We start from the raw sequence: 57671 nt of genomic DNA, 5'->3' as shown, positions 1-57671 counted from the left end.
TTGAGGTTATTTCTTTTCTCTCTCGTCCAATTAGCCTTTCTCTTCGTCTTTTTGCGAATATGCTTGCTGGTCATATTACGCTTAAAGTATTTTCTGGGTTTGTTGTTTCAATGATTGGGGTGGGACTCGTAGGTGTGGGTGGTGCGGTTTTACCGCTTATTATGACTGTAGCGATTACTGCTCTTGAATTTTTGGTCGCATTTCTTCAGGCTTACGTCTTTACGGTTTTAACTTGTATGTATCTTAATGATGCAATTCACCCAGGACATTAATAGAACTGGCGGTTTTCCGTCGAATAATGCAATTTCGCTTTAAAGGAGAATAACATGGAAATGGTGCTTGCAGCAAAATATATTGGCGCTGGACTTGCTTGCTTTGGTATGGCTGGAACAGCTTTAGGGCTTGGTAATATTTTTGGTAGCTATCTTTCTGGTGCATTACGAAATCCATCAGCAGCAGATAGTCAGTTTGGGCGTCTCGTCTTTGGTTTTGCTGTAACAGAAGCTTTGGGAATTTTTTCGTTGCTCATTGCTTTATTACTTCTTTTTGGGGTTTGATCATCATCAAAGGGGTATATCTGTTCTTGCATGAGGAAAGATTTACCCTTTTAGCTCTTAATCAGAGAGATGTCAGTCAGTTATCATCGGTTAGAGAGGGCTTTAGTAAGCTATTTAAAGGATGAAAGAAGATGTTTGTTTCAAGCGCTTATGCACAGAACACTGAAACGTCGATAGAACATATTAAAAAGGTGGCAGAGCATGCAAATCGTGTGTTTCCGCCTTTTGATTTTGTACATTTTGGTTCGCATTTTTTCTGGTTGGCAATTTCTTTCGGACTTTTTTATCTTTTTATCTCTCGTGTAATTGTACCACGTATTGGTGGTGTTATTGAAACACGGCGAGATCGAATCGCGTCTGATTTAGATCAGGCAATGCGCATGAAGCAGGAAGCAGACATTGTTGTTGAAACTTATGAGCGGAAATTAGCAGAAGCGCGTTTGAAAGCGCAGGCTATAGCGCAGGTAGCGAGTGAAGAATTAAAAGAAAAAGCAGAGCTTGAACGGAAAGAAATTGAAGAGAGTTTAGAAAAAAAACTCGCAGATGCTGAAAAACAGATAGCAAAAATTCGGGATAGAGCGATGCAAAATGTTGGTTCTATCGCTGAAGAAGTAGCCCTTGAAATTGTGAAAAAATTGATTGACGTTGATATCAGCAAAGAGGCTGTCCGTTCAGTTGTTAAAACTGCGGATTATTGAGGAAGACAAAGATGACTGATACTTTTTGGGCATTTGTTGGGTTAGTTCTTTTTTTGGCTCTTTTAGTCTATTTACAAATTCCACAGAAGCTTATACACCATCTTGATGCGCGCGCGAAGCGTATTAAAGATGAGTTGGATGAAGCTCTGCGTCTTCGTGAAGAGGCACAGGAAATATTGGCTGAATATCAACGCAAACATGCAGAAGCAGAAAAAGATGCGCAAGAAATTATTGCAGCAGCAAAGCATGAAGTTGAATCCATTATTGCTGAGGCTCGTACAAAAGCAGAAGAATATGTAAAAAACCGCAATAAATTGGCAGAGCAAAAAATAGCTCAAGCAGAAGCGGATGCAATACGCATGGTTTCTTCATCGGCTATTGATTTGGCAATTTCTACAGCACGTATCCTTATTGCAAAGGAATTAGATTCTAACAAGGCAGATGAGCTTATTAAAGAGTCTCTTGAGAAAGAATCATTTGTCAAAATGAAAACATATCTTAATTAATGATATTTGAGAGGTAAATAACTGCCTCCTTGGTTGCATAATTTTCTTAATATTAATTAATAAAAATCATAAAAAAGAAGTTTATATTCATTGTTTTTACCAGTTGATAGGGCGCCTTTGATTTTAAATGACAAGTTTTGAGAAGTCTGCAACCGATTGTGTAACAATGTGAGTACGTTTGAGAAGAGCAAGACGGTTAGCACGAACATCAGGTTTTTTATCATTTACCAATACTTTTTCAAAAAATATATCAATCAACTTTCCAAGTGGCGCTAGCACACTGAGTGCAAATGATAAGTTTGTTGCATTAATGGGCGCAAGAACCTTTTTCTCTACTTCACAGATTGCGTGATAGAGTTGCATTTCTTCTTTCTCGACAAAAAGCTCAGGATTAATTTCATTCGCTATTGTTGTGCTTTTTTGAAATTCATTTTCAAGAATATTAGCAGTACGTTTTACAGAGGCTACAAAGTTTATTCCATCGTGGGTATTAATAAAAGCAATAAGGGATTCGACACGACGTGCAACCAATAAAAAATCATCAGAATCTTTATTCAAAACGGCTTCAAGAGCATCGTAACGAGCACCTTCCTCTTTTAGATAGATTTTCAAACGGTCATGAAAAAATGATAATAGGTCTGATAAAATATATTCTGTTTTTTCTGGAAGCAGATTCTGCAATTGTGAAATTTCTCTTTGAGAGATTTCATATTTATTTTTTTGTTGTAAGAAAAGATTCGTTGCGAACTGAAACAGTGGTATAAGATTGATTTTCCAATCTCGCGAAAGGACAAGCCTAATAATTCCCAATGCTGCTCGTCTTAACGCATAGGGATCTTTTGAGCCCGTTGGTTTTTCATTAATGAGCCAAAAGCCAACGAGCATGTCAATTTTGTCAGCGAGCATAACGGTTATAGCAAGCGGTTCTTGTGGAAGACGATCTGTTGGTCCTTGAGGTTTATAATGGTCCTCGATTGTTATAGCTACGCGAGGATCTTCTCCTTGAAGAAGGGCATATTTTTGCCCCATAACACCTTGTAGTTCAGGAAATTCTCCGACAATTTCTGTTTGCAAATCAGCTTTTGCAAGGATGGCTGCACGTTTTGCTAAAAGAGGATCTGTTTGTATCAAAGGTGCAATTTCTTGTGCGAGTGTAGCAATGCGTTCTACTCTTGCACCTTGCGTACCTAATTTAGCATGAAAAGTTACATTCAAATGATCAAGTCGCGCCATTCTTTGATCGAGAGGTTTTTTTATATCAAGTTCAAATTTTTTTATAGAAGATTCCAATTGTTGAATATCAGGCAAATCACGCTGATCGGTTTGCCAAAAATAAAGTGCATCAGAAAGACGGGCACGGACAACCTTACTATTTCCTTTTGAAATTTCTTTGCCTTCATCATTTGCAAGAATATTAGAAACGAGAATAAAATGATGAGAAAGTTTTACTTTTTCTCCTTGTTTACGGGTGACAAAACATTTTTGATTGGCTCGAATGGTCAAGCGAATAATTTCTGGAGGAATATCAAGGAATGATTTGTCAAAATCACCCATCAGAATAACAGGCCATTCAACAAGACCAGCAACTTCTTCTAGGAGGGAATTGTCTTGAACCAGTTCTAACCCGTTGGCAAAGCAGAGATTTTGGGCATCAGCTAAAATAATATTCTTTCGTCTCTCGGCATCCAGAATGACTTTATGGGTTTCAAGTTGAGTAACATAATCATCAAAGCGACGCACTCGAAATGGCTTTCCATCACTTAAGAAACGATGACCATAAGTTAAATTATTGCTTTTAAGAGAACCAATTGTAAACGGAATAACATGTGTTTCACCAATTTCTGGTCCGAAGATGCAAAGAATATTTTGTAAAGGTCGAATCCACTTCAGAGCACCATTTTGTGCTGAATCCTTTCCCCAACGCATAGATTTCGTCCACGGAAAGTTTCGGATAATATTCGGTAAAATATCGGCAATAATTTCTTCTGCAGCTCGACCTTTTTTAACAATTTTAGCAATATAAAAATGACCTTTTTTATCATCATGCCCAATATGTGCTTCAGAAATATCGTTTAATCCTGTTGCACGTAGAAAACCATCAATTACATGCTGTGGTGATTTTATACTAGGACCTTTGCGTTCTTCATGGATATCTTTTGAGCGTGTAGAAAGTCTGCGTATGTCCAATGTTAGCCGACGAGGTGTCCAATATTCACGAGCAGCTTCATAGATCAATCCAGCATTCACAAGTTGATCTGTAACAGATTTTTTAAGATCAGCAGCAGCTTTTCGTTGCATACGTGCGGGGATTTCTTCACTGAAAAGTTCAAGAAGAAGATCAGACATTAGGCTTCTCCAGTGTATATTTGTCCAGCTTCTGTGAGTAAGAAGGCTTCCCCACAACGGCGCGCGAGATCACGAACGCGAAGAATGTAATTTTGTCGTTCGGTTACAGAAATCACGCCACGTGCTTGCAAAAGATTAAAGATATGGCTCGCTTTAATACATTGATCATAGGCAGGAAAAACACAGCGATGGAATACATTTTCTTTATTTTGTTTTCCAGCATCAAGAAGTGCGCTGCATTCGCGTTCTGCATCGATAAAGTGCTGATGGAGCAATTTTGTATCAGCAAATTCGAAATTGTAATATGAGTATTCCTGTTCTGCCTGTAAAAAAATATCTCTATAACTTATTTTGTTTTCTCCCTCCAAACCATTAAAGTTAAGGTCATAGACGTTATCAACCCCTTGGATATACATCGCTAGACGCTCAAGACCGTATGTAAGCTCCCCTGAAACTGGAGCACATTCAATGCCGCAAACTTGTTGAAAATAGGTAAATTGAGAGACTTCCATCCCATCGCACCAGCATTCCCATCCAAGCCCCCAAGCACCAAGGGTGGGACTTTCCCAATCATCTTCAACAAAGCGAATATCATGCAGTTTTGTATCAAGCCCGATAGCTTGTAGCGACTTTATATAAAGTTCTTGTAGATTGAGCGGAGAGGGTTTGAGAAGCACTTGGAATTGATAATAGTGTTGCAAACGATTTGGATTCTTACCATATCGGCCATCTGTTGGACGTCGAGAGGGTTGGACATAAGCAACTTTCCAAGGACGTGGACCTAGAGAGCGTAATGTTGTTGCTGGATGAAAAGTCCCAGCTCCAACTTCCATATCGTAAGGTTGCAAAATTGCACATCCATAGTGTGCCCAATAATTTTGCAAAGTCAAAATTAGTCCCTGAAAAGAACGTTTAGGGTTAAGATGTTCAGGCAGTTTCACGCTTTTTATACTCTTTATATTGAACTAAACAAAAAAAACAAAGTAATTTTAGTTTCTCTATTTATTATTTCATGTGGTTTATGGTTAAGCATCGTTTATTGCAAACCAAATTTCAACTTTTCTTGAATTTGTTCAGAATTTTCTGGTTTTCCATCAATTGCGTGGTTCCATTGAAATATTGCTTCACGTTTACGTCCAACTTTCCAATAGGCATCCCCTAAATGATCATTCAGTGTTGGGTCCTCAGGTTGTAATCTGACAGCATTTTCTAATATTTGCACTGCTTTATTATATTCTTTTAGTTTATAATAAGCCCACCCTAAAGAATCGAGAATATGACTGTTGTGAGCTTGCAAAGCAGAAGCTTTTTGCAGCATACGGAGCGATTCTTCAAGCTTCTCACCACGTTCCACAAGGGAATAGGCTAGATAATTAAGAACCTGCGGTTGGTTTGGGAAAAATTCAAGTGATTTTCGCAAGTCAGTTTCTGCCCTTGGCCATTGCTTTAAACGTTCAAAAGCAATACCACGCTGATAAAAGAGTTTCCAATCATCTTGCTGAAAGTTTTTTATCTTTGTAATAGCGGTGTCTAGAGTTTTAATGGCCTCAAGAAATTTATTGTCCTGCATATAAAAAGCAACGAGTGTTATCAAAATATTACGATCATTAGGAAATTTTTTATTTAACAATGTGAGTAATTTTATTGCTTCTTTGTAATTGTTGTTATTGGCAAGAAGGAATGCAAGATGAAGTTGTCCATCTCTATAATAAGGAGATTTAGGGGATAAAGCGCGATAAAGTTTAATTGCTTGATGAGGATCATTCAATTTAGCAGAAATGTGTGCGAGCTGAAACAGTGTTGCGTCATTTTGAGGGTATAAGGCGAAAGATAATTGCTTAAAAATACGTGCAATTCGCCCTGAGTTTTTGTGGTTGAGGGCTGTTCCAAAATTATATAATACCTCGGCTGCTCCTTGTTGAGGAGTTTTAATAACTCTCTCTAAGAAAGCATTCTTTTCAATTTTGTCTCGAAAGTTTTTAAAGACTTCTCGACCCGACAACATTTGTTCGCCATGTTGGATTGTTTGAAGAGCTTGGTTGCGCATATTATGGCGCAATTGGAATGAGGCATAGGCTATGATAATACGTTCATAGGTATTAGGAGCGATAAGAGTCCCCTGTTTGTTACTAAGTGCTTTAATGAAATATTTTTTTGCATCCTTTGGCTGTTCTGCAAGATCGCTCATAAGTGCTAGATGATAATATATAAAAAGGTCATACCAAACAGGACCTTTGAGTTTCTTAAGATCAGCGATTGCCTGAGACTTTTGTCCAGATCCAAATTTAATCCAAGCACCAATGAGTTCCGGTATTGGATTATTGGATGTTGGAGGCTCTTTTGATTTCAGAAGAAAATTGGCATTCTTATAGTCTTTTTTGATGAGACTTTCTACTGACAAAGTTAAGGAAACAAAGGGAGTTATAACATCTTGCTCTTTGAGTTTTTGGGCTTGTTGGACAGCTTCTTTAAAGTTTCCGACCGAGAGCATAGCTTCAAGGAGCTCTTTTTGTGTTTCAATGTTATCAGGTTGATAAACGAGCGCTTGTTTAAAGTAATTGATAGCAAGTTCTGTTTTATTTTCATGATTTGCAACTCTTCCAGCTAAATAAGCACCTGTAAATGAGCTTGTATGAGTTGCTGCACTTATTTTACTGTAGGTGGGGTATGGCATCAGCATGATACCCACGATCAAGAGGGTAAAAATTCGGGATATCGTTGCAGAGCACATGGGGCTAATCCTTTTCAAGATAATCAATCGATGGTGTTGTTTATAGATCAATCTCATTACGTTGTTGAGAAATACTGCTATTCTTGCAAAGAATTCAGTTTACACGCGCAATACAAAATTCAACAGTCTCAACGAGAGCATTGTAAGCAAGGTTTTTGTTCATGGGAACAAGAGAATCAATTGCATGTTTTCCATAGATACGTGCTTGTTCTATTGTATCTGTGATACTATCGTACTTTTCTATTAAGTGTTGAGCGTATGCGAAGGCTTCATTATTGTTATTGCCATCTTCAAGTGCTTGTTTCCAGAATTTTTTTTCTACTATATTCCCACGTTCATATGCGATAATAACAGGCATTGTTATTTTTCCTTCTCTAAAATCATCCCCTATATTTTTTCCTAAGTTTTGAGCACTACCGCTATAGTCAAGTGCGTCATCAATCAATTGGAAAGCTAAACCTAAAGATGACCCATATTTACGTAATGAAGAGCGCTCTTTATGTCCATAGCCAGCAACAATCGGTCCTACTTCAGCAGCCGCTGAAAAAAGTGCAGCTGTTTTTGCATTGATGATTTTGAGATAGTCTGAAGGGCTGGTTTTGATATTTTTTGCAGCAGAAAGTTGCATAACTTCTCCTTCAGCAATAATTGCAGCAGCATTCGCTAGGACAGAGAGCGCTTCTATGGAACCGACATCAACCATCATTTTAAAAGCTTGCCCCAACAGAAAATCACCAACAAGTACACTTGCTTGATTTCCCCAAATCATCCGTGCTGTAGATTTGCCACGTCGTAAATTACTTTCGTCAATCACATCATCGTGTAGTAATGTTGCTGTATGCATAAATTCAACAGCTGTTGCGAGTTTTATATGCCCGTCACTTTGATAACCGAACATATGAGCAGAAGCGAGCGTAATCATTGGGCGTAATCGCTTTCCACCTGATGAAATAAGATGGTTAGAAATTTCAGGAATCATCTCAACCTCTGATTTGGCCATAGAGAGAATAAATTGATTTACGCGCTCCATATCTTTTTGAGTAAGATTGACAAGAGATTGAAGAGAAATTTGATTATTTCTTATTTGTTCTGGTTTGATAGCTGCACTCAATGTGTTTACTCCTAGAGTATTGCAATGGACATATATAAAATTTACTTTATTCATTAGCATAAAGGGGGTTTGGTTTTGACTCAAGCTTTTGATGGCTCTTTGAAGTGTAAGCTTGGAATGTTATTGGCAAGAAATATTTTTTAGCGAGTGTAATCTTGTTGTTATGACATAATAAAAAAATTTAAAATAGCAGCTGAATGGCAAAAATGCAGTTTATAAAGGTGAATATTAGGCTTTTAAATGGATAAAGCAGCGAATCACACTGGTGAAACAATTGACAGTTTTCACCGTGGGAAATTTTATTTGGTTCAACCCCATAAACATGGTCATCGTTCTGGAATGGATGCGATGTTATTAGCCAGTTTGGTTCCCACTAATTTAAAAGGTAAGGTTGTTGATTTAGGGGCGGGCGCTGGCGCTGCAGGGTTGGCTGTTGCTTCGCGTTGTCCGAAAATTCACGTTACATTGGTTGAACGCTCATCTTTTATGGTATCGTACGCTCAGAAAACACTTATGCTAAAGGAAAATGAAAAGCTTGCTGACCGAGTTTGTTTGCTAGAAGCAGATGTTACCTTTAAAGGGAATGCCCGTATAAAAGCAGGTTTGATAGATAATAGCTTTGATTTTGCGATTATGAATCCACCTTTTAATAATCCTACTGATCGCAAGACACCTGATAAACAAAAATCTGAAGCACATGTTATGTCTGAAGCGATGTTTGATCACTGGTTGCGGAGTGCAGCAGCCATTGTTAAGCCAGGTGGATACTTAGGGCTCATTGCGCGTCCACAGTCGCTGACAGATATTTTGCGTGCTTTAGAAGGGCGTTTTGGTGGTATTTGTATAATTCCTGTGCATGCCCGTACGAAAACAGCAGCAATTCGTCTTTTATTTTATGCAAAACGAGGAAGCAGAGCAGCTTTATCTATTTTACCGGCATTGGTTATACATGAAGGTAATGACCATACTTTTTCACCACGGGTTGATGCAATTAATAATGGATATATAAGCTTGTGGGAACTTTTCTAATAATATCTTGTATTTTTTAGTTTATTATTTAAAGTCCAAACTTTGTTATTAGGGAGGTTTAACCTTGGGTGAAGTTATATTTCTGCTTGTAATGTGGGGATTGATTGGCGCTTTTGGATATTATCGCGTTCTTCCTTTTTGTTGTCCTTGCCTATTTAATTATTCTTAATTTATAAGGAGATTTTGTTTTGATGGATGTTATTAAAAGTTTTATTCCACGCCGTTTTTTTTCCGATAAACTTGAAATTCCTGTGGTGCGCCTTCAAGGAGCAATTATGGATTCATCAGCGTCTATATCCCGCACCCTTTCCCTTAGTAGGTGTGCAAATCTTTTAGAGAAAGCTTTCGCACACAAAAAGTCACCGGCTGTTGCACTTATTATTAATTCTCCTGGTGGTTCACCTGTACAATCGCATTTTATCTTCAAACGTATTCGTGACTTGGCAGAAGAAAAAAATAAAAAGGTACTTGTATTTATTGAAGATATTGCAGCATCCGGTGGTTATATGATTGCTTGTGCGGGGGATGAAATTTTTGCAGATCCTTCTTCAATTGTTGGTTCCATTGGAGTGGTTTCAGCTTCCTTTGGTTTTCCGGAACTTTTGAAGAAAATTGGTATCGAACGGCGTGTATACACAGCAGGAAAGAACAAAGTTACATTAGATCCATTTCAGCCAGAAAAAAAGGCGGATATCGAACATTTGAAATCTCTCCAACTTGAAGTGCATCAAACTTTTATCGATTTGGTTAAAGAACGGCGTGCTGAAAAATTATCAGATGATTCGAATCTCTTTACAGGAATGTTTTGGAGTGGAAAACAAAGCGTTGAGCTTGGTCTGGTTGATGGATTGAATGATGTACGTTCTGTTATTAAGGAGCGCTTTGGTAATGATGCAAAACTTCGGCTTATTATGCCTCCAAAAAGTTTTTTAGGACCTAAAACGCCTTCAGGAGTGACGGCACATACGATTTATACAGTCGTTGATAGTGCATTGATGGCAGCAGAAGAGCGAGCACTTTGGCAGCGTTATGGTTTGTGATGGAAAGGATCATTCAAGCCAGAGAGATTTTTGTCTAAAAACAGATGCTAGAAGAAAAAGGGCTTGAAATAATACGAATGAGAGCATGTCGTTTATTTTGTATGAGAACTCTTTATATTTATTTTTGTTTAGAAAACGATTAAGAATATCTCAAGCTGTTTGTAGAGCTTGTGCTAAACGTATGGATAAAAGGGGGAAATTTGTAAAAGAACCCTATGCAGGTGAATATTACGTCATATGATATCAAATGTACAAGCTTCGTTCCAAAGACATTCCTATTTATTTACACCTATTAAATTGAATTTAGCTCTACATGTTGTGGGGCAACGTGCTGATGGGTATCATTTAATAGAAAGTTTGGTTTATTTTAGTCTTAACGGCGATTGTCTACACTATGCACCTTGTGAAAATAATCAGTTTGTTTTGACGGGACCGTTTGCAAAAGGCCTTGTTTCTCATTTAGACAATTTGGTTATTCGCGCACGGGATTTTATGCATAAGACTTTTCCGGAATGTGCTCAACCTGCTTTTTTTCGGCTTGTAAAAACATTACCTGTTGCTTCAGGCATTGGTGGTGGCTCAGGTGATGCCGCTGGGGTTATAAGCATGTTGCGTCAACAGTGGAATCTTGATTGCTCTTTTGAGAAATTAGCAAAAATGAGCTTAGTTCTTGGTGCTGATGTTCCCATGTGCCTTTGTGCATTAGAATATCAGCAACCGCTTTTGGTCAAAGGAATTGGTCAAGAGATGATCCAACTAAAAGGAGCCTGTTCTCTTGCAATAGTATTGGTTAATCATGGACAAGAGATTTCAACACAAACTGTTTTTAAAGCGTTAGAGAAGCGTCATAATCCTTCTTTAAAAATTAATACAGACGCTTTAAAGAGTGTTGATTCATTGGTTGAAGCTTTACAAGAAACGCGTAATGATCTTTTTTTTTCTGCATTAAAAATAGCACCTCAGTTAGCTGAAGTGTTATCTATATTAGATGAATGTGGGGCTCTCTTTTCCCGTATGTCTGGAACGGGAGCAACTTGCTTTGGCATTTTTAAAAATAAACAAACAGCGCAACAAGCAGCTCTTTTTATCAAATCAATGCACCCAAATTGGTTTGTAAAACCGATCATGACTTTAGGAAATATCTGATAAATAAATATAAAAGCTTTTATTTCGTTATGATTTTATTATACACAATGAAAGAGGGTAACCAAAGAAATGTATTTTTTGTCTTTTGTGCAAGAATTAGCAGCATGTTTAAAGAGCCATTTAAAACTGTAATGCTTCCAAAAAATGATCAGGTTACAGAAATAGATGTATGTTTGTTGTATTTGTGATTTATCAAAGATGTTTAATGTTCCGCTTCAACCAAATTTTTCGTGCGAATTGGATTTGCAAAAGCAGGGTTTTGTTCATATAGCAGGTGTTGATGAAGTAGGACGGGGGCCTCTCGCTGGACCTGTGGTAACGGCAGCAGTCATCTTGGATAAAGATCATATTCCTAATGGGTTAAATGATTCAAAAAAACTTTCTTTTCTCCAACGAAATAGACTTTATCATGAAATTTTGCAAAGTGCATTAGCGGTTTCAGTCGCTAGTCTTTGTGCTCGTACAATTGATCAATCTAATATTAGAAAAGCAACTTTAGAAGCAATGCGTCGCTGTATTATAGGATTAGCCATTCCAGCCCACTATGTCCTTGTTGATGGACGTGATATTCCTTCTGAGTTGTTCTGTCCTGCAATGGCGTTGATTAAGGGCGATCAGCGTTCGGTTTCAATTGCAGCCGCATCTATTATTGCAAAAGTAACGCGTGACCGGATGATGGAATGTGCAGGACAAGTTTATAAAGGGTATGGTTTAGAGAAGCATGTAGGTTATGCAACGCTAGCGCATCGCACAGCTCTTGATAAATATGGACCAGTTATAGGGTTACATCGTTATAGTTTTGCACCACTAAAAGAGTGTTATAGAAATGATGTGTCATGACGATTCTACCACTCAATAGTGCTTCAATAAGAGAGGCAATAGTGCTTCTTAAACAAGGGAAGTTAGTAGCGTTACCAACGGAAACTGTTTATGGATTAGCGGGCGATGCAACCAATGGGAGGGCAATTTCTTCTATTTATTCTACAAAGGGTCGTCCGCAAATTAATCCTCTTATTGCGCATGTCAGCGGCATCGAAATGGCGGAACGTTATGTTAAAATTGACTTTCTTTCACGCCAATTAATGGAGGAATTTTGGCCAGGGCCTTTGACATTGGTTTTGCCTTTAAAGGAACAGCATAATATCCATCCTTTAACAACCTCTGGTTTGAATACCTTGGCTGTTCGTTTTCCAAACAGTCGTTTTGCAGAAGTGGTACAACATTTTGGCCGCCCACTTGCTGCTCCTAGTGCAAATCAATCGGGGCGTCTTAGCCCTACTTCAGCTGAGGCTGTTTTTGCATCTTTGGGGGAATCTGTTCCTTTGATATTGGACGGAGGACCTGCTAAAATAGGACTGGAATCAACGATTATTAAGATTTGTGGTGAAAATATTTATCTTTTACGTCCAGGGGGGCTTGCGGCTGATAAAATTGAAGAAGTTGTGGGGAAGTCTTTAAAACGGATAGATCAAAGGGCGGCGATTGAAGCTCCAGGGATGTTAAAGTCGCATTATGCTCCCAATGCCACGATTCGTTTGAATGTAGAAAAGGTGGAAAATGGTGAAGCGCTTTTAGCGTTTGGTTCAAAGCGCGTTATGGGAGCTGAAAATGCCGTTTCTATTTTAAACCTTAGCGAAGATGGCAAGTTGGAAGAAGCAGCCTCTCATTTATTTCAATATATGAAGGAATTAGATTCATTTAAAGTGAGATGTATCGCAGTAGAACCTATTCCATCATACGGATTAGGGGAGGCTATCAATGATCGTCTTATACGGGCTGCAGCTCCAAAGGAGAAATGAATATGGAGCAGGAATTAATTGAGGGGTTTAGAGAAATTGTTGGTGCTAAGCATGCTATAACAGATCAAGCGTTGATTGCACCGTATTTGCTTGAAGAGCGTGGGCTTTTTCATGGGAAAACACCTTTACTTTTACGTCCATCTTCTTGTGCAGAGGTCTCATCGATTATGCAGTTAGCGAGCAAAACATGTACACCGATTGTGCCACAGGGTGGAAATACAGGGCTTGTGGGGGGGCAACAACCAGATGAAAGAGGAGGGGCCGTTCTTTTATCAATGGAGCGATTAAATAAGATTAGAGCTATAAATCTTGAAGGAAACTTTGTTGTTGTAGAGGCTGGTGTTATTTTACAGGATTTACAGAAAAAAGTGGATGAATCAGGTCGTTTTTTCCCTCTTTCTTTGGCATCTGAAGGTTCTTGCCAAGTAGGAGGAAATCTTTCGACGAATGCTGGAGGGACAGCTGTTTTAGCTTATGGCAATATGCGTGATCTTTGTCTTGGGTTGGAAGTTGTTTTACCAGATGGCCGTATTTTAGATGATTTGCGTTTTGTTAAAAAAGACAATAGCGGTTACGATTTGAAAAATCTTTTTATTGGTGCAGAAGGCACATTAGGTGTTATAACTGCTGCAGTTTTAAAGCTTTTTCCGAAACCCAAAGAAATATCTGTTGCTTTGGTGGGATTGTATAGTCCGGTGAAGGCTTTAGAGTTTTTGTCTCTGGCTCAGGAATATGGAGGAGGGATGGTGACAGGTTTTGAGCTCATGGGAAATCTCAGTTTACAAATGGCTTTAGATTATAAGATGTGTGAGAAGCCTCCACTTCAGCGGAAACATGAATGGTATGTATTGATTAATATTTCATCGTTGCAAGGCAATGGTGAGGCATTATCAGTATTGAGTATTATTTTAGAAGAAGCTTTAAAGAATGCGGTGATAGAAGATGCAGTTATTGCACAATCTTTAAAACAGCAGGATTTTTTTTGGCAATTACGAGAAAGTATATCACCGGCACAAAAGTTAGCAGGAGGGTCCATTAAGCATGATATTGCAGTCCCACTTGCTTCTATTCCTGATTTTATTGCTGAGGCGGCACTTATTGTTGAAGATATTGCTCCAGGAGCACGGGTGATTTGTTTTGGACACATGGGCGATGGAAATTTACATTATAATGTTACACAACCTGTAGGCGCTGATACGACGGTGTTCTTGCAGTTATGGTCAAAAATGAATCATCGCATTCATAGTTTAGTGATGGACTATAGAGGTGCATTTTCTGCTGAGCATGGAATTGGTCAGCTTAAGCGCGAAGAACTTCGTTCTTTTAAATCGCCTGTCGCATTGGATATTATGCAAGGGATTAAAAAAACGCTTGATCCTTTAGGGATAATGAATCCTGGAAAAGTATTATAATTCAAGAATGGTGATCATGTATTTTTGTTTAGATTTTAATAACCAAAAAAGAAACCAGTTGTTTTTTATTCAAACTTTTAATAATCCAATGAGAAAAAGCTGCTAAAGGGTGTATGTTATTTAAGATAAATTGGGATAATGTATATGGCTAATCAATGCTTTAATCAGGCAAAAGCGGTGCTTGAATTTCGGTTGGATCCGTGCCATTTGCCACAAACAACAACATATTTTTCATCTAAAACGGGTAATCAGGTTATCTGTTCGTTAAATGAGCGCGGTGTTTCTTTTAAAACGGATATGCCTTCAAGCTTATCGCATTTAATACCCCCTTATCATTTCCAAGGAATTGCAGCACGTACCGTAAAAACACGTTCAGGAGAAAGAGCTGTTGCGTTAGAATTACTTCATGCCGATGAGGAAGCTTGTATACCGCTGTTGGTTTCCAGAGATTTGAATAATGTTCTTCTGGATTGGCGATTATGGGCGGATACTTATGGTCTCCCCATGCTTATGATCAATGAAGATAATCGCATTCTGGTTGTAAAAGATCGTTCTGATTTACATCGATTTTTTGGTACAACAGCACATTCTAAACAAAAGCGTTTTTTACTTCGTTATAGCAATCCGTTAGGCTTGCGTTTGGTGATTTCGAATCGAATTGCACTCCAGTAATATTAATATGCATTCATTTTTGTACTACCATAAGCATTTATCTTGTTTTACTGTAAAACATCGTTGTTTGGAGCGGTAATATAAAGCATGTAAACCTCACACATGAAGTGTTTTTAGAGGATATGGCGAATATTCTTAAGTTTGCTTTTTCATCTTTGTGTAAGTGAAGCATAGGAGTGGGAAGCAAGAGAAACCCGCTCAATGAGAATCCAGATGTTACAGATGGGATTTGGTGTGACTTTTGGTTCTTTAAGGCAAAGAGGAAGTCAATGATTGTAAACGAGAGTTTTTTTGACACCATACATTGGTAGCAGGAATCGGTTATATTAAACGCTTTTTTCGGAGGGGTAAAAACGTAACAATAGAAACCGTTTTTTGGCGGTGTATTTTTTTGTTTTTGCCACATCATTAAAACACCAGCAGATTGCTGGAAGTGTTTTTGAATTTTTTTATAAATCATTTCTCCATGTTGAATGAGAGCTTTGAATATTTACAAAATATTCTTATTTGATCTCCCTCTTATAATCAAAATCATTTTCTTGCACGTTATAAGAAGGGTTATAGTGTGGATAAAAATCATTAAAAAGAGTAAACACTCTATAATAAAGTTTTTAGATAGAAAGAGTTATCGTAACATTGAGAGTTGGAAAATACAAAGATGGTATCGGTTTTTATCTTTATTCCAGAAAGATGGCAGAATGGATTTATACTATTTGCAGGTAGTGTCGTAATGTTGATACACTCATATGAAGCAATTTTGCACTTTCACGGTCTGTCAAAAGAATATCATTTTCTGTCATACTAAAATCCTTTCATAATAAAAAATGGGAACAAATCATAACTATTTATTAACCACATTTTTGTTCATTTTTGAAGGTATTTTATTTATAGAAAACAATATTTTATCATATAATTTCTGATGTGATAATTTATGAGTCTTATTGAGAAAGAATGAGAGAGAAGAGAGCAAAAATTATCCACAGATAATGGGGTTATGCACCCCATATCTTAAGATTGACCCGTGACATATGCCGCCCATTTATCCATATAGACACGGCGCTGTTCTAGATAGTCAGTACGACGATAGGCACGTTCTACTTTACCGCCAACTGTATGACTTAGAATAGTTTCAGCGACCTCATAGGGGGCATCAGTTGTTTCAGCAAGCCAATTGCGTAAACTAGAGCGAAATCCATGGGGGCAGGATTCAAGTCCAATACGTTTCATATATTGTGACATGGAACACTCAGCAAGCGCACCCCGACCGGTTGCAGAAAAAAAGAAACCATTGCGAGAAAGCAAGCGCGCTTGTTTTAAAATTTCTAATGCTTCTGTTGATAGAGGGACGCGAAACTCTTCTGTAGTATCACGTCGACCTTTCATATTCTCAGCAGGAATTGTCCATATATCCCCATCAACTTGATCTTTATGAATATGACGTAAAGGATAAGTACGAACTCCTGTCAGAATAAGTAAACGCAAAGCCAATTGTGTTAGGGTTGATGCTTCGCAAAGTGTTTTATAAAAAGCCGGCACATCTTTCCAATCCATTGCAGGTAAGTTTTTGACCTTATGACGTTGTTTACCTAAGAGAGCACGTGCTTTTTCTGTTGCTTGTAAATCAACATCCAAACCCAAAGCAGCCGCATGTTTGAGACAGAGATTAAGACGTATCAATGCTGTTTGGGCAGTTCTCGCTTTTGTATGCCAAATAGGGGCAAGTGTATTACGTATTTCTGTTTGTGTAATCTCTGACACAGGAAGACAACCTAATTTAGGGAGAATATGAAGTTGTAAAGGCGAAAACCAATGTCCATCTTTCCCATCCCCTTTTAATTCAGCTTTACGAGTTTCAAAAGTATCCAAGGCAATATCTTTTAAGTAATGGAGATTACTTATTGCCTCACGCTTTTGTTTTTCACGTTCTTTAATGGGGTCACGCCCTTCACGTAAAACAGCACGCCATTGCATTGCACCTTCACGGGCTTGTTTTAAAGAAACATCTCTTAAAGCACCCAAGACCATTTCACGACGACGACCATGAAGGGTATACCGTAAAATCCATTGAGCACCTCCATCTTTACGCTTATGAAGTAACAAGCCGGCACCATCGTTATATTTGCCAGCCCCCAATGTTGCGACAGCCCTTGCATTAAGACGGTTCATAAGAGCCATTTTTAGTCCTTTCTTATATAAATTTTATCCACACACTTATCCCACTTGTTATGTGCAAATGAGTGGTTTTAGTTGATTCAACATAAACAGCTTTGAAATGAGAGAATCTTACGATATTCGAGACTCTCATTCAACATACAAAACAGTGAATTATCATTATAAATCAATGCTTTGTAATGCGAGTGACGAGCATGAGAGATATTGTTTAAGAATCTGTACGTAAATAACATCAGTATCTTTTGGGGGCATTTTATTTTTCGTAAAAGCGGAATTTCATTAAAAACGCGATAAATAAAAGAAATGATAATATATATGTTTTTCGTCAAGATTTTATAAGAAAGAAAGCGTTCATAAAAATGATGAGAAAATGCGTTTAAAGTAAATAAAACAGTAAAATGATCAGTTTATATGACAGTATCATATTCAGAAAATTTTCCTATTTTATTATGAGTAGTTATCCTATTTACAATATTTGATTGTTCAAAGGAAAGCACTCATTTTTTCAAAATTATGATCAACGTAAAACAGTGAGAAAATTTTTATACTATGCTCTTATATAAAATAATCAAATCGTAAAAAAGAATATTCAAAGGATTTAGTTTTCTCGCGCAATGGCTCTCCATCCGATATCACGCCGAACAAAACCTTCTGGCCAATCAATACAATCAACAGCTTCATAAGCACGTTTTTGTGCATGCGTAATCGTGTTTCCTGTTGCTGTTATGTTGAGAACACGTCCACCATTTGCAATGAGTTCTCCATCACGCAATACTGTACCAGCTTGAAAAACTTTCACATCGGGAAGAGTGTTTACTTTATCAACGTTACGGATGACAGTACCTTTTTGGGGAGAGTCTGGATAACCATTGGCAGCCATAACAACGGTGAGAGCAGTTTTTTTAGACCACCGAAGAGGCTTATTTTCAAGTTTTCCTTGAGCTGCAGCAAGAAAAATTGGCAAAATGTCATCTTTGAGACGCATCATTAGAACTTGACATTCAGGATCACCGAATCGTACGTTAAATTCAATTAATTCTGGTCCTTTTTGCGTTATCATTAATCCGACGAAGAGAATACCTTTAAAGGGGGCGCCCATTTCTTTCATGCTTTTTAAAGCTGGTTCAACAATTTCTTTAAGGGTACGATTCACTATTTCTTGGGTCATGATGGGCGCTGGTGAATAAGCACCCATCCCACCGGTGTTTGCTCCAATATCCCCATCACCTACACGTTTATGATCTTGAGCAGATCCAAAAGGAAGAGCAATTTTACCATCACAAAGGCAGAAGAAGCTTGCTTCTTCACCTTCAAGAAAAGATTCTACAACAATTTTATTTCCTGCATCTCCAAATGCACATTTGAAGCAGGCATCGACTGCGTTAAATGCTTCTTCCATAGTTGTTGCAACCACGACACCTTTGCCAGCTGCTAAGCCATCAGCTTTAATAACAATGGGAACACCTTGTTGATGAATGTAAGCTTTAGCTTTAGAGGCATCATTAAAGCATTGGTAACTTCCTGTAGGAATGTTATTCTTACGACATAAATCTTTCGTAAAAGCTTTTGAACCTTCTAGTTGAGCAGCTTTTTGAGTAGGACCAAATACACAGATGTTAGCGCTATTAAGAGAGTCTGTTATACCCGCAACCAATGGTGCTTCTGGTCCTACAATCACAAGATCAATAGAGTGTGCTTTACAAAAATCAATAACAAGGGGATGGTCATCAATGTTTAAATTAATATTTTCACCAAATTCTGTTGTTGCAGGATTTCCAGGAGCACAATATAACTTTGTTAGAAGTGGTGATGCAGCTATTTTCCATGCTAAAGCATGTTCTCGTCCACCTGAGCCAATAAGAAGAATATTCATTGCTTGCTCCTCTCATAAAAGATGATTAATCTCATCTCCTTCTCATAAGAATGAAATGTCTCTATCGCAAGACCAAAGGTAAATCATTTGATGAAAAAACATAAAAATATCGCGCATGTTCAGTCCTATGATAGCCAAGGACGGGTTATGGATGCATCTTCCAAACAATGGGTCTACAATTTCCTTCCCTGTTCTTTATGGTTTTATGCGCAATTAGCGCGTTGGGATCGGCCTATTGGATGGCAATTATTGATGTGGCCTTGTTTTTGGTCAACAACAATGGCTTTTTTCTCTTATAACATGCATTACGATACTCTTTTATCAATGTTTCTTCATTGGGTTTGGTATCTTTTTCTTTTTTTTCTGGGATCTATTGCTATGCGAGGGGCCGGATGTACTTGGAATGATCTTATTGACCATAAAATTGATGCTCAGGTAGAAAGGACACGTTCTCGCCCATTGCCGACAGGTCATGTGAGTCGGTTTCAAGCAAGAGTTTTTATACTTGTACAATGTTTAGTTGGTTTAGGCGTTTTATCACAATTTAATAGGTTTAGTTTTTTTCTAGGTATCTCGTCATTGATAGCTGTTGCATTTTATCCTTTTATGAAACGCGTAACATATTGGCCGCAGTTTTTTTTAGGCGTTGCATTTAATTGGGGGGCATTAATGGGATGGGCTGTTGTCTTTGGAAGTTTAAGCTGGGCACCAGTCTTGCTTTATGTGGGATCAATCTTGTGGACCATAGGATACGACACAATCTACGCACATCAAGATAAAGAAGATGACGCCACTGTTGGTGTCCGTTCTACGGCTCTTCTCTTTGGTAAAGGAACCAAACGTGCTTTAGTATTTTTGTATAGTGGTTTTGTGGTGTTCGTTAGTCTAGCATTTTATTTGGCACAAGTTCCCCTTCTGAGCTTTTTGGGGATTTTTGTTGCAAGTATCCATATGTTTATTCAAATTAAAGTCATTGATATAGATGACAGTTCACAATGCCTTAGGCTTTTCAAATCTAATTCGCTTATTGGTTTTGTGATTTTTGCTGGTTTAGTATGTGGGGGTATATGGACGATATTTTATCCTGCTGTCTAAAAATAAGTTAGCTAAAACTATAGTTTCTGCTGAATACAGTATTTTCTTTTAAATAAGTTTGTTGCTAATCTCGCTTTAAGCGATACGGTAGAAAATATTACCAATCAACTGTTACAGTGAAAATGAAATCCTTCTATTTAAATAAAATAAATCATCTTCTTTTAGAATTTTTCAAATAGAAAATATTTGTGTTGGAAAAACAAAGTTTTCATAACGATGAAGTTTGCAGGGTCAGGGATAAAGTTTTTGTCTTTTCCAATCGCTATGTTCAACACAATCGCGTGTAAAAAGCAGACGATCATGTAAACGAAATGGGCGATCGCACCAGAACTCTATAGAAAGGGGTTTAACACGAAATCCAGACCAATAAGGTGGTCGTGGAATATTGCCTAGAGCATAACGCGCAGTATATTGAGCAATTGCTTTTTCAAGCACAAAACGATTGTCTAAAGGCTGAGATTGCTTAGATGCCCATGCACCAATTCGACTACCGCGTGGTCGCGATTGGAAATAGGCATCGGCTTCCTGTTGGCTTACTTTTTCAACAATTCCTCTAATTCTGATCTGACGACGGAGCGATTTCCAATGAAAACCCAAGGATGCTTTCATTGATTTTAAAATTTCTTGTCCTTTACAGCTTTCATAATTGGTATAGAAGACGAAGCCTTGGGGACTGTAGTCTTTGAGGAGAACCATACGAACATTAGGGAGTCCTGTTTCGTCAACTGTTGCTAATGCCATAGCATTCGGATCATTTATTTCACTTATCGTTGCTTCTTCAAGCCACTGTGCGAAAAGTTCAAAAGGTTTTTGCATTTGCATAAAATGATCATCTGTTGGTATTTTGTTGCTCATAGCTTCTCCAAATATCAGTGAGCATGGGTGAGGCATTTTCTTATTTATTTTATCATCAAGAAGTTAAATACCATTTTTTCTCATTTTCAAAAAAACAATGCTATCGTGTATTCCTATGGCAGTTTAATTATTTTTACTTTAGCATAGAATACAATGAGTGATATTAAATAAATATCTCATTTTATCTGGTATTTTAGTTTATTGATAGACATATAAAGAGAAAAGAAGAAATTATTCTCTAGAATAGACAGATAAAGCTATAAAGGATATTGAACAACGTATCAGTTGATATTTTGAAAACGAAAAAATTGAAAAGAGGGCAATATGCGTGATCCCTACGCGATTCTGGGTGTGACACGTACCGCAAAATCGCAAGAGATTAAATCGGCATTTAGAAGATTAGCAAAGAAGTATCATCCAGACCATAATAAAGATGATACAAAGGCTAAAGAAAAATTTGCTGAAATTAATCAAGCCTATGAAATTATAGGTGATAAAGATAAAAAGGCACAATTTGACCGCGGTGAAATTGATATGGAAGGAAAACCGCTTTATCAAGCCTATGGTGCTGGTGAAAATTTTAGCAATAAACAAAATCCCTTTTCAGGAAGAGCAAAGGGATTTGATTTTTCCTCTTCAGGTGGTGCAGGTTTTGATGCGAGTGATATTTTTCGGGATCTGTTTGGAGGAGGCGGTAGCTTTTCGAATTCCACACACTATAACCGTCCCCAACAAGGAGCACATGTTCGTGCTAATCTTGCCATAACATTAGAGCAGATGGTTGGCGCAGAAAAGGTGGAGGCTGTTTTTCCAAATGGGAAAAAGTTAAAAATTAAACTTCCAGATTATATTGAAGACGGACAGACTATTCGTTTAAAAGGTCAGGGAGAAGAGGTACCTCACGGGCAAGCAGGAGATGCGTTGATAACCATTCAGATTCAAAAACATCCTCGTTTTCGGGTTGAAGGAAGAGCACTCCATCTTGATTTACCAGTTTCTCTTAAACATGCTGTTTTGGGAGCAAAAGAAGAAGTTGAGACTTTGGAGGGACGTGTAGTTTTAACGATTCCTGCTTGGTCAAGTTCTGATCGCGTTTTACGGTTGAAAGGGAAAGGGCTCCGTTTAAAAAATGGCACAAGAGATGATCTTTATGTGCATGTTCGCATTATGTTGCCGGAAGGTGAAAATGCCGCGCTAGAACAGTTTTTGCAAATGCAACAAGATTAATTTTTAAATTTTTTATATATAAAAGCGTCGTTTTTGTTTGATTTTAAACCAATTGCTTGAAGAAAAAGTTGACCTGTGTCATAGGCAGGTGAATAATATTAATTTTAAGTAACAATGGGGCAGTGCTGATGGCTAAGGGTAATGGTTTGTTGTATGGTAAGCGTGGTTTAATTTTGGGGTTGGCCAATAATCGCTCCATCGCTTGGGGAATCGCTAAAGCGGCAAGTGGCGCAGGGGCAGAGCTTGCTTTTACCTATCAGGGTGAAGCAATGAAAAAGCGTGTTGAGCCTTTGGCTGAAGAATTAAAGGGGTTTGTGTGTGGACATTGTGATGTTTCTGATAGTGACTCTATTGATACGGTCTTTAGAGAAATAGAGAAGAAATGGGGGAAACTCGATTTTTTAGTTCATGCTATTGGTTTTTCCGATAAAGATGAATTAAGTGGTCGTTATATCGATATAAGCGAATCAAATTTTATGATGACCATGAATATTTCCGTTTATTCCCTAACAGCCCTAACGAAGCGTGCAGAAAAATTGATGCTAGATGGTGGTTCAATCTTGACACTGACCTATTATGGAGCAGAAAAGGTCGTTCCAAATTATAATGTAATGGGGGTTGCCAAAGCAGCTCTTGAAGCGAGCGTGAAATATTTAGCGGTAGATTTAGGTCCTCAAAATATTCGTGTTAATGCTATATCTGCGGGACCAATTAAAACGTTAGCGGCTTCTGGTATTGGTGATTTTCGTTATATTTTAAAATGGAATGAATATAATGCTCCATTACGTCGTACGGTAACAATTGAAGAGGTTGGTGATTCTGCGCTTTATTTTCTTTCAGATTTGTCTCGTTCTGTTACCGGTGAAGTCCATCATGTCGATTCGGGTTATAATATTATAGGTATGAAAGCAGTTGATGCACCAGACATTTCTGTCGTTAAAGAATAAAGTTTGGTTTATAGGATTTTATTGGATAGCCGTAATTTGACCAAATTTAAAGTAGCTAAGAGTATTTGGGCGCAAAGAGCTACCTTGTGTATAGCACACAACATACGTTGTCGTTGTAATATTTGACAGAGAAACGGATCTTTTTTCATGTCGCATAATACATTTGGTCATTTGTTTCGTGTAACAACTTGGGGTGAAAGTCATGGTGCTGCTCTTGGTTGTGTCATTGATGGTTGTCCACCTGGAATTATTTTTACTCTTGCAGAAGTTCAAGCTTATCTTGATAAACGCAAACCAGGACAATCAAAGTATACAACACAGCGCCGAGAACCAGATGAAGTAGAGGTCCTTTCAGGAGTTGTTGTTCAAGACGATGGGACAACATTGGTGACAACAGGTACACCAATTTCTCTGTTGATTCGAAATAGAGATCAGCGTTCGAAGGATTATAGCTCGATTGCTCATCAGTATCGTCCAGGACATGCGGATTATACTTACGATACTAAATATGGCATTCGTGATTTTCGAGGCGGGGGACGTTCTTCGGCACGGGAGACGGTAGCACGTGTTGCAGCTGGTGCCTTTGCTCGTAAAATCGTTCCTGGATTGATTGTACGAGGAGCAGTGATAGCAATTGGTCCTCATAATATTAATCGTGATCGTTGGGATTGGTCAGAGGTTGATAATAATCCTTTTTTTACAGCTGATGCAGAGATGGTTCCCATTTTTAGTGATTATATCAGTAAACTCCGTAAAGAGGGAACATCTGTTGGTGCGGTTATTGAGATCATTGCAGAAAATGTTCCGGCAGGTTTAGGAGCCCCTATTTACGCAAAGCTTGATCAAGATATTGCTTCGTTACTTATGTCGATTAATGCGGTAAAAGGTGTGGAAATTGGTGATGGTTTTGCGGCAGCCCGCCTGAGGGGAGAAGAAAATGCTGATGAAATGCGAATGGGAAATGATGGAAAACCACTTTTTTTATCCAATCATGCTGGTGGTATTTTAGGGGGAATATCGAGTGGGCAGCCGATAGTTGCACGTTTTGCTGTAAAGCCTACTTCATCAATTTTAACGCCTCGTCGTTCAATTGATGTTGATGGTAATGATGTAAACGTTGTAACGAAGGGACGTCATGATCCATGTGTGGGGATTCGTGCCGTTCCTGTTGGTGAAGCGATGGTTGCTTGTGCTATTGCTGATCATTATCTAAGACATCGCGGTCAAGTTGGGTGATTGAAAAGGTGAACAATGGCATATGATGAAAAAAAAATTGTTTCTGCACTTAAAGCTTTTGAACGCGGTGAAATTGTTGTGGTGACAGATGATAATGACCGTGAAAATGAGGGTGATTTAACTGTTGCTGCAGCGCATTGTACAGAAGAAAAGATGGCGTTTATTCTTCGTCACACAACAGGTATTGTGTGCACACCTATGCCAAAAAAAGAAGCACAACGGTTTAATCTTGCTCCTATGGTACCAGATAATAACTCTGCACATGGGACGCAATTTACGGTTACTGTGGATTTTAAACATGGGATAACGACCGGTATTTCCGCACATGACCGCACATTGGCAGTTCGTAATCTTGCTAATTCAAATGCAAGCGCGGATGATTTTGTTCGTCCAGGACATATTTTTCCTTTGATTGCGCATGAAGGAGGGGTGCTCATGCGTTCAGGTCACACGGAGGCGGCTGTTGATTTATGTAAATTAGCTGGTTTGCCACCCGTTGGTGTTATTGGTGAGTTGGTCAATGATGATGGAAGCGTTAAACATGGCGATCAGATTATGAAATTTGCACAAGAACATCAGTTGCATATTATAACGGTTGCAGATTTAATTGCTTATCGCCAACGTAAGGAAATATTGATCAAGCATGTTGGAGAAATGCCTATTGAAACATCTGTAGGGCCCGCTATTATTCAAAGTTATCAACTCCCTTGGGAAGTCATTCAGCATATTGCAATTGTTTTTGGTGATGTTCGTGAGGGTGTGGATATTCCTGTTCTTTTACATCATGAAGATATTATAAACGACGTTTTTTGTCAACTTTCAGATATCATGGTGATGATGCGGCGTATGATGGAAAAAGAAAAACGTGGCGTATTTATTTATTTGCGTAAAGGATCTGTTATGCAATCAACTATTGATACTCAAAATATGGCAAGAGACAGCTCAGAAAACCATGTGCAGGCGATTGAACGCGAAGAAGAATGGCGCAAAATTGGTTTAGGATCACAAATTTTAAAATATTTAGGAATAGGCTCTGTTATTGTTTATGCTGCTAAAGAGCATCATTATGTAGGTTTAGAAGGTTTTGGAATTCGTATATCCAGAACAGATATTTTTTGAGGTTCATATGAAAAAAGAGATACTAGAGGGGGATATTACGACCTTAAGCTTTGAGCAAGCGCTTAAGCAACTTGAAGTCATTGTCGAAAATTTGGAACGTGGTGATGTGCCTTTAGAACAATCCATTGATATTTATGAACGTGGTGAAGCGCTTAAAAAGCATTGTGAAAAACTCTTAAGAGTTGCTGAAGCTAAAGTTGAAAAAATCCAGCTTTCAGAAGAAGGTTCTCCCGAAGGAGTAGAACCACTTGATGCTAAATGACATTAAATTTTTTTGGATATTTATTGTGAAAATAGGAGATATAATAGCCTTTTTTATAGAAAATTAAATTTATTGATTTCTTTTTTATAAAATAATTAAAAATAAGGGAATTATACCTCATACCAAATAGAAAAGAGCATTTTTTAGTAAAAAAGATGCAAAACTGTAAATAAGAGTAGAGAAAATATATTTTTATCGTTGCGTTTTCTTGAGTTAAGATAATAGAAAGGATTTTTTTTGTCTCAGGTCTTAACACCATTGCTTGACCGTGTTTGTTTTCCGCAAGATTTGCGGGCATTGCCTGAGTCTGATTTGGTACAGTTGGCTGATGAGTTGCGGACCGAAACAATTGATGCAGTTTCTGTAACAGGTGGTCATCTTGGAGCGGGACTTGGTGTTGTTGAGCTCACTGTTGCATTACATTATATTTTTAATACACCAGAGGATAGGATTATTTGGGATGTTGGTCATCAAACCTATCCACACAAGATTTTAACGGGGCGTAGAGAAAAAATTCGCACATTACGTCAAGAGGGCGGATTGTCGGGTTTTACAAAACGTTCAGAGAGTGTGTATGATCCATTTGGAGCGGGGCATTCGTCTACTTCTATTTCAGCGGGGCTTGGCATGGCGGTGGCAAGTGCTTTGAAAGCAGAGACAAGACGCAATATCATAACTGTCATTGGTGATGGTGCAATGTCTGCGGGCATGGCTTATGAAGCAATGAACAACGCTGGTGCTTTGAATGCACGCTTGATTGTTGTTCTTAATGATAACGATATGTCTATAGCACCACCTACAGGTGCTATGAGTGCACATCTTGCACGATTAGTATCTCGTCCTTCTTACCGTCATTTGCGTGAACGCGTAAAGATGTTGAGCGAAAAATTGCCAAAGTTTTTTTTGGATAAGGCCCGTCGTTCAGAGGAATTTGCGCGTGGCCTTTTGGTTGGGGGAACTTTATTTGATGAGCTTGGCTTTTATTATGTTGGACCCATAGATGGGCACAATTTGGGGCATTTATTGCCTGTTTTTAAAAATGTTCGTGAATATCCTAATGGTCCTGTTTTGGTGCATGTTGTAACCCATAAGGGAAAGGGATATCCACCTGCAGAGGCCTCGTCTGATAAATATCATGGTGTTAATCGTTTTGATGTCACGACAGGAAAACAGGTTAAAGTATCAAGTAATATTTTACCCTATACTAAGGTATTTTCTAAAGCTTTAATAGAAGAAGCCTGCCATGATGATAAGATTGTTGGCATAACGGCAGCGATGCCAACAGGGACAGGACTTGATGCTTTTGCAGAAAAATTTCCTGAAAAGATGTTTGATGTTGGGATTGCTGAGCAACATGCCGTAACTTTTGCGGCAGGACTTGCTTGTGAAGGGTATAAGCCTTTTGTTGCAATTTATTCTACTTTTTTACAGCGTGCTTATGATCAAATTATTCATGATGTATCAATTCAAAAATTACCGGTACGTTTTGCCATTGATCGCGCAGGTTTTGTGGGGGCAGATGGTGCAACGCACGCTGGCAGTTTTGATATTGTTTTTTTGTCCACGCTTCCTGAGTTTGTTGTTATGGCGCCTTCAGATGAACTTGAACTGATGCATATGGTGCGTACAGCTGCAGCTTATGATCAAGGCCCCATTTCTTTTCGTTATCCACGTGGTGAAGGTATTGGTATAGATTTACCGCAACGTGGTGAGATATTAGAGATTGGAAAAGGACGTGTTCTGCGTGAAGGAAATAGGATTGCTCTGGTTTGTTTTGGAACACGAATGTCAGAAGTGTTGCGAGCTGCTGATAGGTTGGGGGCTAAAGGGTTATCGACAACGGTTGCAGATGCACGGTTTGCAAAACCTTTGGATAAGGATTTAATGCGTCGTTTAGCACGTGAGCATGAAGTATTGGTGACAATTGAAGAAGGGGCAATCGGTGGATTTGGAGCGCATTTATTACAATTTTTAGCACAAGAAGGGCTCTTAGAGCATGGTTTGAAAGCTCGTACACTAAAACTTCCTGATGAATATTTGAATCACGGTTCACCAGAAAAAATTCTCTCAACTATCGGGCTTGATGCTATGGGCATTGTCAACACGGTTTTTACAGCTTTGGACCGCGAGATTCGAACAGGATAAAAAATTCGAGTATGATATGGCTGCCAGAAAAAGGCTCGATATTCTTTTAGTTGAAAAAAACTTTTTTACGACACGTTCACGCGCACGTGATGCTATCGTGCGTCAAACTGTTAAAGTTAACGGCGAAATCGTTTTCAAAGCTGGGCAAATCGTTTTTGATGATGCAGAGATTGCTGTTTGTGATCCAGCGCAGAATTATGTTTCTCGGGCAGCGTTAAAATTGATTGCTGCACTTGATGCATTTCCGATTATAACAGATAAAGTGACGGCCATTGATGTTGGTGCATCAACAGGTGGTTTTACACAAGTTCTCTTAAAGCGTGGATCGGCTCATGTAATTGCCGTTGATGTTGGGCATCATCAATTTGATAAACGTTTATTGGACAACAGTGCTATAACGTTATTAGAAGGCTTGAATATCAGAGATTTTCAACAGAAACATTTAGGTGGGCGAGAAATTGATCTTATCGTTTCAGATGTTAGCTTCATCTCTCTCAAACTTGCATTGCCTCCTGTTTTGTCTTTAGCCAAGAAGGGCGCCCAAGCTGTTTTACTGGTAAAGCCTCAGTTTGAGCTTGGTCGTAAACACTTTAGTAAGGGAGGAATATTAAATCCATCAATAGCTAAAGAAACTGCTGAGGCACTTTTTGTTTGGTTAAATACACAAACAGGGTGGAGTGCAAAAGGTTTAATTCCTTCCCCTATTACAGGTGGAGATGGCAACGTGGAATATTTACTATTTGGAGAAAAACAAGAGTGAATGACAATGTCATAATCGACCATATCGGAGCAAATGGTTATGGTACTGCTAAGACGTCTCACGGCTTCGTTTATGTTCCTTTTACTTTACCAGGAGAATGTGCTGAAATTACTGTTCATGGAAAATATGCAACATATATAGCATTAAAAGAAAAATCATCAGAACGCGTTGATGCTCTTTGTCAGCATTTTGGAGAATGTGGAGGGTGTACTCTTCAGCATTGGCATATGGATGCTTATCGCATATGGAAACAACAATTGGTTGTTGATGCGCTTAAAAAGTATGGACTTAATAATGTTGTTGCGTCTTTAATAGAATGTAAACCTTATAGCCGACGGCGGATTACTCTAACAGCATCCATGACCCCACAGGGGCAAAAAGTTGGTTTTAACCGTTATCTCTCTCATGAGATTGTAGCTCTTGAGGAATGTCCAGTAAGCCGTCCAGAGCTTATCTCTCAGTTGCATAATATCAGAGAACTCTGTGCTTTTCTAAGCAGCTCTGCCAAACGGTTTCATGTTACGATAACATGTGTTGAAAATGGTTTAGATGTTGCTTTAAGCGGTTGCATTGTACAACATGAATCACTTCGTCAGAAAATGATCAGTGCTGCTCTTTCATATGGAATTATACGTTTATCTATTGACGGTGAAGTTTTAGTTGAACGAGAAAAACCAGAGATTTACTTTGGAGATGTTCGTGTTGAATTTCCTTCTGGTGGTTTTTTTCAAGCAACTTGCGAAGCTGAAAATATAATGGGCAATATTATTTTGACTCATTTAAAAACAGCAAAGAATGCTGTTGATTTGTTTTCAGGGGTAGGAACATTTACCTTGCGTATGGCAAAAAAGATGAATGTTCATGCAGTAGAAAACAATGAAGATGCATTAAGAAATCTAAATACATCAGCACATTTTGCGACTGGTTTAAAAACGGTCACTTGTGAAAAACGTGATCTTTTCCGACATCCACTTTCTGTAAAGGAACTTGAGTGTTTTGAATGTGTAGTTTTTGACCCTCCACGCGCTGGTGCAGAGCAACAAGTACGTGAATTAGCGAAGACAACAGTATCTCGTGTTGTGGCAATTTCCTGTAATCCTACTACATTTGCTCGTGATTTATCTCTCCTTGTTGCAGGGGGGTATACAGTAGAAAAAATCATACCGATTGATCAATTTTTATGGTCACCGCATGTCGAAATTGTTGCTGTTTTGAGCAAAAAGAAAAAAAAGAAAGGTTGGAAGCTTTAGCCTAAAATTTTTTTAATGCCATGAAGATTTTTTTAAAAGTTTACTTGAGTATTATTATAAAAATCTCTCCAAAATTTACCTACAATAATAATTTTTCTCATTGAATTAAGAGCACTGAATGTAAAAAATGTTTTTTATTTTAAACTTTTTTATTATGAAATATAAAAGATAAGTTACCCCACACAAAAGACCAATGTCTTATGAAGAAGATGTATCTAACCAAACCGGTGCCCTCATTACATTTGCCATCTCCCGATGTTTCTAAAACTCTTGGTACTTGAGAAGGTTCATAAGAGGAATCTTTAGTCCTTTCTTGTATAGTTTTTATCCATATAACTTTCTCCGCCTGTAACGTACAAACGAATGATTTTGATTGATTCAACAGACACAGATTTGAAATGAGAAAATCTTATGGTATTCAAGGTTCTAATGCAATACAAACAACGATAGATTATCTTTATAAATCAATTCATTGTAAAGCCCCCCCACAAAATTGTTGTAATAGATGAGAAGGAGGCAATATTAGGCAGGAATGAGCAAGCTTATTCCTTTATAAGCGCAGTTCCACCGATTGTCATATTATTGATTCGAAGATGAGGTTGACCGACACCAACAGGGACATTTTGGCCAGCTTTTCCACACATACCGATACCATTATCAAGTTTACTATCATTACCAATCATTGTAATACGTTTCATAGCATCCGGTCCATTTCCAATAAGAGTTGCACCTTTGATTGGTGCGCCAATTTTACCATTTTCTACTCGGTATGCTTCAGTACATTCAAAGACGAATTTTCCAGAAGTAATATCAACTTGTCCTCCACCAAATGAAACAGCATAGATACCATGTTTGAGAGAAGAAAGGATTTCTTCAGGTGTTTTATCTCCTCCTAGCATGATTGTATTGGTCATTCGTGGCATTGGTGCATAAGCATAAGATTCACGCCGTCCATTTCCTGTTGATTTACCCCCCATAAGCCGTGCATTAAGCCTGTCTTGCATAAAACCAACGAGCTTCCCGTCTTCAATGAGAACGTTATATCCTGAAGGGGTTCCCTCATCATCGACAGTGAGAGAGCCACGGCATTGTGGAATTGTTCCATCATCAACAACTGTAACACCTTTTGCCGCAACTTGTTGTCCTAAAAGTCCAGCAAAAGCGGATGTTTTTTTACGGTTAAAGTCACCTTCTAAACCATGACCTACGGCTTCATGGAGCATAACACCAGGCCATCCATTGGCTAAGACAACATCAAAAGATCCAGCTGGCGCTGCTTCTGCTTCTAAATTTGTTAAAGCCATACGTAAGGCTTCATCCGCAGCTTTTTTCCAATTGTCTTCATGAATAAATTGGCTAAATGCTTGTCGCCCTCCACACCCATAAAAACCATTTTCACGTCGATTGCCTTCAGCTGCGACTACAGATATAGAAAGTCGCACAAGAGGACGAATATCACGAACCAAATAACCATCTGCACGTAAAATTTCAACATGTTGTAACGAGCCGGAAAGAGAAACAGTCACTTGATGCAATTTATCATTTTTAGCACGTAAATAGGCATCAATTTTTTGCAAAAGAGCACTTTTTTCTTCAAATGATGGAGCATCAAGGGGATTCAGCGGTTGGTAAAGTCTCTTGTTTGTTTGTTGAGGTGCTATGCTATAAGTTCCTGTATGATTATTATAGGTGACAGCTTTAGCAGCTTCACTGGCACGTTTTAGTGCAGCTGCTGATAACTCATTAGAATGCGCATATCCAGTAGCCTCTCCAGCAACAACGCGTAGTCCAAATCCCATATCTTGATGAAATGAGCCGTTTTTAAGCTGTCCATTATCAAATAAAAGAGCTTCGCTTTCTGTATATTCAAGGTAAAGCTCACCATCATCTGCATGATGAAGCGTTTCCTGTACCAGTGATTGCACTTTAGAGGAAGCAATATCAAAATGATCAATCAGCGATTTCATAAGAATTATCCTATTTTATGGGGACTTAGAAGATTTTTATTAATCTAATTTAAGAAGCATTCAAAATAAACGATGAGATTTTAATCGTTTAAAGTGTATCGATTTTATTCATGTCGGTAAGGTTGCATAGGCGTCACCAAGACCATGAAGGTCAACAAAACCTCCAATCCCTTGTTCAGGAGTTGTAAAGATAAAATAGGTTGCCATTTTTCCTTTTAAAAAGAGCTGCAATATGTCTTCTTTAAGAAAGGCTTCAGCAACACAATTATCACCAAGACAACGACGATACTCCATTCTGCCCATATTTTTATCGTCAATTTTAATTCCAACACCAGGGCGTAATTCGACGCGAATCGGAACAAAAACACGCATCAAAGCACCTTGCTTTTGAGGAAGTTTATAAAATGTAACGCGCAAGGTAATATCATGACGACCTTGTGTATGAACGTTTTGTACAACTTCACACTGCATGTTAGGTGTACCTGGTGGTAGAGCACAAACTTTTGTCCATGCACCATAGGTTTGTGGAGCAGGAACATTTTGCGCATAGGGTGTTTGTGCAAATACATGAGTGATAAAACTATTATAAAGTGTGTAAAAAACAACACCAATAAAAAAAGTTTTTTTGAGTAATTTATAAAGTATCACAGAAAATCCTATCCGACTCAACACCCACAACCATGCATAGATTTACATAAAAAATGAATTCCCTATAAAAAACTATAACACAAAATCAGTATTTACCCAAATATATTAATCCATAGGATATATTTTTATGATACATTTGCAATGTAGGAGAGCATGTTGATTGAAAAAATATATTTTCGTTGCCAATATTTCTATCTATTTTTAGGGGATACGTGCGAAAGAGGTATTTCATATTTTCTCAAAAGTACGATTGGTCTTAATTGGTCATTTCCATACGCTAGATAATATTTGTCAGATAATATTGGTTTGTGAATGACAGAAATGGAAAAGGGCTTTGAGCGGAATGTCAGTTTCAGGAGAGTTATCGGTTGTGAATGGTAAATCAACGCCACCAAAATCCGGTATTGGTGATTATATCACACTATTAAAGCCACGTGTTATGTCTCTTGTGGTCTTTACAGCTCTGGTTGGTTTGCTTGTATCGCCTGTTCCTATCAATCCATTGTATGGTTTTTTAGCGATTTTATGTATTGCCATCGGTGGTGGTGGTGCGGGAGCATTGAATATGTGGTATGATGCTGACATTGATGCCGTGATGGAACGGACCAAAAAGCGTCCTATTCCTATGGGTAAAATCAGTTCCCGAAAAGCATTTATTTTTGGCATGGTTCTTTCTATGCTTTCGGTATTGGTTATGGGGAGCTTCATTAATTGGTTTGCAGCATTTTTTCTTGCGTTTACGATTTTCTTTTATGTCGTCATCTATACAATTTGGTTAAAGCGTATCACACCACAAAATATTGTTATTGGTGGTGCTTCTGGGGCTTTTCCACCAATGATTGGATGGGCCGCGACAACAGGAACAGTGAGTATTGATAGCTTTTTATTATTTTTAATTATTTTTATGTGGACCCCCCCTCATTTTTGGGCTCTTTCTTTATTTTCATCTCTTGATTATGAGGCTGCCGGTATCCCTATGATGCCCAATGTACGAGGTGAACATTCAACAAAAAAACAGATTTTATTTTATACTATTTTGATGGCATTATGCGCTGTTGCTCCTTGCTTTACTGGTCTTGGCGGAATTTTTTATGGTATTTTTTCAACAATTTTAAGCATTATCTTTGTCTATTTTGCCTATCGTTTGTGGAAAACTGATACACATAATGAAACTATTTTGATGGCAAAAAAACTGTTTTTCTTTTCATTACTTTATTTGGCAGCTATCTTTGGAGTTCTTTTGATTGAATCTCTTGTTTGGTATTTTATCGCTCTTTAGTTTTGTGAAATGAAAGAGCAAATTTTAAAAGAGCGTTGCTGCAAGAAAATGTCGTAAGAAAACACGATAGAGTGTGTTCTTATGCAAAAGATGCTATTGCCAGTTTTTTTACATTGCTTATTCGTGTATAATGATAGGTTGTTTGAATATAGCTAAAACTATAGAGATTAAGGATGATTTATGTCTGGACTTCCCCCTTTAACGATACGTCTTTGTGGTCCACGTGGATTTTGTGCAGGGGTTGATCGTGCTATCCAGATTGTTCTCCTTGCATTAAAAAAATATGGTGTTCCAGTATATGTTCGTCATGAAATTGTACACAACCGCTACGTGGTCGAGGGATTACAGCAACGGGGAGCTGTTTTTGTCGAAGAACTTAATGAGATTCCAGAAGAACATCGCAATCAACCGGTTGTTTTTTCTGCTCATGGTGTACCAAAATCTGTTTCAGAAGAAGCGCGATGCTATAATTTGTTTTATCTCGACGCAACATGTCCATTGGTTTCGAAAGTTCATAAACAAGCGATACGACATCAACGTCATGGTCGTCATGTTATATTGATTGGTCATGCTGGTCATCCTGAGGTGATAGGGACAATGGGACAGCTTGAAGAAGGGGCTGTAACGCTTATTGAAACGATAGAAGATGCTTTGCATTATCAACCTAATGATCCAGATAAATTAGGATTTGTTACACAAACAACGCTTTCTGTTGAAGATACTGCAGGAATTCTCGATATATTACAACAACGTTTCCCTACATTAGCAGCTCCAGCGGCTGAATCAATTTGCTATGCTACAACGAATCGACAAGATGCGGTTAAGACAGCAGCAAAGGGGAGTGATTTGTTTTTGATTGTTGGAGCGCCAAATTCTTCTAATTCACGACGTTTAGTAGAGGTTGCCGAAAAGTCTGGTGCGCGGCAAGCTATTTTAGTTCAGCGCGCTGATGAAATTAATTTTGAAAACCTAAAAGCTCTTTCTATTGTCAGTCTTTCAGCAGGCGCTTCGGCTCCTGAAATTATTATTGATGAAATTATTTCCGCATTTCGTGAGCGTTATGATGTCACAATAGAATTAGCTGAAACAGCGGTGGAAACGGAAAAATTTTTAGTGAGTCGCGAATTACGTGACGTCATTTTAACGTCTCAAGATATGGCTTTCGTCAATGGTCAAGCAAATAATGCAAAAAATCAGAATACAGACATATCTACAACGAAAGCAGAATAATGGCCGTTTATACAGATATTCATTTAAATGATTTAAAAGTGTTTTTAACACGTTATGCAATAGGATCACTTTTGTCTTATCAAGGTATAGAGGAGGGGATTGAAAATTCTAATTTTATGTTAGAGACAACACAAGGGCGATTTATTTTAACACTTTATGAAAAGCGTATTTCAAAAGATGATTTACCTTTTTTTTGTCGCTTGATGCAGCATTTAGGACAGCGTGGAATCCCTTGTCCTCAACCTGTTATTCAAAATAATGGAATGATGATCTGTGAACTAGCAGGACGCCCTGCTGCTATTATTACTTTTCTGGAAGGAGAATGGATCCGCCAGCCCAAGATAGATCATTGTGGTGAAGTGGGGACGGGGCTCGCACAATTGCATTTAGCAGGACAGGATTTTACACTCAGTCGTAAAAATACTCTTTCTGTTATGGATTGGCAGGTATTGTGGCAACGTTGTCAAACCAAAGAAGATGCATTGTTAAAAGAATTTGGACAAAAAATTGAGTCGGAATTGGCTTTTTTACAGAAAAATTGGCCATTCAATTTACCAATAGGTATTATTCATGCAGATTTATTTAATGATAACGTCTTTTTTGTGAATCATCGTCTTTCTGGGATAATAGATTTCTATTTTGCTTGTAATGACTTTTTTGCTTATGATTTAGCGATCTGTTTAAATGCTTGGTGCTTTGAACCTGATCATTCCTATAATCTTACCAAAGCACGTAAGTTATTGGAAAATTATCAAAAAATAAGACCATTGATCCCTTTAGAATTGGACAAGATTGTTTTATTAGCTCGTGGTGCGTCTTTGCGTTTCTTACTCACACGTCTTTATGATTGGTTTAATACACCGCCTAATAGCTTTGTTATTAAGAAAGATCCATGGGAGTATTGGCACAAGCTTTGTTTTTTCAGTAATGTAAATTCGCTAAGTGAATTAGGTTTTTAAATTTTATGGCAACTCAACAAAAAATCGTTGAAATTTATACAGATGGTGCTTGCTCAGGGAACCCTGGAATTGGAGGTTGGGGAGCAATTTTACGCTGGAATGGCCATGAACGTGAGCTTTATGGTGGTAAGGTACATACGACAAACAATCAAATGGAACTCATGGCGGCAATTTGTGCATTAAAGGCGCTTAAAGAGCCTTGTTTGGTCGACCTTTATACAGACTCAGTTTATGTGCGTAATGGTATATCTAAGTGGATTGAAGATTGGAAAAAGAATAATTGGCGCACCGCATCAAAAAATCCTGTTAAAAATATGGAGCTATGGCAAGCTCTTGAGGATGCTAGTTCTTGTCATACAGTCAGATGGCACTGGGTAAAAGGGCATGCGGGACATCCAGAAAATGAACGCGCAGATACCCTTGCTCGCAAAGCAATTACTCAATATCGCGAAAATGGACGTTTTCCAGCATAACTGCTGTTTGAGAGCTTTTTTCTTTTATCACGGAGTCGCAAGAGGGGTTGGCTGTGTATGCAATATGAATGTTCCACTTAAGGCGTGGTCTTTAAAAGAAACTGTATAAAAAATTTTTTGGTTTATTTCTTCTGGTGCAAAATAGAGTGGAGCACTGAAGAGTGTATATTCTGCGTTATCACTGACTTTTCTTGCTGCTCCAATTTGCATTTCTCCTCCATCTAAAAAGAGAGACGAAGGAGTGATTTTGTTATTATTTTGTATTTTTATAAGAAGCGTACTGTTATTTTTTTCGGCACTTATTTTTAGTGCATTCTGCATCATGCGGGGCAAAGAATCTTGAGCATTTTTTAAGAAGGAAGCAGGAAGATGTTTATTTTTAAGAGCAGATGGCGAAAAATCAAAGTTAACAGTAAATGGAAGACAGATTTTATTACATAATCCAAGAGTGAAAGCACCACTTAAATTTTTGCTTGAACCAGAAAGATTGAAGGGCAATATTACTTTATCTTTGTAGCCTAATGACCAATCATTTTCTGTTTCAAAAAGCTGTGGAGTAGGATAAAAGATTTCATAAGAAACCTGTTGATTGAAATTAAAAAACGGTGCCATGCCAGAATTACCTGGATTACGCCAGTAAGTTTTCCATCCTGGTTTAAGCACAATTTCAATAATGCCTTCTCTTATTCCAGAAAGAGAAGGTTCAGTGATCGCTAATCGGATACGACCACCATCTGATTCATACCAAGATGTTGCGAAAAGCTGGAGTTTTTGTTCTGTTTGAGCATTTACAGGAATGTTAAGTAATTCTAAAACTATGAATGTTAAGCTTAAAGTAACAAAAAGCTTTTTATAAAAGAAAGTTGCGATATTTTGTAAATTTGTAAATATATAACTTTTTTTCATTGGAGTTTTATTTTCCTAGTGTGCTAAATGAACAAACTTTTATCATGTAAATTATGGAGAATAACAGATTAATGAAGCGGTGTAATGGCTTTTTAGGTGGACAATTACTCATAGCAATGCCTGGAATGAATGACAAACGCTTTATTCGTTCTGTTATTTATATTTGTGCGCATTCTGATGCCGGTGCGATGGGCATTATTCTTAATCAATTGCATCATATTGATTTTCCAGAGCTTTTGCTTCACTTGGGAGTCATAGACAGTGGCCAAAAAAAAAGCCTTTCTGAACCAATAAAACAGTTTCCAGTTCGCTATGGTGGTCCTGTTGATCCTTCGCGTGGTTTTGTCCTTCATTCAGATGATTATGCTTGTGAAGAAACTGTTTTTATTGCAGATAAGGTCTGCTTTACTGCGACAATTGATATATTAAAAGCAATCAGTTGCGAACAAGGTCCGCAACATGCATTGGTAGCATTAGGCTATGCTGGATGGAAAGCAGGGCAACTTGAGGCAGAAATTTCTACAAATGGTTGGCTCATCAGTTCTACATCACCTAGTTTTCTTTTTGAAAGCGATTTAAGCTGCAAGTATGATAAAAGTTTAACACGCATGGGTATCGATCCAACTTATCTTGCTTCTGAAATGGGACACGCGTAGAGTTTTTTCTAAGCTTTTTAACTTTATACGTTATTTTATCCCTTATGTTTTTATTTTATAAGGGAAATGGCTCTGAACGAGCGTAATTAATTCTTCTATGGCAATCGGTTTCGTCACAAGTGTACTTTGAACATATTTACAGCCTTCTTGACGGAGGAAGATTGCTTCTTTTTCATTTTCAACACCTTCTGCGATAATTTGCAAATTAAGATCTGTTGCCATATTAATGATAGACTTTAGAACAATTTTCTTCTTAAGAGAGTCGATTGAGATAAGTGAACGATCAAGTTTAACCATATCAAATGGATAACGTACGAGATAGGTCAGAGACGAATAACCTGTTCCAAAATTATCGAGTGCGAGATTCATTCCAAGTGTCTTAATTTGTTCGAGAAAGTGCGCTGATTGTTCAGGATTATTTCTTAAGACAAATTCAGATATTTCAATCATCAAACGCCCTTTGTGGAGCGGATGGCGAAGCAAAGCGGCGCGCAATTGACTGATAAAACGAGGATGAATCATTTCTGCGCTTGGTAAATTAATTGAAATAAAGAAAGATTGTTGGGAAAACTTTTCTTGTACATTTATAAGATCAATAATAGCATTATCGATGATAAATTGTGACAAATCCATAACAATTTGTTCGTTTTCTACGATTTTTATGAAATCAGAGACATTTAAATTTCCATAAGTGGGATGATGCCATTCTACAATTGTTTCAAAACCAATAATATGTCCATCTGATAAATTAAGAATAGGATGGTAGAGGATTTTTATCTCATTACGTTTTATGGCATAATGAACATCTTTCTCCAGAGTATTATGTTCGAGACCCAAAGTGCGAAAATTAGGACGAAAAGGTTCTATATGGTTTCCGCCCATTTGTTTTGCACGAATCATCGCTAATTCACTATCATTAAAAATATCTTTAGCCGTCGATCGGCTTTCACTCCATGTAACCAATCCGATAGACGTTGAAAGGATTATTTTGTTTTCTGAAAGTGAAATAGGTGCTGAAATTGTTTTGTGCAAATGATCTGCAAATGCTGCAATTTTTTGTGGTTCAGTTTCACTGAGTAAAATAATTGCAAAGCGGTCTGCTGAAAGTCGCGATAAGGTGTCTTGAAAGTTAATAAGACGGTTTAAACGACGTGCGATTATAAGCAATACAGTATCCCCAACTGCTATGCCTAATTTGCGATTAATTTGGCGAAAATTGTCAAAATCAATCATAAAGACAGTCGGTCTAATTTTGATATTTGCTTTCGCCAAAGAGGTATAATTTTGTAGTCTATCAAAGAAAACTTGTTGGTTAGGAAGGCCGGTTAAGCTGTCGTGGATTGCATCATGCAATAAGCGTTCTTCGGATTTTTTATGGTTAGTAATATTGACAATGGTTCCAATGATACGTGTGATTTTCCCATCTTTTTGCATAGCCGGACGTGCACGAAGAGAAAACCAATGATAATAACCACCACCGGAAGAAAGCCGAAAAATTTGATCAATGCGCCCTTTTTTATTTTTAAGAATGATATCTAATACAGCTTGAAAGCGTTCACGATCATCATGGTGCAAGGCTGAAATCCAGTTGCGCATAGGTCCATTGAGGTTATGAATTTCAGTACCAAAAAGGGTTGCCATGTTTGGATGCACAACAATACGGTCACGCTCAATGTTCCAATCCCAAATAATATTTCCAGCTCCCTTTGCTGCGAGTACTTGTTGTTCAAGGTCGGAAAATATTCCTTCATGGAAAGCGTCATTAGAAAAAGTTTGTTGCAGGACAGTAAAGCTGATGAGAAGAACAATGAGCACTAATCCCCCCGCTAATGCTGGCTGGATAATATCATTGTTTAAATATCCAGCTATACAGGCATAGGCTCCAACACACCAAAAGCTAATAAGCAACCATGTTGGAATAAGCATAATAGCGCGGTCATAGCTTCTGATTGAGAAATAGATGATTAATAGTATACCAAGTACAGCGGTAAGGCCAAAAGACAAACGCGCAATTCCAGCTGCTCTGATTGGATCATAAATAGCAAAGGCTCCCAGACTGCAAAAGGCAATGGTCCAAGCGATAGCACCGTAACTAAAATGATAATGCCAGCGGTTAAGGCTGAGATAGGTAAAAAGAAAAATGAAGAGTGTAGCAGTAAGTGCTACTTCTGTACCAGCACGCCAGATTGGTTGTGTTGTGAGTGTAACTGCAAAGAATTTATTTAAAAAGTTGAAGTCAATACCAATATAAAAAAGCACGGACCAAGCAACAGCAGCTGTTGCAGGAAACAGCCCCGTTCCACGGACGACGAAGAGAACAGTTAACAAAAGCGCTAAGAGACCTGATATCCCAAGAAGAATACCATGATAAAGCGTATAAGAATTAATTGCATCTTTATAAGCTTCAGGTTGCCATAAATAGATTTGCGGTAGATTTGCAGAGTTGAGTTCGGCCACAAATGTAACAACCGCACCGGGGTTAAGGGTAATACGAAAGATATCAGAGTTTGCACTAAGTTGACGATCGAGGGAAAAACCTTCGCTTGGCGTTATGGATTGAATCCTTGCTGATCCAAGGTCTGGCCAAAAAAATCCAGAATGCGCCATGCGGTAATGGGGAGCAACGATGAGACGATCGACTTGTTCATCTGTTGGATTTGCAAGAGAAAAAACTGCCCAATTTCCGGAAAAATTTTCATTTTTTGCCTGCACCTCAATACGCCATACAATACCATCTGGTCCTGGTGCTGTACTTGTTTGAAAAATAGAGTTGTTTGTATGGTGAATTTCAATTGCTTGTGAAAGATCAAGCGCAGCATCCTGAGGAGAAATTTTAACTGGTTCAATTGCTTGTGCTGATGTAAGATGGACAAGAGAACTAACGACTACAATGAAAATGATGTCAATTATTTTACGCAAACTCTTCACAATGTCCCACTCTCAATATTTTAGGATGTTTAATTTTCATTTCGATTTCTGAGAAAAAACGCCCACCTTTTATAATTTATCTACATAATAAATTGTTATCACTTTTTCTTAAGTTATGTGGTTTTATATACAAATAAACTACATACCATTTGCTTCAATGGAACTTGAAGCGAATGAAATTTTATATTTTAAAAGGGCAAAGTTAAACCATGAAATTCCAGATTTCACAAATATACCTTCACTTATTAGAATCTTTATCACATGAAGTATGAATTGGGTAGTTTTGTACGCTTCTTTGCCCAATATTTCCAAAACTTATTTAATGAGGAGAGCTTTTGTGGTAAATTTTATGATAAAATATGTGTATGTTATGTGATGCTGCTTTGAAAAGAAGTTTTTACTTTAGCTTGTATGAAAGTGTTGACGTTAAATCATCAAAATTTATGAGGGGTCCTACAGGCCCAACAGCAGTTAGTGTTGGCGTGGAGTTTGTAAAAAGACGATGTGCTAAATCAGTTAATCTTTGAGGAGTGATGAGACTGAGGCGTTCAATTGTTTCCGATATTGGAATTGGTCGACCATAAAGGAGTATTTGGCGAGCAATGAGGTGTGCTTGACTAGAGGGATTTTCCTGTGACATTGTCAGATTCGCACGATATTGCGTTTGTGCTCGTTGCAGTTCATTGGCGTGAATATTTTTGCTGACCTTGGAAAGTTCATCAAGAATCACAGGAATAAGTTCTTTGAGCCCTTCTTGTCCGGTAGCTGCGTGAACACCAAAAAGCCCAGTATCTGAAAATCCCCAATGAAAAGCATAGATAGAATAGCATAATCCACGTTTCTCTCTTACCTCTTGAAAAAGACGTGAAGACATACCACCACCAAGAATGATTGAAAGAATTTGGGCCGCATAAAAATCACGCGCGTGATAAGCACGCCCTTCAAACCCTAAAACAACTTGTGTATCCATTAAATCGCGATATTCACGAAAGTCGCCACCGACATAATTTGCAAGATTAGTAAGAGGTGCGGTTGAATGGGAGCGAAAAGTACCAAGACGACTTTCAACTTCTCGCAAGAAACTTTCGTGCTCTACAGCTCCTGCAGCAACGACAATCATACGATCTGCACTATATTGTTTATTGATGAAATCATGGAGATCAGTAGATGTAAATGATTGAATAGTTTTAGCTGTTCCTAAAATAGAGCGCCCAAGGGATTGATGACGAAAGGCTGTTTCTGTAAAGTGATCAAAAACAATATCATCAGGAGTGTCATGGGCGGCACCAATTTCCTGAAAGATTACTTGTTTTTCTCGTTCTAGTTCATCGTCGTCAAATTTTGAATGCATTAAAATATCGGCTAAAATGTCTATAGAAAGTGGAATATCGCTTTTAAGTACACGTGCAAAGTAAGCTGTTGTTTCAATACTGGTTGTGGCATTGATTTCACCGCCAACATCTTCAATATCGGTTGCAATTTGAAAAGCAGTGCGGTTTTCGGTTCCTTTAAAAGCCATATGTTCAAGAAGATGAGCGATACCATGCTGTGTAGAGGTTTCATTGCGTGAGCCTACTTTAACCCATATCCCGAGGGCAACACTATCAATGTGTTGCATTGTATGTGTGGCGATAGTCAAACCATTACTAAGGCGACATATATCTACATCCATGTATTTACAACTCCATTAAATAAGCTAAATACCTCATTGTAAGGGTATTAGAATATTCTTGATTAAATTAATGCAGCTAACTTTAATAAGATGCACGCGATTTTAAAGAGATATAATCTTTTACTATTTTTTCATCATTAGCAAGACTTATAAAGTGTTCTTCGCGTTTCATTACATCATTGAGATGAGAAGGACATGGGGCATGAAGGCCACAAGCACTTTTAATAGTATCAGGAAATTTAGCTGGATGAGCCGTGGCAAGGACAATCATTGGAATATGCGGTTTTTTGTTTTCACGCGCTACTTGAAGAGCGACGGCTGTATGTGGATCAACAAGATAACCACTTTCTTTATAGACACTATCAATTGTTTGAGCTGTTGCAGCCATGGTGCTTTTCCCAGCGGAAAATAGGGAACGAATATTTTTGAGTTGCTTTTCATTAAGAGTAAAATGTCCTGATTGTTTCAAGTTTTCCATTGCATTGCGAATCCACTTTGGATCACGATTGCCACTTTCAAAGAGCAAACGTTCAAAATTAGAAGAGACCTGAATATCCATAGAAGGTGATGTTGTGTGGACTATTGGTTGTGTTTCGTAAGTACCACTGATCAATGTACGTACAAGGATGTCGTTATCATTCGTTGCGATGACCAGTTGAGCAATGGGTAATCCCATACGGGCTGCAACGTAACCTGCAAAAATATCACCAAAATTTCCAGTAGGAACAGTAAATGAAACAGCTCTATCAGGAGCTCCTAAGGAAAGTGCAGATGAAAAATAGTAAACAATTTGCGCCATAATACGCGCCCAATTTATAGAATTAACACCTGAAAGCGCTCTTTTTTTACGAAAACTGTGGTCATTAAACATTGCTTTGACAAGAGCTTGGCAATCATCAAAATTTCCTTCAATGGCAATGGCATGAACATTTGAACATTGATTGGTTGTCATTTGCCGTTGTTGAACAGGTGATACACGTCCTTTAGGAAATAAAATAAAAATATCTGAGTGTTCTTTTCCAGCAAAAGCTTGTATTGCAGCTCCTCCTGTATCACCTGATGTTGCAGCAATAATCGTTGCACATCTATTTTTTTCAGTCAAAACATAATCCATCAGTCGAGAAAGAAACTGCATTGCTACATCTTTAAAAGCTAAAGTAGGACCATGAAAGAGTTCAAGGATAAATTCATCTGTTCCAGTTTGTCGTAACGGACAGATTGCTGGATGGTGAAAGGTTGCATAAGATTCAGCGATCATCTTTTCAAAAGCTGTATATTCGATTTCGTTATTCACAAAGGGCCACAGAATAGTTTTAGCAATTGTTGTATAGGACTGACCACGAAGTGCTCGTAACGCATCAAATGATAGCTGAGGAAATTTATCTGGCAAATAAAGTCCCCCATCACTTGCCAATCCCGTCATGATTGTTTCCGTAAAGCTTAAAGCAGGAGCTTCACCTCTCGTGCTGATATATTCCATAAGTCTTATCCTTTTTTATTTCTGGCAAATTGGTGAAGTTATTTATTTCACGTTTTTCATAATATTTAAATTATTAAATGGATAGTTTTTTAAACTCAATAATGAAAGGAAATAGTCTTAAGCATTTTTATTTTTGAGATATAAACGTCAAATGTCCACAGAAAATCTGTTACAGTCGAAAATTTTCTCTCTATTATTCATTCACTTAAATTTTACAACGTATCTTCACTTGTACACCTTACTTAAATAATAAAACCAAATAGATAGAATGGTATTTATTGAAGATTTTTTTGTAAAACTCAACCATTCATAGTTATTTTATACTCTTATACTTTGTAATAATTAAATCTACTAAAATGAATATTAAAACGATACATTTCAAGATAGAAGATTTATAAGGTGAATTTATGGCATTTCATGCGCAAATCTATACTTTGAATACTCTTTTTTAGCTTAATTTATCATTTTGTATAATAATAGATATTATATTTGCGCTATACAGGATGGTAACCGAAAGTTTATCCATAGAAAACATACGACAGCCTGCTACATGATCTGAAGCAGGCTGTAAAGTATTCTTATTTTAAATAGAAAAAAATAACTAAGTATCTTTGAATTATTTGCCTTTAAGTTTTCCTATTGCCCATCCGATTGTCCCGCTAAATATGGACATAAAAAATCCAGTCAAGAATCCAAAACCCAAAGCTCCTACTGTAGAAAAAACTCCTAGCGTAATTGGTTCAAATACTTTCTCAAATTTTCCTTCAATGGCAGTTTCACTTTTTGCTCCATGAGTGAAACTTGGGACATAAAGAGAAGCTATATCGATAGCTTTTTTCTTTCCCTGTTCTATTAGAGAGACAGTTTCCCATTGAATATCATTTTTCAAATGATTGGCATGAACATTTATAACTTGTGAAAGCAAAAAAGAAACTGCTATTAAAATATTTAATACGTAAGTTTTCAATACTTTAATCATAATTTATCACCAATCTTTTATTTTATTTTAATCTGAATTGAATAGATGCATCGGCAGAATTAGTACACATCGAGAGAAACAGAAGCATTTAAAGCTTTTTTCATTCTTAGTGTGATAATTCATTAGTTTTTTGTCATCAATAATGGGTCAACACAGAATATATCCATAGTTTACATTTCATATGAGAAGGTTTTATTCTGATGAAATTTCAATTTTAACGAGATGTAAAATACGATATTATTTTACTTATGATCCATCCTAAAAACATGCCTATCGTACTTGATGCATATCCAAGTGCCATCCCCATACCAAAATTCCCGATTGTAAGAGGTTCAACGACCTTTTCAAATTTTCCTTCAATAGTAGTTTCATTATCCATTCCACGATTTAGACTGGGTCTATAGAGAGAAACGGTATGGATTGCATCCTTTCTTTTCTGCTCTATTGTAGAAACAGAAATATTCTCACGATGAGTATTATTTTGCAAAGAGTTTGCATGCACATTTACAACCTGAGAAAGAGAAAAGGCAGACATAATGAAAATACTTAACATATGATTTTTAAACAATTTAATCATAATTTACCTCAAATATTTTATACTATTCAATATATGTGTAAATTTATACTTTGGATATTTGGATATAATCTACAACATTTATCTTTTGTAGAAAGATGAGCTTCATTATGTAATTATTTACAATGAATTATAGAAACACAATGAAGCTATTATTCTAGAGTTCTAGATGAGGTTGAATTATTTGAACATCAATACTATGTCCTTTATCCAACTTATTATTGATCCTATAAAACTCATTGCATATCCAGTAAGCAATAATCCCATTCCTATAGTCATAGGTTCAACGACCTTTTCAAATTTTCCTTCACTTGTTGTTCCATTTTCTGTTTTATAATTTACAGATGGAACATAGGAAGCAGCCGTAGAAACTACATTGGATTTCGCATATTTTACTTGTTCCATTGGGGAAACAGAAAGTTCCTCTTTTGGAGTATCGTTTTTCAAATAGTTTGCATTAACATTTACAGTTTGTGAAATAAAAAAAGTGCTCGCTATAAAAATGCTTAAGATATAATTTTTAAATATTTTTACCATAACTTTACCTCAAATATTCTTAAGTTATATATGTAAGAAATATACATAATGTTTATATATCTCACCCTATATAAAATATATTATTTCAATATGTATTTTTAGTCAATAATAAAAATACATATAAAAATATAACTGTAATTTTTAATAAACATTATTGTAAAAAAGTAACAGTAATAATTACAAAAATATTCTTAAAAATTTTATGAAATATTTCGTTATGTGTTATATATAAATAACATGTGGTTATCATATAATTTTTATAAAATGATATTAATATTATTTTTTAATACATTCATAGATAATAAAATTGATCAAAATTTTTACATACTAAATATATAAAAATTATTTAGTATCTATTATAAATTGACACGATAAAATTTCATGATTCATAGTATTTATTATAGATGCTAAAAATATATAGTTCTATCATCGTATAAAATAGGGCTCTAATTGGATAAAGATAAATGATATAATCTTTATTTCGCCAATGTGAACAGCATATTACTATGATGCAAAGCTGTGTATAGAAGAATATAAATTCCTACATATTTATAAGTGCCGAAAGATCAGCATTGGATAATATTTTTTAACATTTTCTTCTTTTTAAACTGAAAAGCCACTTTTATTTTTAGAAAGAGTGTTTTTCTTAAAGTGGGATTACTTTTGAAAAGATCTGATTTCATTGCTTATTTAAAAAGTCTATTAAGTGCTTTCGGAAAATTTTGAGCAACTACTGGTATCTCTTTACGTTGTTTTACATGATTATATGTTTCATATTTATGTGCTTTTTTAAGAAACCCTTCTCAAGGTACTCAAGCCTATTCTGCAATGATGCACATGAGTGATACAATGGTAAATCCCCATAATATAAAATTCTTAGGGCATCAGAATCTTTGACGTTTATAAAGAAAAAAGATGGCATCGCCATACACTTTGTTCGCTCCTAATGTTGCTATAATTTCTGCATTTTGAGATGATTCATTAAGAGGCGTTTTATTTCTTTATTTATTTAATTTGAATAACAGTAAGTTATCAGTATAAATAAATACGTTGTCTGTAAATTACTTGGTATGAAATATTTTTTATAAAGTCCACATCGTCATAAGAATATATCTTTTGTAATCTTAGGGAGGTTGTACCAATTGATACTGTTAAAATACTGTTTAGTCAGCAAAGAAAATAAGCTTTCAACAAGTTTACAAGATTTGGATAGAGTAAATATAAGCTCTTGTAACTCAACAAGGACGTTTTTTGTTTTCAATAGCTCATTGCGTTTCATAGATTCTGAGAATTTCAACGTGTTCCCCTATGGTCAATACGATCATAGTATACAATTTTACTATGTTGGGTAATGTACTTAATAAGCTGAGAGGGCGTAGTTTTGGCATAGCAATTTTTACATCTTATCGAACAAGGTATCGTAATATTCCTTTTTTGACACATATAATAATTTATCAGGATGGGCTGCTGAGGTTGGGAGTGTGATATCGGAGTTGAAGATAGATAAGCAGAGTTTTATTTTTATGAGTTTGCACCCCTGTTTTTTGCTTTTTTAAAGCACATGCAATGGTTAGCTGACTTATAATTGTTCAACGAGGTGCTATATTTTTTTCCTTCACATTGAGATGCAATTCACTTGTGTCGTGAATTACACATTTATTGAAGTTATTATAAAAGGAGCAGCGAAAAGAGAAGGGCATTTGAATAAAAATGCTTCTTACAAGAGTTTACAAACTGATATATTCAAGAGGTTTTTTATAATAGATCTCGCCATACTGCCATTGCTTCTAAGACTTCTCCTAAATGAGCATGTTTTGCGATAACTGTTTCTGCGCCAGCTTCTGCAAGGGCATTAGAGTGACCAAGATAGCTATGTGATCCTCCCGTAAAGCCGATGACACGCATGCCTGCTGCTATGGCTGCGTGGACACCATGAATTGAATCTTCTATAACGATAGTGTTTTTGGGCTCTACTTGTAATTGTTGTGCGGCAAAAAGGAAAACATCAGGGGCCGGTTTCGTTCTTTTTGTTCCAACTTCAGGTGCTGAAAATATTTTACCTTCAAAAAGGTCATAGAGATCAACCGTGGTGAGCATCTCTTTTATATCTACGCTTTTTGCATTAGAGCAGATACAGTAGGGATAGCGTGTTTGAATAATTTCTACAGCTTCTCTTACATCATCAATAGCCCGTAATTCAGTTTTTATTTGTGTACGAAAAATATTAGTCATCTGATCTATGAGATGAGCAGAAATTGGTTTTTCTGTTTCCTGTTCAACGTGTTTAAGAATATCGCGAAAGATAAGCCCTGCAAAACGCTCACTCAATTCTTCGGGTGATATTTCATATCCTGTTTGTTTGAGCAATTGAGATCCAATTTTTGCTGCAAGATATTCAGAGTCGACGAGAACCCCGTCACAATCAAAAATAATAAGATCTATCTGAGGCATAAGATATTCCTTTACATGTTACGAGATGGACAACTTTCATAAAAACGATATTGAGAGGACCTTATTTCATAAAAATACGCTTTGAAAATGATTCTTAATTATTTTACGAAATAAAAGATATGGGAACAGGACATTGAAAAAAAGAAAAATAAGGTTTCATTCATATGAAAGTTTTTTTTATTTAAAAAACAATTATCAATTTTATAGAATTTTAACGATACGTTTACGCTATTTTGTAAATATAGATTGGTAATGCGGGCCTATAAACTATTTTGATTGATTATAGGGCAAATTCAGTTAATTTTGTTGGGTTTTTCATGACAGTTATTCAGCTTCAAAAAGATTTTCTTCGTACTTCCTCACAGATGCCATGGCGCAATAAAATTTTTAAAGGAGATTGTGTTTCCGTTCTAGAAAAACTTCCAAAACATTCTGTTGATATGATTTTTGCGGATCCACCCTATAATTTACAATTGGATGGAGCTTTATATCGTCCAGATCATTCGCTTGTTGACGCGGTTGATGATGCATGGGATCAGTTTGAGAGTTTTGCTGCGTATGATGCTTTTACCCGTGCATGGTTGCTTGCTTGTCGTCGTGTATTAAAGCCCAACGGAACACTTTGGGTTATCGGATCTTACCATAATATTTTTCGAGTTGGGACGGCATTACAAGATTTAGGTTTTTGGATGCTTAATGATATTATTTGGCGCAAAAATAATCCGATGCCTAATTTTCGAGGGCGCCGTTTTCAAAATGCCCATGAGACGCTTATTTGGGCCGTGCGAGATCAAAAAGATAAAAAGTACACATTTAATTATGATGCCTTAAAAGCGGCAAATGAAGATCTACAAATGCGTTCAGATTGGCTTTTCCCTCTCTGTACTGGAGCTGAACGTTTAAAGGATGATTCAGGGCGTAAATTACATCCAACACAAAAACCGCAAGCATTATTAGCGCGTATTATTATGGCTTCTAGTAAACCTGGCGATGTTATTCTTGATCCGTTTTTTGGTTCGGGAACAACAGGTGCTGTTGCCAAGCTTTTAGGGCGTGATTTTGTTGGGATTGAACGCGAGCAAGACTACATTGATGCAGCATGTGAGAGAATTGCGGCGGTTAAACCTTTAGCGCAACCAGAACTAGCGATTTTGGATAGAAAAAAAGCAGAACCGCGCGTAGCATTCAACAGTTTGCTTGAAGCAGGTTTGCTCTATCCCGGAGAAGTTCTTTATGATCGCAAGAAGCAAGTATCTGCTATTGTAAGAGCTGATGGTACGATTATGCATGGTGGTGAAGCGGGCTCAATTCACGCAATGGGAAGAAAGGCTCAAGATTCGCAGAGTTGTAATGGTTGGACTTTTTGGTATTATGAGGAAAATGGACGGTTGAAGTCCATAGATCATTTAAGAATGATCATACGTTCACAAATGTTAAAAACGGGTGTTGTATGAACTAAGCTGATTGCTTCATTCTATTGATCACTAATGTACCTGATCTTGATTGAGATCGAGGTGAAGGTGTTTTATGCCTTTCTTAGATGTTTTTTATTGACACACTAATCCCACTTGTAAGCGGCAAGCGAGTATTTTTATGCTTATTGTAAAAGAAATTAAAACGAGAAATTTTCACTCTATGTTCTCATTTGAGTTTCAAAACAGTAAAATTTCAATATAATTTTGTGAAAATGAAAGACCAGAATTAAAAGGCTCATTCAGGAGTTCAAAATTAAGTGCTTTTTTGAGATAATACGCACATCTGTAAAGTGTGTATGATATAATTGATTTATAAAGATAATTTAGCGTTATTCACATTGAGGTTTTCCCCGAATATCGTCAAATTTTCTTATTTCAGACCTGTTCCATATTGAATCAATGAAATTTACTTGCTTACATGTCATCAGCGGAGTTGGCGTGTGAATAAAACTTGTTAAAGAAAGAACTAAAAGTACTTTTTATGAACTGTTTCAAGTGCCAAGGGTTTGTTGTAGGGGATTGGTAAATATAATGATGGTGCCGATTTGCTCCTTCATGAGCGAAAAAAGGATAGATCCTGAAATTTAAATCTAAGTTTTTCTATCCCTCCTTCATTCTTATCTGTAGAAAAAATTGGTTATTTCATTTTTTAAAATTTTTCAGATTAAGAAATGGTCGCTAGAGATACAAAAGTCTCCGTTAGAAAATATTTTTACGAATAGGAAAGATTATTTAAAACTGAAAGAATTGGGAAGCGCTACGGAAATAGCTTTTTTCATAACAGTAGGTAATGCTTCTTCGGCAAGATGTTGAATGTTACACCACCAACCATTTTCACAGTTCATTTCATGAACATCCTCGGTATAGTAAACATCGAGCTTTAGAGAAAAGTGAGTAAAAACATGCGTAATTTGTCCTTTGAATTGCCAATTAGCCGTAAAGGGTGCGTTTTGGAGCCCATTTTCGTTGTTTATGCCAATATTGTTAGGAATTTGGGTCATTCCACCAAGGAGTTTTTGCGTCTGTCGTTTTTCCAAATAAATTTGTCTCTTTTTATTAAGGACCACAAAAGCAATACCTGTTTTTGAAGGGCGTTCTTTTTTAGGGGCTTTGACTGGAAAAGATTCCGGTTGTTGCGTTTTTGCTGCTTTGCATAAACATTGCAGAGGGCAGGTATAACAAGATGGTTTGCGTGGAGTACAAACTGTTGCTCCTAAATCCATCATTGCTTGAGCAAAGTCTCCAGGACGATTTAAAGCAGTAATTTTTTGTGTTTTTTCTTTAATTTCAACTTTTGCTTTTCGTAATATTGAAGTGATAGCAAAAAGGCGCGCTACCACACGTTCGACATTACCATCAACCACTGCTACAGGGTGGTTAAAAGCAATCGCAGCAATGGCTGCGGCAGTATAATCTCCAATACCGGCTAGAGTTCGCAATTCTTTTACAGATTGTGGAAATTGTCCCGCGTAGTTTTCAACAAGCTGTTGCGCACATTTTTTAAGATTACGTGCGCGTGAATAATAGCCAAGTCCAGCCCATGCTTTCATGATATCATCTTGTGAGGATTTTGCTAAAGAGGAAAGATCAGGCCATAGTTTCAGAAACTTTTTAAAATAAGGCTTAACTGTTTCAACGGTTGTTTGTTGAAGCATGATTTCAGAAAGCCAAACTTGATAGGGATCAGGACGGATACCTTGTTTTTGCTTTTCGGGGGTAATCCGCCATGGGAGATGTCTGTGATTTTGATCGTACCAAGCAAGGAGGTGCGAAGAAATTTCATACATGATTGCTTTCAAGCATAGGGAGATATAAAATGCAAAAGAAAAAATTGTTTATTTTGTAATTCATGTTTTTTGCTCTTTTATTGTCAAGGCTCTGGTGAGAAAAGGCTTTTTATTTTGTTGATACTTCATAGATTGAGGAGGAAATAATTTTGAGATGAAACAAATAATTTTAATTTAGTAAGCGGTTGAACAATGATCTAAAAATGAGAAAACAATTAAAAAAACATATTTTTTATTCTCTTTCTGAGACGGTATACAAAATACTTGATCCAGTTTTACGCAAACGGACAGGGCTTAATGTAGCGCTTATAGAACATTGGCCACAAATTGCGGGCTATGATATCAGTGAATATACAATGCCGCTTAAAATTATTTGGAAACGTCGTGCAGATCAGGATGAAGTTTTTCAACCAGCAACACTTGTTGTCGCATGTGAAGGATTTGCAGCATTAAAATTGATGCATGAAACAGAGGAATTACTTCATAGAATTAACGGATTTTTTGGCTATATTGCTATTGATCGCATCAAGATTGAGCAAAGGAGTATGTCGGTTTTTATGAATCACTTGCCTCTAAAGCCGCCTTTGAGTGAACAAGACAAAAAATGCTTGGAAAAAATGCTTGAAGGAATTGAAGATAAAAGCTTGCACCAAGCACTTTATAAACTTGGCTGTTGCATTTTCTTGGAAAAAAATAATAAATAGAAAGATATTTTATATATTTTTCTTTAATATATGAGAAAGCATTGGATTCCTATTCGTTAATAACAACAGAAAAGTATTATTTATGGTAAAATATCGTTCTTTTTTATCTTTCGGGATAATTCTTCTCTTCATAACGATTGTACAAAACAGTGTAACAGTTGCTTTAGCGCGTGATCTAAAACCAGTGGCAACTGTTGATATGGCAGAGCTTCTCCAATCGGGTAAAGTAAAGGATCGCTTTGAGGGAGAGGAAGATGCACCAGTCGTTATTGTTGAGTATGCTTCGTTGACATGTGTCCATTGTGCGCATTTTTATGATGATATACTTCCCCAAATTCGTAAAAAATATATCAAAACAGGAAAAGTAAAACTTATTTTCCGAGAATATGCTTTTGATCCTCGGGCAACAGCAGGTTTTATGTTGGCACGGTGTGCACCAGAAGATCGCTATTTTCCTTTGATAGAAGTTTTATTTCAAAAACAAAATGAATGGGCTTTCGGAAAAGATGCTCTAACACCATTAAAAAAAATTGGCTTAATGGCTGGTTTTACAGATGAAAGTTTTACTGCATGTTTGAAAAATCAGTCCATTTTAGATGAAGTAAATGCATCTTTTGAACGCGGTAAAGAGCTTGGTGTCACAGCAACACCTACTTTCTTTATTAATGGTAGTAAATATGAAGGTGCCATGAAAGTAGAAGAATTTTTTTCGGTGATTGATAGTTTTCTTAAAAACTGAATCTTAATTTTCCAGAAGATGGATAGTGATACTTTTGGTCATTATCTCTTTTGGAAGGATTAATATTATGCATTTATGAAGCGGTATTTTTTGTTGAGCCAATTTTGAATCAAATCATTGCTTTTAAGTGAGCCTAGGTTGAATGATGTTTTGATGCTGATATGGGAGGATTTGTACAGTGAAAAAATGGGTTTATAGTTTTGGAGATGGAAAGGCAGAAGGAAGTGCAAGTGAGCGTAACCTTCTCGGAGGTAAAGGGGCTAATTTGGCAGAAATGAGTAATCTTGGTTTGCCCGTACCACCCGGATTTACGCTGACAACAGAAGTTTGTAATTTTTATTATGCCCATGACAAATCATATCCAGAAGAGCTACAAGAATCTGTGAACAAAGCACTAAGACGCGTTGCTGAACAAACAGGACGTGAATTTGGCAATGAACAAAGACCACTTTTACTTTCTGTTCGTTCAGGGGCGAGGGCTTCTATGCCAGGGATGATGGATACAGTTCTTAACCTTGGCATGAATGATGAGACTGTAAAAGCCATTGCTTTACAAGCTAATAATGAACGTTTTGCTTATGATAGTTATCGGCGTTTTATCCAAATGTATTCTAACGTTGTTTTGGGGTTAGATCATTCGTATTTTGAAGAGATTCTTGATGAAGAAAAAGTACGCAATGGTTACACTATTGATACAGAAATGACAGCAGATGATTGGAAGAACATTATTACTTCTTATAAAGCCTATGTTGAAGAAAAATTAGGAAAACCTTTTCCACAAAATCCTGAACAGCAGTTATGGGGAGCAATTGGAGCCGTTTTTTTAAGTTGGATGACAGCACGTGCAGTTACTTATCGCCGTTTACATAGTATTCCGGAAAGTTGGGGAACGGCAGTTAATGTGCAAGCTATGGTTTTTGGCAACATGGGTGAAGATTCGGCAACCGGTGTTGCTTTTACACGCAATCCATCGACAGGGAAAAAAGAACTTTATGGTGAATTTTTAGTTAATGCGCAAGGGGAAGATGTTGTGGCGGGTATTCGAACGCCTCAAAATATTACAGAAAATGCACGTATTGTTGCTGGTTCAAATAGACTGTCGTTAGAAAAAATCATGCCTGAGGCTTTTTCGAAATTATGTCAGATTGCGCATAAGCTTGAGCAGCATTATCGGGATATGCAAGATCTCGAATTTACCATTGAAAAAGGTAAATTATGGATGCTTCAGACTCGTTCAGGAAAACGCACGGCTCGTGCGGCTCTCAAGATGGCAATTGAAATGGTTGAGGAGGGGTTAATAAACCGTGAAGAGGCTGTGATGCGTATTGATGCAAAGTCGCTGGACCAACTTTTGCATCCAACACTTGATCCCAAAGCAGAACGTTTTGTTATAGGACGTGGTTTACCTGCTTCTCCTGGAGCTGCAACTGGTGAAATTGTTTTTACTTCGGAAGAGGCAGAAACTGTGTCGGCGGAAGGTCGTAAAGTTATTTTGGTCCGTGTAGAAACAAGCCCAGAAGATATTCATGGCATGCATGCTGCAGAGGGAATTTTAACAACGCGTGGCGGTATGACAAGTCACGCTGCTGTTGTTGCGCGGGGGATGGGAAAACCATGTATTTCTGGTGCTGGCAGTGTGCGGATTGATTATAACACAAATACGCTGTTTGCTTCAGGAGAAAGCTTTAAAAAAGGTGATATTATCACAATTGATGGTGGAAGTGGAGAAATTTTAAAAGGGAAAGTTGCAATGTTGCAACCTCAGCTTTGCGGAGACTTTGCAAAATTAATGGAATGGGCTGATGGGATGCGGCGTCTTAAAGTTCGCGCTAATGCTGATACACCATCTGATGCCCGTATGGGACGCTCTTTCGGGGCTGAGGGTATAGGTCTTTGCCGTACGGAGCATATGTTTTTTTCTGATGAACGTATCGTTGCCATGCGTGAAATGATTTTAAGTCATGATGAAAATGGTCGTCGTAAAGCACTAGATAAGCTTTTGCCAATGCAGCGTTCAGATTTTAGCGAATTATTTGAAATTATGTGTGGTTTACCTGTTACTATCCGCTTGCTAGATCCGCCATTACATGAATTTTTGCCTAAAACGAAAGCAGAAATTCTTGATGTTGCAACAGCTATGGGTGTTTCTGCTGAAGTGCTTGCTGAACGCGCCCAGCAGTTGCACGAATTTAATCCTATGCTTGGATTACGAGGATGCCGTTTAGCTATTACTTATCCTGAAATTGCAGAAATGCAAGCGCGGGCGATTTTTGAAGCAGCAGCAGAAGCTGCCCAAAAATCTGGATCTCCTGTTATACTTGAAATTATGGTGCCACTTGTTGCGCTTAAATCTGAACTCGATTTTGTAAAAGCACGTATTGATCAGGTTGCTGAGGAAGTGATGAAAGAAAAGGGAAGCACGATTCAATATATGGTTGGGACGATGATTGAGCTTCCAAGGGCGGCGCTTCGAGCAGATGAAATTTCTGAAACTGCTGAATTTTTTTCATTTGGAACAAACGATTTGACACAAACTACTTTTGGGATTTCCCGTGATGATGCTGCTCCTTTTTTGGCAACCTATTTTCAAAAAGGTCTTTTAGAGCAAGATCCTTTCGTGTCTATTGACCGTGATGGAGTAGGGGAACTTATTACCATTGCTGCACAGCGTGGACGCTCAAAGCGTGCAAAAATAAAATTGGGAATTTGCGGTGAACATGGAGGCGATCCTGCCTCTATTGCTTTATGCGAAGAAAATAACCTAGATTATGTTTCGTGTTCTCCTTTTCGAGTACCAATTGCTCGTTTAGCAGCAGCCCAAGCCGCAATAGCAAAAAGGACATAATGGGTTAATATTTTTTTGTTGTATAGCTATTACTGAAATAAATTTTTATATATTCTTTTATTTTCTTTAATAAAGGGAATAAAAATGCTTCTAAAATGCACGATAAGTTATGTTACGCGAGAAAGTGTTCGTTTGAGAGATTTATGAGAGAAAATATAAAGCAGGATAGGCAAAGATGTATTATTAAGACGCTTTCTATTGACGAACTTCTTGATAGAGAGAAATGTGTTATTGTGCAGACAATTTACGCGTTTGCTTTTTTATAGGGGAATGAACTCCTCACGCAAAATAGAATGCTCCAAACAAATGTATTTTTTTGCACATCATGCTGTTTCAGATAGACCTCTCTCAGTGGTATACTCCATTTCACATTGACATTCGTGGAATGGGGATTATGTAAAACTTCGCGTAAGTTTATAAAAATCTTCCCAAATTATATAAACCCACTATGCGCTACCATCTTTACATTTATGAAGGAATATCAAAGTTATACAATATGTTGATTTATAATGATAATTTTTCATTTCAACTTCTTTTATAATGAATCAATCAAAACCATGTTTTTTGCTTGTTACAGGCGGGATGAGCGTCTGTGGATGTGGATAAAAAATAAAGCAAGGATATGCTTCTTATGAATCGTCTCAAGTGTCAAGAGCTGTCACAAATTGAAGGTAAGTGTAGTAGTGTAATGCTGTCGGCTTGCTTTTTCACAGAGTAATGCGGCATGATATCAAAAAAATACAACAAAGTCAATATGTTATTTAAATAATTTTATATGCACCCCCATCAGAATCCACATTTTTATACGTGATTCATTTGACCATTTTTTATATAAGATTAGCACGTATGAATAGACCATAAAAAGCAAATCATGATGCAAATATTATAACGCATGTGTGTATTCAAATGAAATGAAAAGCAGTTATCATTCATAATAGTCTATAAATTTTATGATACGTTTTTATCACAGCACAAATCACATTGTTTAAAATTTAGTCGTTTGGAATTATCGATAACATAAATTGTATACGTTTAAAGAATGGTATGAGTTTTGCTCTTTTTTGAGCGAAACCTTCAAAGGAATAATCGTTTGAAACTGTCATAAGCTTATAGGTTTAATTCATAAAGATTGCACAAAGGATTTAAAGACAAGATTGATTTTAAAACGCTTACTAAAAATTTAGAAAACGATAGGCAGGCATTATACAGACCCTATCATCACAATAAATATGAAATTCAAAACGTTATATCTTATGAAATCAAGAGCCTTTTAATGAATATAGTGCAAGCAAGTGAGCAAAAAACGTTTTAAAAGTTATCGTTTAAAAATACGAAATCAAAAGGGGTCTCCTCAAATTTGAGGGCATCTCTTTAGACAAGATAAGCAAACAAAC

General features: G+C 37.2%; 47 protein-coding genes and 1 pseudogene (1 of these 48 running past the window's edge). 29 read left to right on the top strand and 19 right to left on the bottom strand.

Translation table 11 applies throughout. The annotated features are described in order from the left end of the window. From PVV60_RS02950 to PVV60_RS02935, 4 genes are all read left to right on the top strand, one after another. A protein-coding gene (locus tag PVV60_RS02950; RefSeq protein ID WP_273723057.1) for a F0F1 ATP synthase subunit A crosses the window boundary here: on the top strand, nt 1-272 show its final stretch. It extends 487 nt beyond the left edge of the window; 272 of the gene's 759 nt are visible here — the last part of the coding sequence; its start codon lies beyond the left edge, outside the window; the stop codon is at nt 270-272. 54 nt (nt 273-326) lie between these two features. Beyond that, nucleotides 327-557, top strand: coding sequence for a F0F1 ATP synthase subunit C (locus tag PVV60_RS02945; protein ID WP_005773968.1), 231 nt, complete (start codon nt 327-329; stop codon nt 555-557). 131 nt (nt 558-688) lie between these two features. Continuing rightward, nucleotides 689-1255: a F0F1 ATP synthase subunit B gene (locus tag PVV60_RS02940; RefSeq protein WP_273723016.1), complete on the top strand. Its 567-nt coding sequence runs from the start codon at nt 689-691 to the stop codon at nt 1253-1255. A gap of 11 nt (nt 1256-1266) precedes the next feature. Continuing rightward, on the top strand, nt 1267-1761 hold the full coding sequence (locus PVV60_RS02935) for a F0F1 ATP synthase subunit B (protein ID WP_273723014.1): 495 nt from the start codon (nt 1267-1269) through the stop codon (nt 1759-1761). A gap of 123 nt (nt 1762-1884) precedes the next feature. Here the strand turns inward: PVV60_RS02935 and glyS are convergent, their stop codons facing one another. The 4 genes from glyS to PVV60_RS02915 all read right to left on the bottom strand — a co-directional run bounded on the left by glyS (nt 1885) and on the right by PVV60_RS02915 (nt 8009). After that, a complete protein-coding gene (gene glyS, locus PVV60_RS02930; protein WP_273723013.1) occupies nt 1885-4107 on the bottom strand; it encodes a glycine--tRNA ligase subunit beta in 2223 nt (740 codons plus the stop codon). Beyond that, complete coding sequence (locus PVV60_RS02925) at nt 4107-5048, bottom strand: glycine--tRNA ligase subunit alpha (RefSeq protein WP_273723012.1); 942 nt, start codon at nt 5046-5048, stop codon at nt 4107-4109. The genes glyS and PVV60_RS02925 overlap by 1 nt, the downstream gene beginning before the upstream one ends. Nucleotides 5049-5143: 95 nt before the next feature. Next, entirely contained in the window at nt 5144-6838 is a 1695-nt protein-coding gene (locus PVV60_RS02920) for a tetratricopeptide repeat protein (protein WP_273723011.1), read from the bottom strand. Nucleotides 6839-6932: 94 nt separating this feature from the next. Further along, nucleotides 6933-8009, bottom strand: coding sequence for a polyprenyl synthetase family protein (locus PVV60_RS02915; RefSeq protein ID WP_273723056.1), 1077 nt, complete (start codon nt 8007-8009; stop codon nt 6933-6935). A 180-nt stretch (nt 8010-8189) separates the two neighbouring features. Here PVV60_RS02915 and PVV60_RS02910 point away from each other — a divergent pair, with 180 nt between their 5' ends. From PVV60_RS02910 to PVV60_RS02880, 7 genes are all read left to right on the top strand, one after another. After that, complete coding sequence (locus PVV60_RS02910; RefSeq protein WP_273723010.1) at nt 8190-8978, top strand: tRNA1(Val) (adenine(37)-N6)-methyltransferase; 789 nt, start codon at nt 8190-8192, stop codon at nt 8976-8978. A gap of 191 nt (nt 8979-9169) precedes the next feature. Next, nucleotides 9170-10018: a S49 family peptidase gene (locus PVV60_RS02905; protein ID WP_273723008.1), complete on the top strand. Its 849-nt coding sequence runs from the start codon at nt 9170-9172 to the stop codon at nt 10016-10018. A gap of 237 nt (nt 10019-10255) precedes the next feature. Further along, a complete protein-coding gene (locus tag PVV60_RS02900) occupies nt 10256-11164 on the top strand; it encodes a 4-(cytidine 5'-diphospho)-2-C-methyl-D-erythritol kinase (protein ID WP_273723007.1) in 909 nt (302 codons plus the stop codon). A 165-nt stretch (nt 11165-11329) separates the two neighbouring features. Continuing rightward, nucleotides 11330-12004, top strand: coding sequence for a ribonuclease HII (locus PVV60_RS02895; protein ID WP_404977291.1), 675 nt, complete (start codon nt 11330-11332; stop codon nt 12002-12004). Further along, entirely contained in the window at nt 12001-12963 is a 963-nt protein-coding gene (locus PVV60_RS02890; protein WP_273723005.1) for an L-threonylcarbamoyladenylate synthase, read from the top strand. Before PVV60_RS02895 ends, PVV60_RS02890 begins: the two co-directional genes overlap by 4 nt. 2 nt (nt 12964-12965) lie before the next feature. After that, entirely contained in the window at nt 12966-14375 is a 1410-nt protein-coding gene (locus tag PVV60_RS02885) for an FAD-binding oxidoreductase (protein WP_273723004.1), read from the top strand. Nucleotides 14376-14519: 144 nt separating this feature from the next. Further along, complete coding sequence (locus PVV60_RS02880; RefSeq protein ID WP_273723003.1) at nt 14520-15047, top strand: DUF6101 family protein; 528 nt, start codon at nt 14520-14522, stop codon at nt 15045-15047. A gap of 716 nt (nt 15048-15763) precedes the next feature. Here the strand turns inward: PVV60_RS02880 and PVV60_RS02875 are convergent. The 3 genes and pseudogenes from PVV60_RS02875 to purD form a co-directional block, all read right to left on the bottom strand. Further along, nucleotides 15764-15847, bottom strand: a pseudogene (locus PVV60_RS02875) (DNA-binding protein); the annotation flags it as partial. A gap of 208 nt (nt 15848-16055) precedes the next feature. Continuing rightward, a complete protein-coding gene (locus PVV60_RS02870; protein WP_273723002.1) occupies nt 16056-17222 on the bottom strand; it encodes a site-specific integrase in 1167 nt (388 codons plus the stop codon). Nucleotides 17223-17817: 595 nt separating this feature from the next. After that, entirely contained in the window at nt 17818-19092 is a 1275-nt protein-coding gene (purD, locus tag PVV60_RS02865) for a phosphoribosylamine--glycine ligase (RefSeq protein WP_273723001.1), read from the bottom strand. Nucleotides 19093-19182: 90 nt separating this feature from the next. Between purD and ubiA the strand changes: the two genes are divergently transcribed. Then, a complete protein-coding gene (ubiA, locus tag PVV60_RS02860; RefSeq protein ID WP_273722999.1) occupies nt 19183-20187 on the top strand; it encodes a 4-hydroxybenzoate octaprenyltransferase in 1005 nt (334 codons plus the stop codon). Between the two features lie 231 nt (nt 20188-20418). Here the strand turns inward: ubiA and pdxH are convergent, their stop codons facing one another. Beyond that, nucleotides 20419-21042, bottom strand: coding sequence for a pyridoxamine 5'-phosphate oxidase (gene pdxH, locus PVV60_RS02855; protein ID WP_273722997.1), 624 nt, complete (start codon nt 21040-21042; stop codon nt 20419-20421). Between the two features lie 324 nt (nt 21043-21366). Here pdxH and PVV60_RS02850 point away from each other — a divergent pair, with 324 nt between their 5' ends. The 8 genes from PVV60_RS02850 to PVV60_RS02815 all read left to right on the top strand — a co-directional run bounded on the left by PVV60_RS02850 (nt 21367) and on the right by PVV60_RS02815 (nt 29988). After that, nucleotides 21367-22269 carry a J domain-containing protein gene (locus tag PVV60_RS02850; RefSeq protein ID WP_273722995.1) on the top strand — a complete coding sequence of 301 codons (903 nt, stop codon included), beginning with the start codon at nt 21367-21369 and terminating at the stop codon, nt 22267-22269. A gap of 128 nt (nt 22270-22397) precedes the next feature. Then, nucleotides 22398-23216, top strand: coding sequence for an enoyl-ACP reductase FabI (gene fabI, locus PVV60_RS02845; protein ID WP_273722994.1), 819 nt, complete (start codon nt 22398-22400; stop codon nt 23214-23216). A gap of 147 nt (nt 23217-23363) precedes the next feature. Continuing rightward, nucleotides 23364-24452 (top strand): chorismate synthase, encoded by a 1089-nt coding sequence (aroC, locus tag PVV60_RS02840; RefSeq protein ID WP_273722993.1) that lies wholly within the window; start codon nt 23364-23366, stop codon nt 24450-24452. A 15-nt stretch (nt 24453-24467) separates the two neighbouring features. Then, entirely contained in the window at nt 24468-25571 is a 1104-nt protein-coding gene (gene ribB, locus PVV60_RS02835) for a 3,4-dihydroxy-2-butanone-4-phosphate synthase (RefSeq protein ID WP_273722992.1), read from the top strand. Nucleotides 25572-25578: 7 nt separating this feature from the next. Next, on the top strand, nt 25579-25833 hold the full coding sequence (locus tag PVV60_RS02830; protein ID WP_273722991.1) for an exodeoxyribonuclease VII small subunit: 255 nt from the start codon (nt 25579-25581) through the stop codon (nt 25831-25833). A 237-nt stretch (nt 25834-26070) separates the two neighbouring features. Further along, a complete protein-coding gene (dxs, locus tag PVV60_RS02825; protein WP_273722989.1) occupies nt 26071-27978 on the top strand; it encodes a 1-deoxy-D-xylulose-5-phosphate synthase in 1908 nt (635 codons plus the stop codon). Between the two features lie 16 nt (nt 27979-27994). Beyond that, nucleotides 27995-28738 carry a TlyA family RNA methyltransferase gene (locus tag PVV60_RS02820; protein WP_273722987.1) on the top strand — a complete coding sequence of 248 codons (744 nt, stop codon included), beginning with the start codon at nt 27995-27997 and terminating at the stop codon, nt 28736-28738. After that, nucleotides 28735-29988, top strand: coding sequence for a class I SAM-dependent RNA methyltransferase (locus tag PVV60_RS02815; RefSeq protein ID WP_273722986.1), 1254 nt, complete (start codon nt 28735-28737; stop codon nt 29986-29988). The genes PVV60_RS02820 and PVV60_RS02815 overlap by 4 nt, the downstream gene beginning before the upstream one ends. A 542-nt stretch (nt 29989-30530) precedes the next feature. On the opposite strand, the gene tldD is transcribed toward PVV60_RS02815, so the two are convergent. Next, nucleotides 30531-31955, bottom strand: a complete 1425-nt coding sequence (tldD, locus tag PVV60_RS02810) for a metalloprotease TldD (RefSeq protein WP_273722984.1) — start codon at nt 31953-31955, stop codon at nt 30531-30533. A gap of 108 nt (nt 31956-32063) precedes the next feature. Beyond that, nucleotides 32064-32603, bottom strand: a complete 540-nt coding sequence (locus PVV60_RS02805) for an invasion associated locus B family protein (protein ID WP_273722983.1) — start codon at nt 32601-32603, stop codon at nt 32064-32066. 343 nt (nt 32604-32946) lie between these two features. Here PVV60_RS02805 and cyoE point away from each other — a divergent pair, with 343 nt between their 5' ends. From cyoE to rnhA, 4 genes are all read left to right on the top strand, one after another. After that, nucleotides 32947-33882, top strand: a complete 936-nt coding sequence (cyoE, locus tag PVV60_RS02800; protein ID WP_273722981.1) for a heme o synthase — start codon at nt 32947-32949, stop codon at nt 33880-33882. A gap of 180 nt (nt 33883-34062) precedes the next feature. Next, entirely contained in the window at nt 34063-35112 is a 1050-nt protein-coding gene (gene ispH, locus PVV60_RS02795; protein WP_273722980.1) for a 4-hydroxy-3-methylbut-2-enyl diphosphate reductase, read from the top strand. Next, complete coding sequence (locus PVV60_RS02790; protein WP_273722979.1) at nt 35112-36071, top strand: homoserine kinase; 960 nt, start codon at nt 35112-35114, stop codon at nt 36069-36071. The genes ispH and PVV60_RS02790 overlap by 1 nt, the downstream gene beginning before the upstream one ends. Before the next feature lie 5 nt (nt 36072-36076). Then, nucleotides 36077-36544 carry a ribonuclease HI gene (rnhA, locus tag PVV60_RS02785; protein WP_273722978.1) on the top strand — a complete coding sequence of 156 codons (468 nt, stop codon included), beginning with the start codon at nt 36077-36079 and terminating at the stop codon, nt 36542-36544. A 27-nt stretch (nt 36545-36571) separates the two neighbouring features. Here the strand turns inward: rnhA and PVV60_RS02780 are convergent, their stop codons facing one another. After that, nucleotides 36572-37450, bottom strand: coding sequence for a protein-disulfide reductase DsbD domain-containing protein (locus PVV60_RS02780; protein ID WP_273722977.1), 879 nt, complete (start codon nt 37448-37450; stop codon nt 36572-36574). A gap of 71 nt (nt 37451-37521) precedes the next feature. Between PVV60_RS02780 and PVV60_RS02775 the strand changes: the two genes are divergently transcribed. Next, the gene (locus PVV60_RS02775) at nt 37522-38106 is read left to right on the top strand and encodes a YqgE/AlgH family protein (RefSeq protein WP_012754832.1); all 585 of its coding nucleotides are present in this window, start codon (nt 37522-37524) and stop codon (nt 38104-38106) included. Nucleotides 38107-38148: 42 nt separating this feature from the next. Here the strand turns inward: PVV60_RS02775 and PVV60_RS02770 are convergent, their stop codons facing one another. The 7 genes from PVV60_RS02770 to PVV60_RS02740 form a co-directional block, all read right to left on the bottom strand. After that, nucleotides 38149-41034 carry an EAL domain-containing protein gene (locus PVV60_RS02770; RefSeq protein ID WP_273722974.1) on the bottom strand — a complete coding sequence of 962 codons (2886 nt, stop codon included), beginning with the start codon at nt 41032-41034 and terminating at the stop codon, nt 38149-38151. 397 nt (nt 41035-41431) lie between these two features. Continuing rightward, on the bottom strand, nt 41432-42706 hold the full coding sequence (locus PVV60_RS02765; RefSeq protein ID WP_273722973.1) for a pitrilysin family protein: 1275 nt from the start codon (nt 42704-42706) through the stop codon (nt 41432-41434). A gap of 82 nt (nt 42707-42788) precedes the next feature. Then, nucleotides 42789-44186 (bottom strand): threonine synthase, encoded by a 1398-nt coding sequence (gene thrC, locus PVV60_RS02760; protein ID WP_273722972.1) that lies wholly within the window; start codon nt 44184-44186, stop codon nt 42789-42791. A gap of 616 nt (nt 44187-44802) precedes the next feature. Then, entirely contained in the window at nt 44803-45165 is a 363-nt protein-coding gene (locus PVV60_RS02755; protein WP_273722971.1) for a hypothetical protein, read from the bottom strand. A 214-nt stretch (nt 45166-45379) separates the two neighbouring features. Then, entirely contained in the window at nt 45380-45742 is a 363-nt protein-coding gene (locus tag PVV60_RS02750; protein WP_273722970.1) for a hypothetical protein, read from the bottom strand. Between the two features lie 177 nt (nt 45743-45919). Then, nucleotides 45920-46276, bottom strand: coding sequence for a hypothetical protein (locus PVV60_RS02745; protein ID WP_273722969.1), 357 nt, complete (start codon nt 46274-46276; stop codon nt 45920-45922). Between the two features lie 1755 nt (nt 46277-48031). After that, the gene (locus PVV60_RS02740) at nt 48032-48727 is read right to left on the bottom strand and encodes an HAD family phosphatase (RefSeq protein WP_273722967.1); all 696 of its coding nucleotides are present in this window, start codon (nt 48725-48727) and stop codon (nt 48032-48034) included. Nucleotides 48728-49092: 365 nt separating this feature from the next. Here PVV60_RS02740 and PVV60_RS02735 point away from each other — a divergent pair, with 365 nt between their 5' ends. Then, nucleotides 49093-50181, top strand: a complete 1089-nt coding sequence (locus PVV60_RS02735; RefSeq protein ID WP_375641986.1) for a site-specific DNA-methyltransferase — start codon at nt 49093-49095, stop codon at nt 50179-50181. 749 nt (nt 50182-50930) lie between these two features. Here PVV60_RS02735 and mutY read toward each other — a convergent pair. Then, entirely contained in the window at nt 50931-51989 is a 1059-nt protein-coding gene (mutY, locus tag PVV60_RS02730; protein WP_273722964.1) for an A/G-specific adenine glycosylase, read from the bottom strand. A gap of 203 nt (nt 51990-52192) precedes the next feature. On the opposite strand from mutY, the gene PVV60_RS02725 reads away from it, so the two are divergent. From PVV60_RS02725 to ppdK, 3 genes are all read left to right on the top strand, one after another. After that, nucleotides 52193-52693, top strand: a complete 501-nt coding sequence (locus PVV60_RS02725) for a DUF721 domain-containing protein (RefSeq protein ID WP_273722963.1) — start codon at nt 52193-52195, stop codon at nt 52691-52693. 82 nt (nt 52694-52775) lie between these two features. Then, entirely contained in the window at nt 52776-53432 is a 657-nt protein-coding gene (locus tag PVV60_RS02720; RefSeq protein ID WP_273722962.1) for a DsbA family protein, read from the top strand. A 178-nt stretch (nt 53433-53610) separates the two neighbouring features. Further along, complete coding sequence (gene ppdK, locus PVV60_RS02715; protein ID WP_273722961.1) at nt 53611-56277, top strand: pyruvate, phosphate dikinase; 2667 nt, start codon at nt 53611-53613, stop codon at nt 56275-56277. Nucleotides 56278-57671: the final 1394 nt, after the last annotated feature.

Origin of the sequence: Bartonella sp. AU18XJBT (genome assembly GCF_028618595.1) — a bacterium.
Classification (GTDB): domain Bacteria; phylum Pseudomonadota; class Alphaproteobacteria; order Rhizobiales; family Rhizobiaceae; genus Bartonella.
The sequence above is the reverse complement of the archived record's forward strand: the minus strand, read 5'-3'. Positions and strand labels throughout refer to the sequence as shown.

Coding starts and splice junctions, on each gene's coding strand:
- PVV60_RS02755 (WP_273722971.1), bottom strand. CDS start 45,165: ATGATTAAAGTATTGAAAACTTACGTATTAAATATTTTAATAGCAGTT.
- PVV60_RS02750 (WP_273722970.1), bottom strand. CDS start 45,742: ATGATTAAATTGTTTAAAAATCATATGTTAAGTATTTTCATTATGTCT.
- PVV60_RS02905 (WP_273723008.1), top strand. CDS start 9,170: ATGGATGTTATTAAAAGTTTTATTCCACGCCGTTTTTTTTCCGATAAA.
- rnhA (WP_273722978.1), top strand. CDS start 36,077: ATGGCAACTCAACAAAAAATCGTTGAAATTTATACAGATGGTGCTTGC.
- PVV60_RS02880 (WP_273723003.1), top strand. CDS start 14,520: ATGGCTAATCAATGCTTTAATCAGGCAAAAGCGGTGCTTGAATTTCGG.
- PVV60_RS02910 (WP_273723010.1), top strand. CDS start 8,190: ATGGATAAAGCAGCGAATCACACTGGTGAAACAATTGACAGTTTTCAC.
- PVV60_RS02725 (WP_273722963.1), top strand. CDS start 52,193: ATGAGAAAACAATTAAAAAAACATATTTTTTATTCTCTTTCTGAGACG.
- PVV60_RS02820 (WP_273722987.1), top strand. CDS start 27,995: ATGGCTGCCAGAAAAAGGCTCGATATTCTTTTAGTTGAAAAAAACTTT.
- aroC (WP_273722993.1), top strand. CDS start 23,364: ATGTCGCATAATACATTTGGTCATTTGTTTCGTGTAACAACTTGGGGT.
- PVV60_RS02850 (WP_273722995.1), top strand. CDS start 21,367: ATGCGTGATCCCTACGCGATTCTGGGTGTGACACGTACCGCAAAATCG.
- glyS (WP_273723013.1), bottom strand. CDS start 4,107: ATGTCTGATCTTCTTCTTGAACTTTTCAGTGAAGAAATCCCCGCACGT.
- ubiA (WP_273722999.1), top strand. CDS start 19,183: ATGAAAAAACATAAAAATATCGCGCATGTTCAGTCCTATGATAGCCAA.
- PVV60_RS02870 (WP_273723002.1), bottom strand. CDS start 17,222: ATGGCTCTTATGAACCGTCTTAATGCAAGGGCTGTCGCAACATTGGGG.
- PVV60_RS02775 (WP_012754832.1), top strand. CDS start 37,522: ATGAAGCGGTGTAATGGCTTTTTAGGTGGACAATTACTCATAGCAATG.
- PVV60_RS02890 (WP_273723005.1), top strand. CDS start 12,001: ATGACGATTCTACCACTCAATAGTGCTTCAATAAGAGAGGCAATAGTG.
- PVV60_RS02830 (WP_273722991.1), top strand. CDS start 25,579: ATGAAAAAAGAGATACTAGAGGGGGATATTACGACCTTAAGCTTTGAG.
- PVV60_RS02915 (WP_273723056.1), bottom strand. CDS start 8,009: ATGCTAATGAATAAAGTAAATTTTATATATGTCCATTGCAATACTCTA.
- PVV60_RS02720 (WP_273722962.1), top strand. CDS start 52,776: ATGGTAAAATATCGTTCTTTTTTATCTTTCGGGATAATTCTTCTCTTC.
- PVV60_RS02920 (WP_273723011.1), bottom strand. CDS start 6,838: ATGTGCTCTGCAACGATATCCCGAATTTTTACCCTCTTGATCGTGGGT.
- tldD (WP_273722984.1), bottom strand. CDS start 31,955: ATGAAATCGCTGATTGATCATTTTGATATTGCTTCCTCTAAAGTGCAA.
- PVV60_RS02780 (WP_273722977.1), bottom strand. CDS start 37,450: ATGAAAAAAAGTTATATATTTACAAATTTACAAAATATCGCAACTTTC.
- PVV60_RS02740 (WP_273722967.1), bottom strand. CDS start 48,727: ATGCCTCAGATAGATCTTATTATTTTTGATTGTGACGGGGTTCTCGTC.
- PVV60_RS02940 (WP_273723016.1), top strand. CDS start 689: ATGTTTGTTTCAAGCGCTTATGCACAGAACACTGAAACGTCGATAGAA.
- ribB (WP_273722992.1), top strand. CDS start 24,468: ATGGCATATGATGAAAAAAAAATTGTTTCTGCACTTAAAGCTTTTGAA.
- thrC (WP_273722972.1), bottom strand. CDS start 44,186: ATGGAATATATCAGCACGAGAGGTGAAGCTCCTGCTTTAAGCTTTACG.
- pdxH (WP_273722997.1), bottom strand. CDS start 21,042: ATGAGCAACAAAATACCAACAGATGATCATTTTATGCAAATGCAAAAA.
- PVV60_RS02900 (WP_273723007.1), top strand. CDS start 10,256: ATGATATCAAATGTACAAGCTTCGTTCCAAAGACATTCCTATTTATTT.
- PVV60_RS02765 (WP_273722973.1), bottom strand. CDS start 42,706: ATGGATGTAGATATATGTCGCCTTAGTAATGGTTTGACTATCGCCACA.
- PVV60_RS02790 (WP_273722979.1), top strand. CDS start 35,112: ATGGCCGTTTATACAGATATTCATTTAAATGATTTAAAAGTGTTTTTA.
- PVV60_RS02735 (WP_375641986.1), top strand. CDS start 49,093: ATGCCATGGCGCAATAAAATTTTTAAAGGAGATTGTGTTTCCGTTCTA.
- PVV60_RS02885 (WP_273723004.1), top strand. CDS start 12,966: ATGGAGCAGGAATTAATTGAGGGGTTTAGAGAAATTGTTGGTGCTAAG.
- PVV60_RS02945 (WP_005773968.1), top strand. CDS start 327: ATGGAAATGGTGCTTGCAGCAAAATATATTGGCGCTGGACTTGCTTGC.
- purD (WP_273723001.1), bottom strand. CDS start 19,092: ATGAATATTCTTCTTATTGGCTCAGGTGGACGAGAACATGCTTTAGCA.
- mutY (WP_273722964.1), bottom strand. CDS start 51,989: ATGTATGAAATTTCTTCGCACCTCCTTGCTTGGTACGATCAAAATCAC.
- fabI (WP_273722994.1), top strand. CDS start 22,398: ATGGCTAAGGGTAATGGTTTGTTGTATGGTAAGCGTGGTTTAATTTTG.
- ispH (WP_273722980.1), top strand. CDS start 34,063: ATGTCTGGACTTCCCCCTTTAACGATACGTCTTTGTGGTCCACGTGGA.
- cyoE (WP_273722981.1), top strand. CDS start 32,947: ATGTCAGTTTCAGGAGAGTTATCGGTTGTGAATGGTAAATCAACGCCA.
- PVV60_RS02895 (WP_404977291.1), top strand. CDS start 11,330: ATGTATGTTTGTTGTATTTGTGATTTATCAAAGATGTTTAATGTTCCG.
- PVV60_RS02745 (WP_273722969.1), bottom strand. CDS start 46,276: ATGGTAAAAATATTTAAAAATTATATCTTAAGCATTTTTATAGCGAGC.
- PVV60_RS02935 (WP_273723014.1), top strand. CDS start 1,267: ATGACTGATACTTTTTGGGCATTTGTTGGGTTAGTTCTTTTTTTGGCT.